Origin of the sequence: Microbispora sp. NPDC088329 (assembly GCF_040685655.1) — a bacterium.
Classification (GTDB): Bacteria; Actinomycetota; Actinomycetes; order Streptosporangiales; family Streptosporangiaceae; genus Microbispora.
In genome coordinates this window covers 1-57,069 of the sequence record NZ_JBFBIP010000021.1, presented here as the reverse complement: position 1 = coordinate 57,069, position 57,069 = coordinate 1, and the positions used below count along the sequence as shown (strand labels likewise).

The window sequence follows — 57,069 nt, the reverse complement described above, 5'->3', positions numbered from 1 at the left end:
TGGTCTCGGCCACGCTGCACACGCTGGCCGGAGGGGCTCCCGTACGCGCCGGCGCCCTGGCCGCCGCGCTGGCGCTGACCTGGCTGGGCGCGTTCCTGCTCGCGGGCCGCCGACGGGGGATGGACGTCCTGCTGGGCGCGTGCTTCGCCGCACAGTACGGTCTGCACCATCTGTTCACCCTCGGCGCCGCGCACACCTCGCCGGCCATGTGGACGGGGGAGCACCACACCGGGCTGGGCATGCTGCTGATCCACGCCGCGACGGCGCTCCTGTCCGCCTGGGCCCTGGAACGCGGTGAATCGGCGCTGGCCGTGATCGTGCATCTGGCCGTCACGCCCGTGCGCCGTCTGTGGGCGATGGCCGTCGTCCTCGCCGGCGCGGCGGCCGGCGCCGCCCCGCTCCCTCCGGGCGTCCCGGGGCGGTTCTCCCTTCCGCTCCCGCGCCGATCCGACTTCGCCGTGGTGGTCGCCCGGCGTGGTCCGCCTCCGGTCGTCACCGTCCTCTGACCCGGGCTCGCCCCCCTCTGGGCGGCGGCTGTCGTCATGCCGCACGCCCGTTTCCGCCGCCCTGAACCGCGCCGCGCGGTCGCGGCTCGTGTCCGACGCTCACGCCCCGCCGTGCGTGGCCCGGAAGGCGTCTCGCCGTGGTGTCACCCCCACCCGATGCGTACGCCGGGATGCCCGCTCGTGACGGGCGGCGATCGTCGGACACTCCCCCTTGCCTTCGTGAGGCGTGCCTGCGGGCGCGCGCTCACGGCCGAACGGAGAACCCCCCATGACCTCGACCACCGACGTCCATCCTGCCGTCGATCCCCCGCGGCCTCCCCGCCGCAGACACGCGACCTGGGCGGCGCTGCGCCCGCTCGTGGTCCGCCTGCACTTCTACGCCGGAATCCTCGTCGCCCCCTTCCTGCTCGTCGCGGCGGCCACGGGCCTGCTGTACGCCGCCTCCTTCCAGATCGAGAACGTCGTCTACCGGCACGAGCTGACCGCGCCGGTGAGCCAGACCACCGTCCCCCTGAGCGAGCAGGTCGCCGCGGCGCGCCAGGCACTGCCCGAGGGGAAGGTCACCGCGGTACGGCCCGCGGCCGAGCCCGGCCTGACCACCAGGGTTCTGCTGGACGTGCCGAACCTGCCGGAAAGCACGCAGATGGCGGTCTTCGTCGACCCGGGCACCGGTCAGGTGCGCGGCACGCTGGAAAGTTACGGTGGCTCCGGCGCGCTGCCCGTGCGCGCCTGGATCTCCGACCTGCACCGGCGTCTGCAGCTCGGCGAGCCCGGACGGATCTACAGTGAGCTTGCCGCCAGTTGGCTGTGGGTCGTCGCCCTCGGCGGGCTGGCGCTGTGGCTGAGCAGGCGCCGCCGCAACGGCCCCCGTCTTGGCCTGTTCACCCCGGACCGCGCCGCCACCGGGCTGCGCCGCACGCTGTCCTGGCACGGCTCGGTTGGCCTCTGGGCGCTGCTGGGCCTGCTGTTCCTGTCCGCCACCGGCCTGACCTGGTCGAAGTACGCCGGAGCGAACATCGACGAACTTCGCACCGCCTTCGGCTGGGCCACCCCGTCGATCAGCACCGATCTCGGTGAGCACGCCGGGCACACGGGGCACACCGGGCACGCCGCGAGCGGCGGCCAGGTCGGCAACACCGCGGACGTGGGAATCGACAAGATCACGCAGGCGGCGGCCAGCTGGCGGCTGTCCGGCCCGCTGGAGATCGTCCCGCCGGGCGAGCCCGGGGCCGCGTACGTGGTCAAGGAGATCCGCAAGACCGCTCCCACGCGACTGGACCAGCTGGCGTTCGACCCCGCGAGCGGGCAGGTCGTGGGCGAGCTGCGGTTCGCCGACTATCCGCTGGCCGCCAAGCTCACCGAGTGGGGCATCGACGCGCACATGGGGCTGCTGTTCGGCCTGGCCAACCAGATCGTCCTGGCCGCGATCGCCGCCGGGCTCATCGCGCTGATCGTGCTGGGCTATCGCATGTGGTGGCGGCGCCGCCCGACTCGCGGCTTCGGCCGGCCCTACCCTCGGGGCGGCTGGCGGGGCCTGCACTGGGGACTCGTCGCGCCGCTGGCCCTGCTCGCCGTCGTGGCCGGTTACTACCTGCCCCTGATGGGCATCTCCCTGGCCGCGTTCCTGGCGATCGACGTCCTGCTCGGGCTCCGCACCAGGCCGGCGGGCTGACGCCCGAGCCGCCGCACGGCGTCGCACCGGGCCTGTCGCACCGGCCTGTCCCGCCGGGCCTGCCGCGCCGGGCCTGTCCCGCCGGGCCTGCCGCGCCGGGCCTGTCGCGCCGGGCCGGCGGCATCGGCGCACAGGACCGGCCCGGGCGATGCCGCGCCCTGCCGCGGCGTTCCCTTTGCGATGCCTTGTCCCGTCAAGGGGGGCCGGCGGTAAGGTCGCTGCGGGAAGGGGGTGCCATGGAGCCGGTGCGGGTGGGACTCGTCGGTGCGGGACCGTGGGCGGAGATGGTCCACGCGCCCGCCCTCGCGGCCGGTCCGGACACCACGCTGTCCGGGGTCTGGGCGCGCAGGCCCGCGGCGGCGCGGGCGCTGGCCGACGCCCACGGCGCGCCTTCCTTCGAGCGGCTGCAGGACCTGTTCGCGGCGTCGGAGGCGATCGCGTTCTGCGTGCCGCCCGCCGTACAGGCCGAGCTGGGCGTGCTCGCGGCCCGGGCGGGCAGGGCGCTGCTGCTGGAGAAGCCGCTCGCGGCCGACCTCGACGGCGCCCGGCGCCTGGCCGCGGCGATCGAGGAGGCGGGCGTGGCCTCCCAGATGCTCTTCACGTTCCGCTACTCCGAGGCGACCACCGAGTTCCTCGACCGGGTCCGGCGGATCGAGCCGTTCGGCGGCCACGCCGCCAACATCTCCGGAAGCCTGCGCGGCGGCCCCTTCGCCACACCCTGGCGGCTGGAACGCGGGGCGGTGCTCGACGTGGGCCCGCACACGGTCGACCTGCTCGACGCCGCGCTCGGCCGGGTGGTCGCGGTCAGGGCGCACGGCGACCCGCTCGGCTGGGTCGGCCTTCTGCTGGAGCACGAGGGCGGCGCGGTCAGCGAGGCGTCGCTGTGCATGGCCGCCGAGGGCGAGACCCCGCCCAGCCGGATCGACGTCTACGGACGGCTCGGCAGCGCCTCGCTGCTCGGCTCCGGACTCGGCGACGTGTTCCCCGAGGTGGTCCGGCAGTTCGCGGGTACGGTGCGCGACGGTGGCGGGCATCCGCTCGACGCCCGCCACGGCCTGCGCCTGCAGGAGATCATCGACGACGTGGAGCGGCAGCTGCGGGCCGGCTGACCAGGGCCAGGCCCGCGACCAGGGCGGCGGACGCGATCACCGGCGCCGGGCCGGGCGCGAAGCCGGTGATCGTGAGGGTGAGCAGCGCGCCGCCGACGAGCGGCGTGGCCGTCAGCGCGTGCCGGTGGGCGGCGGCACCCCTGGGCTCCTCGAACCTGCCGAGCAGCGCGGTCAGCGCGACCAGGACCAGCGCCAGGGCGGCCAGCCACAGCGGGACGGCGCTCCACCAGCCCGCCGAGCCCGCGCCCGGGGTCGCCAGCCCGAACCCGACGGTCGCCGTGCCGGCGACGGCGACGAGGGCGGTCATGTGCCACAGGTAGACGGTCATCATGCGCGGCGCGAGCGCGGTGAGCACCGCCTCGACCCTGGGCCGGGCCGCCAGCGCGTTCAGTGCGGGGCGCAGCAGCATCGCCAGGCCGAGCTGACCGGCGAACAACGCGAGCAGGCAGGCGCTCGGCGGAGCCATGTTCGAGATCATCCCGGGCATCCCGATCATGCTGGCGGGATAGGGCCCGGTCGCGACGAGGGCCGCCACCATCGCGAACCCGGCCACCGCGAGCCCGGCGGCGCGGCGCCCGGTCAGCCACGCCAGGCCGCCCTCGGCGTACCGGAACCCGACCTGGTGGACCGCCAGCCAGACGAACGCGACGTTGAGGTAGCCGGCCGCCTCCAGACCGGAGAACCGGACCACGTCCATCAGCACCGCGCCGCCCGCCAGCACCGGCAGGGCGACCCCGGCCCGCACCCGCAGCAGGTGGGGCGTGGCCACCACGGCCAGCAGGTAGACCGCGAGGAACCAGAGCAACTGGCCGACCGTCCGCGCGGCCACCTCCACCGGCTGCGCGGGCACACCGAGCGCCACGAGGAGGTGGGGGAGCGGCAGCCACACGACCGCGAGCGGCACCACCGGCCAGGCAAGGCGGCGCACCCGCCGCGCCGTCCATACGCGCGCCGTACCGCCCCGGCGGACGGCGGACCGGAAGCTGATCGCGTTGGCCGCGCCCCCGGCGAAGAAGACCAGCGGCATGACCTGTGAGATCCAGGTGACGTACGGCACCCCCGCCAGGGAGTTGCCGGTGGTCAGCCGTCCCTGGGCGTACGACAGGACCGGCATCGTCCAGTGCTGGACGACCACGAGGACCATCCCGAAGACGCGCAGGACGTCGATGAAGCGATCCCGTGGCGGAGGCGCGGCCAGGGCCCTCTCGGGGGCGGGGGGAAGCATGGTCAGGGACATGGGGGGTCGCCTTCGCTGTGTCGGGCCGCCGAGGGTGGTCGACCCTTGAGCGGCGGGGGTCGCGGGCTTGGGATCTCCAAGCGCGCGAGTCCCGGGCGCTCGGAGTCTTCGGGGCTGGGGGTCTTCGGGGCTGGGGGCCTTCAGGACGGGGGGCCTTCGGGGCCGGGGTCCTTGAAGCCCGGGTCTCCGAGGCGCTGAGACCACCTCGGAGTTCCGGCCCGTCGAACACTCCAAGCGTCCCGCCATGGCCCCGTCCGGCACAGCGACGCGGTCCCTACTTCCGATCATGGGCGCCCCCCTACCACCGGGGTAGGGCCAGCCCTACCATCCCCGCGTACGCCCAGGTGGACGGATGCGAGGCAGGCGGCCGCCCATGCCCGCGGCGCGGTGACCATGCCTGCGGCGCGGTGACCATGCCCGCGGCGCGGTGACCCGGCCGGGCCGGGACCGCGCCGGGCCGGGACCGCGCCGGGCCGCCGGCATCACCTGCGCACGCGCATCGTGAATGGCGGGCCCGGTCTATTGGGGAATGCATCGGCCGGAGGCGCGATCGTCGCGAAAGCGTAATTCGGCCGCCCGTCGAAATCGGTATCACGAGAAAGTCATGGGATGCGCGATGTCGATTGGTGGACTAGTCTGGCCTGGTTTCCGGAACTTCGCCATGCGAGCATCACCCGAGGCAGACCGGTCGTTCGTCCGAAACAGGCGCCCGCGAGGAAAGAATGGATATCGAACCGCTCGCGAGCACGACGACGCGATCCGGAGACCGGCCCGCGGGTACTTTTTCACGAATGGCTACCCGCGGCAGCGTTTCGGTCATTTTCGGCACGGCCCGCCGCCTTTACCTGCTAACGATATGCGCCATAACTCTCGTCCCGGGCTTTGTGGCTCCGTTGACCGTGCTCGTCGCCGCGGGCGGCCGGGTCGCGGTCGTCGGCGGAGTCCCGCGATTCGTCGAGTCGTCACCGGCCTTCGGCGTGATCCTCGCCGTGTCCGCGGTGACCGCGATCGCGTCAGGCCTCGCCGCCCTGGCCGGCGGCGCCCGTCTCGTGCTGGACTTCATCGACGGCCGTCCGTTGTCGGCCCGGCTCGCGGTGACGGCCGTCCTGCGCCGGCCGCGAACGTTCGCCATGCTCGTCATCCTGTTCGTGACGGCCGTCGTCGTGCTGGTGGCCATCGGTGCGGGGGTTCGCGGCCTCGGCGCCGTCCGTCGTCCCGGCGGTGATCGTGGTGACGGCGGTCGGCGTCACCTTGCTGCCGCTGATGATCGCGTGGGCCGCACTGACCGACCCCGACGGCTCGCTGGTCGTCGCGGGCTGGACGAGTGAGATCGGCGCCTCCCGGATGGAGCTGGTGATGTTCTCCTGCCGTCCGGACGGCTGCGTCCGGCGGCCGGGCGAGCCGCTGAAGGCCACCGAGGAGTCGTCGGACGCGCGGGCCGCCGCTGTGGCGACACCGCACGACGGTGATCGTGTACAGCGACTCCGGCGACGGCCACACCCAGACGATCCTGCTCTGCTCCGATCCGGCCTGTTCCGGCACGCCTCGTTTCGTGCCGGTGCCCGAGGTCGTCGCGGTGAGCGCGCCCGGCCTCGCCCTGGACGCCCATGGCCTCCCTCTGCTGGCCGGTTACCGCCGGAAGGGCGCCATGGTGATCGATCTGGTCGCGTGCCGGGACCAGGACTGCGCCCGCCGCTCCGCGTCCCCTCTGCTGCCCGCCGGCGGGGTCGGGCAGTTCGACCTCGCCATCGGCCCCGACCAGCGGCCGCGCATTCTGTGGTACGGCACGGCCGATCCGGCCGGCGGCAACGCGTACCACCTGCTCACCTGCGCCGACCCGCACTGCGCCCCATGAGGAACGGGGGCCGGGGCGCCGATCCGCCCGCGGCCCGTCTTCACGCGACCGGCCCGCGGCCACGAGGGGGGAAATGAGTCTCGAATCGTCCACAAGCCCGAGGTCCCGATCGGAAGCGTGGTCGCAGGAGACGCTCGCCCAGGTGTGGGGCGGACGCAACCTTGAGATCGTGTACGGCACCGCGGGCCGCCTCTACCGGCCGCTGCTGGCCGTGTGCGCGATGACCGTCGTCCCGGCCCTCATGGCGGCGGCGGCCGTGGTCGTGGCCCTGGGCGACCGGATCGCCATCGTCAACGGAACCCCGCTGCTCCTGACCTCGTCGCCGCGCGTCCTGTGGACGTACGCCGGAGCGCTGCTCATCATGATCGCCGCCGGACTCGCGTGTTCGGCCGCGGGCAGCCGCCTCGTCGTCGATCACATCGGCGGCCGTCCGTCGTCGCCGGCGCGTGCCGTCCTGGCCGTCCTGCGCCGCCCGCACGCCTTCCTGCTGCTCGCCGCCGAGCTCACGCTGGCAGCCGGAGCGCTGTTCGTCCTGTTCGTCGTCGTGGCGGAGCTGCTGGAGTCGATCGTCCTGGCGCTGATCCTGGCCGCGGTGGCCGGCCTCTTCACGCTGCCCGCCCTGCTCGCCCTGACTGTGTCTCCTGGGCGCCTTCCTCCGCTGAGAACGGCGCTCCGCCTGGCCGCCCGCGACTACACGGGAACGGCCTGGAGGGTGGCGCTGGCGTACCTCGTCATCCCCGGCCTGGCCCAGGCGGCCCTGTACGGCCTGCGCTTCCTGCTCCCGGTTCCCACCGGCGTGGCGATCGCCGACGCCGTACGGATGACGGCGGCGGTCCTGCTGGCACCGTTCCAGGCGGCCACGCTGGGATGCTGCTACGCCTACCTCAGAAGATGGGACACGCCGGAGCCCACGACGACCGGCGAACCCGCCAGGCGGCGGACCGGGTCCTGGCCTGTCGTGGCCGCGCTGCTCCCCGGCCTGCTGTACGGGGTGTTCGTCGCCGCCAACCCGCTCGGGCGGGCCGAGGTGGTCGACAACGAGCTCATCGCGAAGGAGCTGTACCCGGGTCAGTCGATCAGCGCCCAGATCGTCACCGGCTCCGGCGGCCGGCCGGTCGTCATCACCGACCGCGGCACGCTGAAGCCGGTCTTCTGCGGCGACGGCGCCTGCGCGCGGCAGGCCGCCGTCCCCCTGGGGGCCTACCTGGACGGGCAGTCCGTCGCCACCTCCATGCCCGACGACTCGGTGCTGATCCCCGGATGGGTGTACGAGCCGTCGCCGAGCGACGACGTCGAGCTCCACCTGTTCTCCTGCCGCCCCGGGGGCTGTGCGCGACGCCCCGGAAGTCCGCTGCGGCTGGCGCGGAAAGGGTGGCTCCACGTGAACGTCGCCGCGGCCGCGACACCGGACGGCGTCGCCATCGCGTCGATCGCCCCGGAGCCCGGCTCCGACGGTGCTTTCGCGCGCGTCGAGCTCACGCTCTGCCGGGACGCCTCCTGCGCCGCGCCGCGGACTGTCACTGTCGGCCGTCTTCGCGACAGGGTGGCCGTCAGTGTGGACAACCGCACCATCGCCGTCGCCGTCTCCCTGGACGGACGCCCGGTGATCGCCTTCGTCGACCGGGTCTCGCGGGAGACGACCGTGGTGAGCTGTGACTCGCCTGCCTGCCCGCATCCGCGGACCCATGCGTTCACGGCATCCGAGTCGCCCGAGCCGGTCCTGTGGGGGTGGCTCACCGGTTCACTGCGGATCCAGATGGCGATCGGGCCGGACGGCAGGCCCGTGATCGTCGAGAATGATCCGGAGCGTGAGGTCACGAAGATCCTCTTTTGCCCCGACCCGGCGTGTTCCCGGCCCCCGCGGTCCGTGACCGTGTCCGAGATCGCCACGAGGAGCTCTCCCGGCCTGGCCCTCGATGCCGCCGGCCGTCCGATCCTGGCCGGCTATGACACGGAGGACCTTCGGGTGACCGTCCTGGCCTGCGAGGACACCGGCTGCGCCCGTCGCCGGCTCACCCACCTCGTCCCCGCGAACGCGTTCGGCCCCCTCGACCTCGTCGTCGGCCCCGACCGCCGCCCGCGCATCGTCTGGTACGGCACGCCCGATCGCGGGGGGACGCCCGCTTATCACGTCCTCACCTGCGCCGACCCGTACTGCCTGAAGTCCTGAACGAAACGCCCGGACACCACCGAGGAGGGACATGAGTCTCGGAACGCCGGTGAGCGCGACGGGGTCGCCCGCCGCCTGGCCGGATGACGCGTTCGACCGGTTGAAGGGCTTTCGCGGCCTGCGCATCATGTACGGCACGGCCGTCGGTCTCTACCGGCACCTGCTGGCGGTGTGCGCCCTGGTCCTCGTCCCGCCGTTCGTGGCGCTGGTGGCCGCACTGGTGGCTCTGGGCCACCGGATCTCCTTCGTCAACGGAGCTCCTGTGCTCCTCGTGCCCTCACCGGCCGTCCTATGGATCTTCGCCGGACTCGTGCTGACGGCCTTCGTGGCAGGGTTCGCCTGCCTGGCCGCCGGCAGCCACCTCGTGGTGGGCCACATCGAGGGCCGCCCCCTGCCGGCGGGGCGTGCCGTGCTGGCCGTTCTCCGGCGCCCGCACGCCGTGCTGCTGCTCACCGTCAATCTCGTGGTGATTCTCGCCGTGCAGGCCGGCGTCATGGCCGTGGTGGCCCATGGGACGGGATCGATCGTCGCGGCGGAGATCCTGGGGGTGCTGCTCGTCCTCCTGGCGCTCCCGGCCGTACTCGCCTGGACGGCGCTGCCCGACCGGATTCCCCCGCTGACGACGGCGTACCGTCTGGCGGCCTACGACTACTGGTGGACGATCCGGACGATCGTGGTGGCCTTCGCCGCCGTTCCTGGCCTGGCACAGCTCGGTCTGCACCTCCTCTGCGCGGCGCTCCCCGTCCCGACCGGCGTGCAGATCGGCGACGCCCTGCGGATGACGGCGGCCATCCTGCTGTTGCCGTTCCAGGCCGCGGTGCTCGGCTGCTGCTACGCGCGGCTCCATCGGAAGAATCAGGCGCGCTGGGGAGCCCTGGCGATCCGGAGGGACAGGGATGGGCGCGGGCGGTCCGCGACCGCGACCGGCGGCGCACCCGGCGGGCGGCGCACCCGCTGGTGGCCGGTCGGGCTGGTGCTTCTGCCCGGCCTGCTGTACGGCGGCTACGCGGTGGCCGGTCCGCTCACCGGCGTGACCGACAACGAGATCGCGGGCGAGGACCCCGGTTCGGGTTCCGGCAAGGGCGGCCCGGGACCGGTTCAGATCGTCTTCGGCCCTCGCGGGTTTCCGATCGTCATCCGCGACCGGGGGTTCCAGGAGGTGACGTTCTGCGGCGACGGCACCTGCGGCACGCAGACCACCGTCATCCTGGACGTCTTCTTCGAGGAGCAGTCCGGGGCGGCGGTCACCCCCGACGGCTCGGTGGTGTTCGCGGGCTGGGTGAGGGAGCCCGATGAGGTCGAACGGCGGCGGGAGCTCCAGCTGTTCTCCTGCCGGCCCGACGGCTGCACGTGGCGTCCCGGCCCGCCGTTGAGGACGGCGCCCGGCGACGTGCTCCGGCTGGACGTGGCCCCGGTGAACGCCACCGCGGTCGCGACGCGGGGCGGCATCGCCGTCGCCTCGATCACCCCCGTCTCCGCGGACCGGTACCCGACTCCCGCGCGCGTGACGCTCACGCGGTGCCCGGACCTCGCCTGCGTCCACCCCCGGACGATCACGGTGGGAGACCTCACCGTCGCGGGCGACGTCATGAACCACAAGCCCCGCGCCCTCGCCGTCGCGGCGTCTCCGGACGGGCGCCCGGTGATCGCATACGCGGACCTGATCACGGGGAAGGCCACCATCGCGATCTGCGACACCGTGGCATGCGGGCACCCGGCCCTTCGCGCGTTCGACATGTCCGACAGGTCCTCGCCACGGTACGACCCCCGGAGGTCCTTCGACGATCTGCGGCTCCAGGTCGCCGTCAGGCCGGACGGCAGACCGGTGATCGTCCACAACGGCGGCGGCACCGGGGACACGACGATCATGATCTGCCGCGATCCGTCCTGCTCCGGGACCCCGCGGACGGTGTCGGCCTCCGAGCTGGTCACGCGGAGCGCCCCCGGCCTGGCCCTGGATCCGGCCGGCCGTCCCGTTCTGGCCGGATACGACGCGGCCGACCCGCCGGTAGCCGTCCTGTCCTGCCGCGACGACGACTGCGTGGGGAGAGACGTCACCCACCTGGTTCCCACGTCCCACGTGGGCGAGGTGGACGTCGCCATCGGTCCCGACCGACGCGCGCGCATCGTCTGGTACGGCACGATCGATGGCAGGAGAACCCCGACCTATCACGTCCTCACCTGCGCCGACGCCTGGTGCGGCCGGCGGCCGCCGCCGTCCTGACGAGCGGCCGCCGCCGGTGGGGGCGGCGGGCTCGCCGTGGCGGTCCTGGCCGTCCGGATGCCCAGGACGGTGCTTGTCGCATTGCAGCCGGCAGGGCTGTGCCGGTCGTAGCCCAGGTGTGCGGCCGTCTCGCGACGTGCCTGCTGGGCGGAGCCCGGGGGCGGGGCGGGGGTGGACGCCATGTGAGGGATTGGTACCGTTGCGTCCGACGCGCGCCACGCAGCGAAGTCCGGTGAGAACCCGGCGCTGTCCCGCAACTGTGGTTCCCCGCCCCCGGGGACGAGCCAGGTCGCCTGCGCTGCGCGCCGACGCCATCGACCCTCGTGGAAAAGGGTGATCCGTCGCTTCCAGCGGGTCCCTCGATTCCCGGCATTCCCCCTGATGGAGGACCTCGTGAGGCCCGTACGCACGGCCGTCGCGGGTGTGGTGCTGGGCGTGCTCGCTCTGGCCGGTTGCGGCCAGACCGACGGCGCCGCCACGTCCGCGACCCCCACCCCCGCCGCCACGGACAGCACCCCGGACAGCGGGGGACAGGGCGCCTTCCCCGTCACCATCCAGGCGGGCAACGGCGCGGTGACGATCGAGAAGAAGCCCGAGCACATCGTGTCGCTGTCCCCGACGGCCACCGAGATCCTGTTCGCGATCGGTGCGGGCGCGCAGGTGACGGCGGCGGACGACCAGTCGAACTACCCGCCCGAGGCGCCCAAGACGTCGCTGTCGGGGTTCAAGCCCAACGTCGAGGCGATCGTCGCCGCCAAGCCCGACCTCGTCGTGCTCGCCAACGACCTGGAGGGCGTGGTCGCCGGGCTGGGCAAGGTCGGTGTGCCGGTGCTGCTCGAACCCGCCGCGACCAAGCTGGACGACACCTACGACCAGATCAGGGACCTCGGCGCGGCCACCGGCAACGCGGACAAGGCCGAGGAGGTGGCGAGCGGCGTCAAGCAGAAGATCGACGCGCTCGTCGCCGCGGCGCCCAAGGGCAAGGACCTGACGTATTACCACGAGCTGGACACCACGCCCTACGCGGCGACGTCGAGCACGTTCATCGGGCAGGTCTACAGCCTGTTCGGGCTGAAGAACATCGCCGACGAGGCGCCCGACGCGGCGGGCGGCTACCCCAAGCTGTCGGCGGAGTTCATCGCCAAGGCCGACCCCGGCCTGATCTTCCTCGGCGACACCAAGTGCTGCGGCCAGAACGCCGCCGCGCTGGCCAAGCGGCCTGGCTGGTCCGGCCTGTCCGCGCTGAAGAAGGGCCGCGTGGTGGAGCTGGACGACGACATCGCCTCCCGCTGGGGGCCCCGCGTCGCCGACCTCGCGCAGGCCGTCAGCGACGCCGTCCAGAAGGCGGCGAGCTGATCCTGTGGTGACGCGGACCCCCGCGGCACGGCCACGAGGCCGGGCGCTGCTCGTCGCGTCCGCCGTGCTGGTGGCCAGTCTCGCCGTCGGCGTGATGGCGGGCGCGGCGGGCCTGTCGCCCCGCGCGATCGCGCTGGCGCTGCTCGACCGGCTGCCGCTGGTGTCCGTGCACTCGGGGCTCGCACCGGTCGAGGAGGGGCTGCTGTTCCAGCTCCGGGTGCCGCGGGTGCTGCTCGCCGCCGTCGTGGGCGGGCTGCTCGCCACGGCCGGGGCCGGCTACCAGGGCGTGTTCCGCAACCCGCTGGCCGATCCCTACCTGCTCGGGGCGGCCGCCGGGGCCGGCCTCACCGTGACGCTCGTCGTGGTCTTCCTCGGCGGCGACGCCGGGGTGACCGCGGTGCCGATCGCCGCCTTCGCCGGGGCCGTCGGCGGGGTGTTCCTCGCGTACGCGCTGGGCCACACGGCGGGCCGGGGCGGCGGCACCGCGACGCTCGTGCTCGCCGGGGTCGCGGTCACCTCGTTCCTCACCGCCATCCAGACCTTCGTGCAGCAGCTCAAGGTGGAGGAGCTGCAGCGGATCTACGCCTGGATCCTCGGCGACGTCGGCGGCGGCTGGGACCAGCTCCGCATGATCGCGCCGTACGCCGTGGTGTCGACCGTCGTCATGCTGCTGCACGGGCGGCTGCTCGACGTGCTGTCGGTGGGCGACGAGGAGGCGGTCAGCCTCGGCCTGCGCGCGGCGCGGGTGCGCTTCGTCGTGCTGCTGGCCGCCTCGCTCGCCACCGCGGCGGCGGTGGCGGTCAGCGGGCTGATCGCGTTCGTCGGGATCGTGGTGCCGCACGTGGTCCGGCGGCTCGCCGGCTGGTCCTACCGGATCGTGCTGCCGCTGTCGTTCCTCGGCGGCGCGGCGTTCCTCGTGCTGGCCGACACGATCGCGCGTACGGTGCTCGCGCCGGCCGAACTGCCGATCGGCGTGGTCACCGCGTTCGTCGGGGCGCCCTTCTTCGTCACCGTCCTGCGCCTGACCCGGCGGGTGGAGACGTGAGCGGCCGGGGTGTCCCGGCCATCGAGGCGCGCGGCGTGGGCGTCACGCTCGGCGGGCGGCGGGTGCTCACGGACGTCACGCTGTCGGCCGCGCCCGGCCGATGGCTGGCCGTCATCGGGCCGAACGGCGCGGGCAAGTCCACGCTCCTGCGGGCCGTCGCCGGGCTGGTCCCGAAGGAGGGCGAGGTGCTCGTCGACGGGACGGCCGTGGACGGCCTGCGCCCGCGGCGGCGGGCCCGGCTGATCGCCTACGCCCCGCAGAGCCCGGCGCTGCCGCCCGACATGACGGTCCACGACTACGCGCTGCTGGGCCGCACGCCGTACATCCCCTACCTCGGCAGCGAGAGCGCGCGGGACCGCGAGGTGACGCGGTCGGTGCTGGAACGGCTCGACCTGGACGGCTTCGCGTCCCGGCCGCTCGGGCACCTGTCCGGCGGCGAGCGGCAGCGGGTGGTGCTCGCCCGGGCGCTGGTGCAGCAGGCGCCGGTGCTGCTGCTGGACGAGCCCACCACGGCGCTCGACCTGGGCCACCAGCAGCAGGTGCTCGAACTCGTCGACCGGCTGCGCCTGGCCGACGGCCTCACCGTCGTGACGACGCTGCACGATCTCAGCCTCGCCGGGCAGTACGCCGACGCGATCGTGCTGCTCGCCGCGGGGCGTGCGGTCGCGGCCGGGCCGCCCGGGCGGGTGCTGGCCGAGCCGCTGCTGGCCGAGCACTTCGGCGCCAGCGTACGGGTGGAGACCGGCGCCGACGGGCGCCCGCTCGTCCACCTGGTCCGCCCGCGGACCTCCCGGATGACGCCTGCGGAGGAGGGGTGACGGGCCTGCCGCCGCCGTCTCTGACGTACCGGATGGAGGACGGCCTGCGGCTCGGCGTGCTGCTGTGGCGGTTCGGCCCCGGCTGGCGGATGATCTCCTCGGCCATGCTGGGCGGCGGCGTCGGACGCCGCGAGTGGGTGTTGAACGCGCAGGTGGCCGCCGGGTACTCGCGTATGGACCCGGTGGAGCACATGGACGCGCTCGGTCCCGGCGGCCCGGGGGTCGGCATGATGACGGCGGCGCTCGTGGACCGGTACGCCGTGGCGGCCGACGGGGGAGCGGAGGCCGTCGCCACGGTCGGCCTGGGCGTGCCGACCTGGGCGGCCTCGCCCGAGGGCGTGCCCGACCCCGGCGTGCCGGCCGCTTCGGAGCCCGGACGAAAGGCCGGGGAGGAGTCCGGGCGCGAGCCCGCCCAGGAGGACGTCATCCTCGCTACCGCGCGGGCCGTCGCCGGTCTGGTCGCGCCGGAGCCCGGACGGGAGACCGTCGGCGCGGGCGACGCGGGAGCGTGCGTGCCGCGCCGGTCCGCCCCGCGCCCCGGGACGATCAACATCCTGGTGGCCGTGCCGGTCGCGTTCTCCGACCCGGCGCTGGTCAACGCCGTCATGACGGTGACCGAGGCGAAGACGCAGGCGCTGCTGGATGCGGGCTTTCCCTGCACGGGGACCGCGTCGGACGCGGTCTGCGTCGCCGTACGGGAGGACGGCCCCGCGGAGGCGTTCGGCGGCCCGCGCTCCGTCTGGGGTGCGCGGATCGCCCGCGCGGTCCACCGGGCCGTCCTCGACGGCGCGAGCGACTGGCGCGCCCGCCGGGCCGGTTAGCCGAACGTACGGGTGGCGACCCGCGGGCCGTCGCGGTCTCAGGTTGCGCCGAATGTGGCGGCCGGAGCGCCTCGCGGAGAGGGGCGCGCATCTTCCCGTGCGTACGCGTGCGACCGCCCCTTCGGATCAGCGGCCGGAGATGACCCTCAGGACGTGAACGTGATGCTGTTCACCATGTGGTCGATGTTCGAGCTGTCACACCGGCCCGCTGGGCAGAAGAACGCGATCAGGACGGTGGTGCCGGTGTCGCCCTGCCGCACCAGATAGGCGATGAAATCGAGCCGTCCGGTTCCGGCCTGCTGGGGGTCGCTGAGCACCCCCTCGATCCGGAACCCGGGTTTGGCTCCGACCGTCGTGGGCGAAGGCACGCCGTAGTAGGTGGTCACGCCGGGGAGCGCGGGACCCAGGCTCTCCTGGAGCTCCATCGGCGAGTCCGAGGTGCTCAGGGTGTTGCTGACCTGGGCGAACACGCCGGTGGCCCGGTCGGGATGGGCCGTGATGAGGGGGTTCACCTTCGACCAGTCGGTGTTGCCCGGCACCGCGAACAGCGCGTCGAACTCGTCAACGGCCGGGGAGGCGATCATCCACTGGTCGGCGTTGGTCCTGGCGTCGCCCCAGGCCGCGGGGTAGGCCATGGTGAACGGCGCCGCGGTGCTGCCCGGGTAGGTGTTCCACGTGGCGGCGGTGTCCCCGCCTCGCGTGAGCAGCAATGTGGCGGCGACGGCGATGGCCACCAGGACGGCCAGCCCGCCGATCAGCGGCCCGAGCGGCACCCGGCGCCGGCCGCCCCTGCCCGACGGCGCCGTGCCACTCGACGCGACCGTGACCTGGGCGTGCGGTGATCCGGGCGGATACGAGCCGTGCCCCTGTCCCGGAGCGGTCGCGCGCGCGTCCGGCGGGTAGCTCGTGGGCGGGCGGGACGAGGGCACGGCGCCCTGCGGCCCGGGCACCGAATGGGGTGGCACAGAGCCCGCGGAGCGGGCGCCGGGGGGTGCAGAGCCCGAGGACCGGGCGCCGGGGGGTACAGAGCCCGAGGACCGGGCGCCGGGCGGCCTGGAGTCGGGCGGCACCGAGGAGGGTGCGGACACCGTGGGAACGGACGCGGCGGAGGCGGAGGGATGGGAGGGCGCGGCCGGCGGATACGAGGAGTGCGGCCGGGACCCCGAAGGGCCGGGAGCCTCCGGGGACTGCCCGGACGCCGGGGGATAGGACGGGGAGACCGCCCCCGCCGGGCCGCCCGCTCCGCCGCTGACCGTCCCGCCGCTGATCGCATCGCGCAGCGCGGACACGAACACCTGGCACGTCGGGAACCGCTCGGCCGGCGACTTGGCCAGTGCTCGTGCGATCACGGCGTTCACCGCGTGCGGCAGGTCCGGCCGGTACGGCGTGAGCGGCGGCGGGTCGTGGGAGACGTGCGCGTAGAGCAGCGCGAGCTCGGTGTCCCGCTGGAACGGCGGCTGCCCGGCGAGCGCCTCGTACACCACGCAGGCGAAGGCGTACAGGTCGCTGCGGCCGTCGACCGGCAGGCCGCGGATCTGCTCGGGGGCGACGTAGCGCGGGGTGCCCATGAAGTGGCCGTGGCTGGTCAGCCCGGCCTCGGCCGATGAGCTCTTGGTCAGCCCGAAGTCGGTGAGATAGACGTGATCGGACCGCGTGACCAGGATGTTGGCCGGTTTCACGTCGCGGTGCACCAGGCCGTGGGCGTGCGCGGAGTCCAGGGCGGAGGCGATCTGCGCGAACAGCGGGTTGGCCCGCCCGACGGGCAGCGGGCCCTCCGACTGCACGAGCTTGCGCAGGTCGCTGCCCTCGACATAACGCATGGCGATGAACAGCAGGTCGTCGCGCTCGCCGGCCTCGTACACCGGGATGATGTTGGGGTGGTCGATGCTCGCCACCATGCGTGACTCGCGCACGAACCGGTCACGGAAGCGATCGTCGTGCGCGAGTTGCGGCGCGAGCACCTTCAGCGCCACGGCCCGGCCGAGCCGCTGGTCGCGCGCGCGGTAGACCGTCGCCATGCCGCCCCGCCCGACGACCGCCTCGACCGTGTAGTCGCCGAGCCGCCGCCCGACGAGCGGCGGCGTCGCGGGCCCCTCGGTCATCCGGCATCCCCCCTGAACATTCCCCTGGTCACGAGCCGGTCGGGTTCCCGCAGTAGCCGCAGAAACGGTGTCCCTGGCCCAGCCGCATCCCGCACTGCGTGCAGAACTGCACCTGCGCCTGTCCTCTGGGCGGGGACGGGTCCTGCGGGTACGAATGCCCGTGCGGCGGCGACGGGTCCGGCGGGTACGAACGTCCCCATGGCGGAGACGGATCGGCCGTCGCCTGGACGCCCGCCGGCTCCGCGCCCGCCGGAGTGACCGGCTGGGTGCCCGCCGGGGTGCCCTGCTGGGTGCCCTGCTGTGGGGCCGGTCCGACGACCTCGGGCGACCGGGCGGCTTCGGCGCCGAACACCCTGGTGACGGCGTACGGCGGCCAGGAGGTCTCCTGGGACGGGACCGCGGCGGCGTCGCCCGCGAACCCCCCGTCCCCGCCGACACCGTGCCCGGCGAGCCCGGGGTCCGTCTGGCCGCCGTTCGGGTAGACCTCGCCGGGCAGGCCGTCGCCGTCCTGTCCCGCGGCGGCCGCGGCGCTCCTGCGGCGCAGCAGCACGACGCCACCGGCCAGCAGGGCGAGCACCACCACGCCGCCGGACGCCCACACGTATGGCGGCACCGAGGCTTCCGGCTTCTCCGCGCGCACCGGGCGCGCCACCGGCCTGGCGCCGGCGTCCTCCGCCGTGCCCGCCTTGGCCTGGGCGACCCGCAGGTGGTCGGCCGCGACCGCGTGGTCGGGCCGCAGGTTGAGCACCTGCTGCAGCGCCGGTACCGCGCCGGTGTAGAGCTTGTTGTGGTAGGAGGCGAGCGCGTTCTCGTACACGACGTCGACCGGACCGCGGCGCGGGGTGACCCCGGCGGCGACCAGCGCGCTGCGGATCTCGTCGGCGGGGGTGATGGTCAGGGGCTGGTCGCCGCCGCCGGAGACGAACCCGACCACCTCGCTCTTGCCGTCGTCGATGAGGGCCGCGCCGACCGCGCCGTCGTCGAGCAGCTTGAGAACCTTGTCGCGCTCCTTGACGGTCCTGCTGCCCGGCGGGGTGAGGTGCGCGGTGTCGAGCTTGGGCGGCAGCTTCGCCGACGGCCTGCCGGGGAGCGCCATCACGTCGAGCGACTCGACGGCGCCGCCGATCGCGGTGCCCAGCGGGACCGTGGGCAGCGACTGCTTCTCGCCGCCCTTGGTGACCTTCAGCACGGCGGGGGCCGCCGGGGACGCCCCGGTGGTCAGGATCTGCGCGGGCAGGCCCCCGGGCGGCGGCGGGTCGAGGTAGGGGTGGACGGTGACGTTCGTCGTGACCTGGGCGATGCAGGTCGAGTCGGTCTGCTGCGGCGGATAGCACGCCTTGAGCCGCCGGTCGAGGTCGGGGTCGTCCAGCGAGTGCCGCTTGAAGTCGGCCGGGACCTTCACCTTGAAGTACTCGGCGAACACCCGGTTGGCCGCGTACACCCGGGGGTCGTCCGCGGGCTGCACGACCTGGGTCGCGGTGACGACGACACCGTCGGGCGCGACCGTGAACCCGCTGCCCTTCGCCAGGTCGACGTCATAATCGCGGACCATCTGCTTGATCACGCCGCGGTCGTCGAGCAGCGTGATGCGCACGTGTGAGGAGGACTCCACGCGTACGGCGCCGGGGGTGACCCGGTCGGTGGAACCGCTGGGATGCGGGTGGAGCATGGGCGCACCGAGCGCGGCGAGCACGCCCAGCCCCGCGATAAGGGAGTGCAGGCGGGGCATCTGCTTCTCCTAGGCCTGTTCGGAGGTTCAAGCGTCTCAGCGCGGACAGTGTTCGACAAGGTGAGTCTCGTGACCGACACCCACTTGATACAGGGCGATGATCGCGCGGTCACTTGACGATGACTTGCAGACCAATTGCGGGGCGTATGTTCCCTAGTGCGCAGTATGCCGGGCAGGGATTACTCTGCGCGTCATGCGCATGCCCCCCCTCCGCTCGGTCCCCCGCGTCGACCTCCTGATCGGTATCGCGATCATGGCGCTGGGCACCCTTGAGGCGTTCACGGTCGCCACGGAGTACGGCGCGGCCCAGAACCCCCAGCTGTGGTGGATCGGGCAGGCGCTGGTCACCGGAGTCCTGGTCTGGTATCGCCGCAGGGCGCCGGTGGCGGTGTTCATCCTGATGATCCTCGCGCAGTACGCCTGGCATCGGCAGGGCAACGAACACTGTCCGGTCTGGCAGCTCGCCGCGCTGCTCATCGTCTTTCACACGGTCGGCGCGCATCTGCCGTTCAGACCGGGCGGGACCTGGGCCCTGGTGGGCATCCTCGTCTTCGACTCCGGTGCCGTCGACCACCGCTTCCTGCCGTTCGAGGAGGTCATCTTCCTGACGGTGATGTTCGGCTCGGCGTACGTCACGGGCCTGGCCCTGCGCGGTTACCTGCTGCGCGTTCACCGGATGGCCGAGCGGGCGGCGCGGCTGGAGATGGAGCGGGAACGCCGGGCGGCCGAGGCCGTGGCCGCCGAACGCAACCGGATCGCCAGGGAACTGCACGACGTGGTGGCCCACAGCGTGAGCATGATGGTCATGCAGGCCGGGGTGCTGCGCCGCCGGATGGGCGCGGCCCGGGACGGCCGGGGCTCCTCGGAGACCGAGATCCTCGCCGGCATCGAGCAGGCGGGCCGTGAGGCGGTCGAGGAGCTGCGGATCATGCTCGGCGCGCTGCGGATGCCGCAGGACGAGGCGCTGCCGCAGCCGGGGCTCGACATGGTGCCCAACCTCATCTCGACGGTCGGGTCCTCGGGGCTTCGCGTCACGCTGGAGGCCGAGGGCGACGCCGTACGGCTCGCGCCGGGTCTCGACCTGTCGGCCTACCGGATCGTGCAGGAGGCCCTCACCAACGCGGTCAAGTACGCCGGGGAGGCCGACGTGCGCATCCGGATCGCCTACCGCCCCGATCGGCTGGAGCTGGAGATAACCGATAATGGCGGGGGCGCGGGACCGGCGCTGTCCACCGGCAACGGGCTCATCGGCATGCGCGAGCGGGCCGAGCTGTTCGGCGGCTCCCTCGACGCCGGGCCGCTGCCGGAGGGCGGATTCCGGGTCCGCGCGACGCTGCCGATCTCCCAGGGAGTGCCGATGAGCGAGGCCACGAATTGACGATCCGCATCGTCCTCGCGGACGACCAGGCGATGATCCGGGCCGGCCTGCGCATGGTGGTCGAGAGCGAGCCCGGGATGGAGATCGTGGGCGAGGCCGCCGACGGCGCCGACGCGGTCGCGCTGGCCCGCCGGGTGCGGCCCGACATCGTGCTCATGGACATCTCGATGCCCCGCATGGACGGGCTCACCGCGGCCAGGCAGCTGCTCGACGCGCCGCACCCGCCCAAGGTCATCATGCTCACGACGTTCGACACCGACGAGAACCTGTACGCCGCGCTGCGCGCGGGCACCAGCGGCTTCCTGCTGAAGGTGTCGCCGCCCGAGCAGCTCGTGGAGGCCATCAGGGTCGTCGCCGCCGGTGACGGCCTGCTCGACCCGGCCGTCACCACGCGGGTGATCGCGTCCTTCGCCGGCCGGCACGAGCCGGTGCGCCCGCCGCAGCTCGCCGAGCTCACCCCGCGCGAGCTGGAGGTGCTGCGGATGCTCGCCCGCGGCCTCACCAACGCCGAGATCGCCAAGGAGCTCTTCGTCGGCGAGGCCACGGTCAAAACCCACGTCGCCCGTGTGCTCATGAAACTGAACCTGCGCGACCGCGCTCAGGCGGTCGTGTTCGCGTACGAGTCGGGCGTGGTGACGCCGGGGTCGGCGCTCGGGTAGTACGACGCCCACTCGGCGTTGCTCATCTTGAGCACCTTGAGGCCGAGGTAGCCCATGGCGATGACGGGGGCGCCCCAGAACGGGATCGTGGCCGGGCTGTAGGGCACGGCGGCCGCGCCGAGGTAGCCGGCGGCGACGACGGCCGGAACCCACCAGTGGACGAAGCCGGTGCGGGACACGGCCAGCAGGAGCAGCGGCAGTCCGACCATGCCGAAGTAGATCCACGGCAGCGTGAAGCCGAAGATCACGCCGGGCAGTTCGAACACCTGGTCGAACATCTTCTGGCCCTGTTCCACGGGGTAGTGCTGCCCGAACCACCACTCCACGGGGTCCATCAGGAGCAGCGCCGAGACGCTGATGTAGCCGACGATCGTCATGCCGCCCGCGATGTGCCCGAGGACGACGGCCTTCTTGCGCACCAGGTGCAGCAGGCCGAAGGCCGCGATTGGGACGAGCAGCCAGCTCCAGTGGTAGAGCGCGGACTCCAGCTGGGCCAGGGCCGGGTTGGCGCCGTAGCTGACCATCTCGCGGTCGTCCCCCCATGTGCCGGGGTCGACGAGGAGCGCGACGAACTGCAGCAGCGGCGCGACGAACAGCAGGACTCCGGTGACGCTCCGCCGGAAGGCCACCGAGTCGGACAGTTTGAACATCGATCTTTCCCCTTGCTCGGGTCTGTCTCCCTATGGCCGGTGACGGTAGGTGAGCGACCCCCGAGGGCTCGTCCGCCGCTCGGGTGATGTCTCCTCATCCGCTAGAGCGACTTATCGCCACAGAGCGAGGTATGTGTATATTTTCCGGAAGATGGCTCACACTACGGGAGATTTTTCATGAAGGCGTTCCCGGCGGTCCTGTTCGACGAGGCGCACAGCGAGGCGTGGACGATCCGGCGAGAGGTCGCCGAGTCGATGAATCCCGCCCACCCCGACGACAACAGCTACGCGGAGGCCGCCGGGGCGCTGCGGCGGCTCGGCCACACGGTGCGCGCGCACACCGAGGGGCCGGTCACCCCGGACGTGCTGGCCGGGTGTGACGTCTTCGTGGTCGCGCACCCCTCGGCCGGGCGCTGGGAGCGCACCACCGGGGTCGGCAGCCCGGTCTTCGCCGCCGGGGAGATCGACGCCATCGAGGCGTACGTCGCGGGCGGCGGCGGGCTCATCGTGCTGGCCGAGCACGAGCAGGAGAAGTACGGCAGCAACCTGGCCGACCTGCTCGCCCGCTTCGGGGTGACGGTCGAGCACACGACCGTGCAGGACCCCGGGAACTGCCACAACAAGGTCGCCACCTGGATCCTCGGCGCTCCCTCCGCGCAGGCCGTGACAGGGCAGGCCGTGGCCGGGCGGGGCGGCGTCGCCCAGGACCTGCTGGCCGAGGTCCGCCGCGCCTGCTTCTACCGCGCGGGCACGCTCGGCGTGCCGGCCGGGGCGAGCGTCCTGTTCGAGACCTCGGCCTCCGCCGACCCGGCGTCCGCCCCGCTGGTGGCCGCCGTACGGCACGGTCGCGGCCGCGTGGTCGTCCTGGCCGACTCCGACCTGTTCGGCGACGACTCGATCCGCGACTACGACCACGAGAAGCTGTGGGGCAACCTGGTGACCTGGGCCGCCCGCGTGCCCGAGGCGTCCGGGGCCGCCCGCGCGTCCCGCCCCGAGCCGGCGGAGGAGTTCGCCCGGCTGAAGGCCGCCGTCGAGCGGCTGCGCCCGCTGCAGGCCAAGGACGGCTCCGTCACCGGCGACCACGACGAGGCCGTGGCGTGCATCAGCGAGATCGTCGACGGCATCGCCCGGCTCGCGCCGCACTTCCCGCACGACGCCGAGTATCTCGACGCGGTGATGAAGGACTTCCGCGCGTGGGTGGCGGCCGGGCTCGGCAAGCCCGACTTCCTCGACTCGCTGAACCTCTTCCACCCCGACGCCCAGCGGATCGACGGCCTGGAGCACCTGGTCGTCTTCCCGATGTACACCCAGAACGGCAACCCCGACCGCAACGTCGAGGCGGTCTGGATCCGGGTCGTGTGGCCCGAGTGGCTGGCCGAGCTGGAGCGGAACGGCTACGACAACCCGATGTTCGTGCCGATCACGTTCGTCGACTTCACCTCCGGCTACGACACCAACTCGGCCGTGCTGTTCCCCGAGACCGTGGTCGTGCGCGAGACCCCGCCGCGCTTCACCTGGGGCGGCATCTTCTGCGACCGCGAGGCGGCCCGGTTCCGCCGGGTCAGCGAGGCCGCCGCGGCCACACTGAAGCTGGAGCTGCCGCCGGACGCCGCCCGGCTGCTGGCGTCGCAGGACCTCGCCCAGGACACGTTCGTGCTGTGGGACCTCGTCCACGACCGCACGCACAGCCACGGCGACCTGCCGTTCGACCCCTTTATGATCAAGCAGCGCATGCCGTACTGGCTCTACAGCCTGGAGGAGCTGCGCTGCGACCTCACGGCGTTCGGCGAGGCCGTGAAGCTGGAGGCGGCGGGCGTGCCGCACGCGCGGTACGTGCAGTACGCCATCCTGTTCGACCGGCTGTTCCGCTTCCCGATCACGGGTGAGCGGGTGCGCAACTACGACGGGCTCGGCGGCCAGCTGCTTTTCGCCTACCTGCACCGGCAGGGCGTCGTGCGGTGGACCGACAACCGGCTCACGATCGACTGGTCGCGGGTCGCCGACGGCGTCGCCGACCTGCGCGGCGAGGTGGAGAAGCTCTACCGCGACGGCATCGACCGGTCCAAGCGCGCCCACTGGCTCGCCGCCCACGAGCTGGTCGCCACGTACGTCGAGCCCGACCCGGCCTCGGTGTGGAAGCAGGGCGTCCACGCGCTGCCCGCCGAGCAGAAGGCCATGGTCGACGCCGTGCTGCCCGACGAGTTCCCGCTGAGCATGTTCTACGAGGCCCTGCGCCGTAAGCTCACCGACGTGGTGGAGTCGACCCGGGGCATCCGGGCGTGAGCGGGGACCGCGTGGATGAGATCGGGAGGAACGTGAGATGAGCAGGGTGATCGTGGTCACGGGGGCGGGCGGCCCGGCCGGCCGCGCCGTCGTCGGGAAGTTCACCGAGCTCGGCGACATGGTCGTCGGCGTGGACAAGTCCGGCGCCGAGGGATGCCTGGCCGTCGACCTGCTCGACCGGGACGCCGTACGCGGCCTGGCCGAGCGGGTGCGGGCCGAGCACGGCCGGGTGGACGGCGTCGTCCACCTGGTCGGCGGCTGGCGAGGGTCGAAGACCTTCGCCGGCACCTCGCTCGACGACTGGGACCTGCTGCACGACCTGCTGATCAGGACCTTGCAGCACGTGTCGCTGGAGTTCGAGCCGCTGCTGCGGGAGAGCGGCGACGGCCGCTTCGCGATCGTGTCGGCGCGGGCGGCGCAGAAGCCGACCCAGGGCGGCGCGGCGTACGCGGCCGCGAAGGCCGCCGCCGAGGCGTGGACGCTGTCGCTGGCCGACGCGCTGAAGGACACCTCCGCCGCCGCGGTGGTCCTGGTGGTGAACGCGTTGGTGCACGATGAGATGAGGGCCGCGAACCCGGACAAGCCGTATCGGACCTTCACCGACGTGAAGGACCTGGCCGCGGCGGTCGCGGGCCTGTGGGACGAGGCGCCCGCGGCGGTCAACGGCCGCAGGATCGACCTCACGCCCTGATCTACGCTGCCGATCCGGCTTCACGGCCGGCCTGCTCGGGCCGGCCGCGGAGCCTGAAACCGCGATGGAGAGACATCTCGTGACAACCGATGCCGTACGCCGGCACGACCCGGCGAGCCGGACGTTCGCCAGCGACAACTACGCCGGGGTGCACCCCGAGATCCTCGAGGCGATCGCCCTCGCCAACGGCGGACACCAGGTCTCCTACGGCGACGACGTCTACACCGAGGCGGTGCGGGGCGTCTTCCGCAGGCACTTCGGCGAGCAGGCCGAGGTGTTCCCCGTGTTCAACGGCACGGCGGCCAATGTCGTGTCGCTGCGCTCGATGTGCGCCCACTGGGAGGCCGTGGTCTGCCCGGAGAGCGCGCACATCAACACCGACGAGGGCGGCGCGCCCGAGGTCACCGGCCGGCTGAAGCTGCTGACCGTGCCGACTCCGGACGGCAAGCTCACGCCGGACCTGATCGACCGGCAGGCGTGGGGCTTCGGCGACGTGCACCGGGCGCAGCCGCGAGTCGTGTCGATCTCCAACGCGACCGAGCTGGGCACGCTCTACACCCCGGCCGAGATCAAGGCGATCTGCGACCACGCCCACGAGCTGGGAATGTTCGTCCACCTCGACGGTTCGCGGATCACCAACGCCGCCGCGGCCCTGGACGTCCCGCTGCGCGCCCTGACCACGGACGCGGGGGTCGACGTGCTGTCCTTCGGCGGCACCAAGATCGGACTGTTGCTGGGCGAGGCCGTCGTCGTGCTGAACCCCGAGGCGTCGCGGGGCCTGCCGTACCTGCGCAAGACGAGCATGCAGCTCGCCTCGAAGATGCGCTTCGTGTCGGTGCAGTTCGAGGCCCTGCTCGGGGGCGACCTGTGGCTGCGCAACGCCCGCAGGGCCAACGCCATGGCCCAGCGGCTCGCGGACGCCGTACGGGACCTGCCCGGGGTGAGCGTGCCGCGCCCGGTCGAGGCCAACGCGGTCTTCGCGGTCCTGCCGGCCGATGTGGCCGACCGGCTGCGCAAGCGGTTCCGGTTCTACAACTGGAACGAGCAGGTCGGCGGGGGCATGGTCGAGGTGCGGTGGATGTGCGCCTTCGACACCACCGAGGCCGACGTGGACGCGTTCGCCGCGGCGCTCGCCGAGGAACTGCGCGCCTGATCGTGACCGGCGGCCGGGCCGGTCGCCGCGCTATGAGCGTTCAGGCGGCGCCTGGGCCGGCGGCCGGTGGGAGGCCCGGCTCGCGGGGAGCCTCCTGGATGGGCCAGGCGATGTCGTCGACCGCCAGAAACGGCTCGCCCGCCACGCGCGCCGGGGTCACCCCGATGAAGGCCATGACGTCCCGGTGCAGGTGGGACTGGTCGGCGTATCCGGTCTCCACCGCCACCCGGGTCGCGCTCGCGCCCGCGACCAGGCGGTGGGCGGCGTGGTCGAAGCGGACCAGCGTCGCGGCGCGTTTGGGTGGCAGGCCGATTTGCGCGTGGAACCGGGACCACAGGCGCTTACGGCTCCATCCCACTTCGGCGGCCAGCCGGTCGACCCGGACCAGACCGCGGCCCGCGACGATCCGGCGCCAGGCCCACGTCACCTCCGGATCCACCGGCGGCCCCGCCTCGCACCGGCGGGCGAGCAGCGCGCCGGTCAGCGCGAAGCGGTCCTCCCAGGAGGAGACATCGGCCAGTCGCTCACGGATCTGTGACGCATCCCGGCCCCACAGGTCGTCGAGGGCCACCACGGCGCCGTCGAGGCCGGCGGGGGAGACGCCCAGAATCGCGCGTGCGACGGTGGGGGACAGGCGCACCTGCACGCACTCGACGTCCTCACCCCGTGCCCAGACCGCGCCGCCGGACCCGAACCCGGGCCCCGCGGCGAAACTCCCCCGCCGGCGCCGCCCGGCGGCGTAGTGCAGGACGGGCGAACCGGCGCCGAACTCCAGCAGCAGGGTCACGGCCGGATGCGGGACCATCCGGAGCGCGTCCAGGTCGCCGACCCGGAACCCGGCCATGGTGACACCGGCCACGCGGCTGGGCCGCCGCGGGCGGGCGACGTCCCACACGGCCTCACCGTGCACGAATGTCGACACGGCCGCCAGGCTATGCCAGTCATGCGGGGAACATTCGTCCAAGACACCGGCGCGCGCCGGCGGCGACAGTGGGCGCATGACTGTTTCCGACGGCAAGCGGCATGGGGAAGACGAGACCACCGCGAGTTCGACGCTGTCCCTGGACGACGGCGACATCCATGTGTGCCAGGACGGCCCCCGCGACGCCCCGGCACTCCTGCTGATCCACGGGTCCGCCTCCTCGACCCGTTCGTGGGACCGTCTGGTTCCGCTGCTGACCGGTTCGCACCGCGTCATCCGGATCGACCTGCTCGGGCACGGCCGGTCGGCAAAACCGGCCGGCCCGAGCTACGCGACCACGGAGCAGGGGCGCCGGGTCGGCGCGGCACTGGACCGGCTCGGCGTCGAGCGCGCGATCGTGGCCGGTCATTCCAGCGGCGGCGTGGTCGCCACAGCTCTCGCCGAGCGACGACCCGACCTGGTGACCGCGCTCGCGCTCATCAACACCGGACCCGGCATGGACGCCTTCATCGCATCGGGGTCCGCCGCGATCGCACCGTCGCAATGGCCGCCGACCGACGAGCAGATCCGCCAATTCGCGAGCACCGGTTTCAGCCGCGCGGGCTATCGAATCCCACGGGAGCTGCTGGACGAGGTGCGCATGATGACCTACCACACGCTCACCGCCACGATGCAGGGCGTTCGCGACTACCTGGAGCAGCGGGCGCTTCCGGACCGGCTCGCGGCCCTCGGCAAGCCGCTGCTGGTGATCTTCGGCGAGGACGACCGCAGGTGGCGATCCTCATCCGCCGCCGACTACCGCGTCGTTCCGGGCGCGACGATCGAGTTGCTGCCCGGTCTCGGGCACTCGCCCCTACTCGAGGACCCGCCGCGGACCGCCGGCCCCCTGCTGGCCTTCACCGCGATCCACGCCGCGCGGGCGGACTGAACGAGACCGCCGGACCGGCCGGAGAGGATCACGGCGCGGGGAGCGGCTGGGCTCCCCGCTGGGCCAGCAGCTCCTTCATCGTGCGGATCTCGGCGTTCTGCCCGTCCACGATGTGCTGGGCGAGAGCGCGCACCTCGTCGCGGTCCGACAGCTTGAGCAGGCCCTCGGCCATCTCCACGCCGCCCTGGTGATGGCGGATCATGAGCTGGAGGAACAGGATCTCCGCGTCCCTGCCCGTGGCCTGGCTGAGCCGGTTCATCTCCTCCTGCGTCGCCATGCCGGGCATCGTCCCGGGCGTCGTGGCGGACATGGCCGCCCCGCCGTGCCCGTGCCCGGACATCCAGGCCATCGCCGGGCGGTCGGAGCTCTGGTCCAGGCCCCACTGCTGGAGCCAGCCCATGAAAATTCCACGCTGCGTGCTCTGCGTCGTGATGATGTCGTACGCCAGGCTGCGCAGCGGCCCGTCGGACGTCTTGTCCCTGAGGGCGAAGGACATCTCCACGGCTTGGGCGTGGTGCACTCCCATGTCTCTGGCGAACCCGGCCTCGGGGGACGCGTCACCCGGCGTTCCCGACCTGGTGAAGAACACCACGAGCGCCGCCGCCGCGAGGAGGACGGCGACCAGCCCGAGGACGGGGAAGGGGCGCCGGGCCGGTGGAGCGGTCTCCGGCGGAGCGTCGATGTCAGTGCTCATCGCCCACAGGCTACTCGCCACGGCTGTCGCCCTGCCCGGAGCGATACCTTTAGCCACTATTCTCCATACGCAGCGGGGGTGTAAGTAATTTGCGGATGGAGGAGCGATGACCAAGGAGAAGACGCAGGCGAGGCGTGAGCACCTCGCCCGTATGCGCGCCGATCAGAAGCGCAAGGAGCGGCGCGCTGCGCTTCTCATGTGGGGGATAGGCGGCCTCGTGATCGTCGTCCTTGTCGCCCTCGTCGCGGTGTACGTGGTCAACGACCGCTCGGCCAAGTCGCTGAGCGCGGTCAAGACGTTCACCTACAAGGGCTCCGACCACTCCTGGACCAAGGTCTCCTACAAGGAGACTCCGCCCGTCGGTGGCCAGCACAACTTCTACTGGCAGAACTGCGGCATCTATGACAAGCCCATCCACAACGAGCACGGGGTCCACTCCCTGGAGCACGGCGCGGTGTGGATCACCTACCGCCCCGACCTGCCCAAGGCCGAGGTGGACAAGCTGAAGACCATCGCCTCCGCCGACTACATGCTGCTGAGCCCCTATCCGGGCCTGCCGTCCAAGATCGCCGCCAGCTCCTGGAACCACCAGATCACGCTGGACTCCGCGGACGACCCCCGCCTGAAGGAGTTCGTCAAGAAGTACAAGCAGAACCCGACCACCACTCCCGAGTACGGCGCCTCCTGCTCGGGCGGCATCGGCACGACCGAGGAGCAGCCCCTCCCGCCGCCGCAGGGTGACACCGCGCAGGAGCCGATGCCCAGCACGGCCCCGTCCTCCTGATCGGTCCCACTGCCCGGCCGGGTCCTCCCGGCCGGGCTCTCACGGGACCAGCACGCGGTCCACGGGCACCGACTCCAGCCCGTGCGCCTGGGCCACCGGGCGGCTCGTGAGGTGGCCCTGGTGAGTGCTCAGCCCGAGGGCGAGCGCGGCGTCGGCGGTCAGCGCCTCGCGCCAGCCCAGGTCCGCGATCGCCAGCGCGTACGGCAGGGTGACGTTGGTCAGCGCGTACGTCGAGGTGTGCGGCACCGCCCCCGGCATGTTGGCCACGCAGTAGAACACCGAGCCGTGCACGCGGTAGACCGGGTCGGCGTGCGTGGTCGGCCGCGAGTCCTCGAAACAGCCGCCCTGGTCGATGGAGATGTCCACGAGCACCGATCCCGGCTTCATCCGGGAGACGAGGTCGTTGCTCACCAGGGTCGGCGCCTTGGCGCCCGGCACCAGCACCGCGCCGATGACCAGGTCGGCGTCCACCACCGCCCGCTCGACCTCGTACGCGTTGGACGCGACGGTCTGGCAGCCGCCCCGGTAGACGAGGTCGGCGTGGCGTAACCGGTCGACGTCCCGGTCGAGCAGCAGCACCTGGGCCCGCATGCCCATCGCGACCGCGGCCGCGTTCATGCCCGACACGCCCGCGCCGATCACCACCACCTTGGCCGGATAGGTGCCGGGAACGCCGCTCATCAGCACCCCGCGCCCGCCGCCCTGGCGCATCAGGTGGTAGGCGCCCACCTGAGGGGCCAGCCGTCCGGCGACCTCCGACATCGGCGCGAGCAGCGGCAGCGTGCGGTCGGGTTTCTGCACGGTCTCGTACGCGATGCCGGTCACGCCCGACTCCAGCATCGCCCGGGTGCACTGCTCCGAGGCGGCCAGGTGGAGATAGGTGAACAGCACCTGGCCCTTGCGCATCCGGTGGTACTCGTCCGGCACCGGTTCCTTGACCTTCAGGATCAGGTCGCCCTCGGCCCACAGTTCGTCCGCCGTGCCGAGGATGACGGCCCCCGCCGCCGCGAAGTCCTCGTCGGGGATCGCCGACCCCTGCCCCGCGCCCTGCTCGATGAGGACCCGGTGACCCTTGCGCACGAACTCGTTGACCCCCGCGGGTGTGAGCGCGACCCGGTATTCGTGAGTCTTGATCTCTCGGGGAACTCCCACCTTCATGTTTTCACTGTCTGCTCACGATGCCCGTCTGGACATCGGGCAACGGGCAACCATTTGGCGGATATTCATGACAAATTGTCAATTCGGGGGTGTGTTGTATGGTCCATGGTCGGCCGGTTACCCACGGTTGGCAGACCTCGGTAGGCTCTGCGAGCGGTGTAAGGGATCGAGGTGGGAATGCACAACGCGCCCGTGTCGGGAGACGAGGAACCCGGTCCGTGGCCCGGCGGCCCGGCATCGGGAGCCGAGACGGCGCCCATGCCGAAGCCGGCCGTCCCCGAGGAACGCGGCGGCATGCCCGCCGAGACGTCCGGAGGGTACGACTGGTTCGGCGGTACGAGTGGCGGGCCGGCGGCCGTGGAAGAGACGTCCGTGCTGCCCGGCGTCGCCGACGTCGGGCCGAGTGACCCGTACGGCGGACCCGGCGACCCGCTGAGCGGGCCGGCCGGCCCCCCGCGTGAGCCTGGCGGGCCCGATGATCCGCTCGGCGTGCCCGGCGGGCCGGGTGAGTACGGCGATCCGCTCGGTGGGCCGCGTGAGCCCGATGGGCTCCGTGATCCGCTCGCTGACCCACTCGGCGTGCCGGGCGCGCCCACGGGCCCCCTCGGTCCGCCAGGCGAACCCGGCCCGCCCGGTGTGCCCGGCGACCCCGATGCTTTCGTCGCGATCCCGCCCGTCGAGCCGGTGGAGCCCGGTCCGCCCGCTGTGCCGGATGGTCTGCCGCCCGGTGTGGAGGCCGCGCCGGGTGATGTGGTTCCGGACGGGACCGGAGGGCCGGGTGACGGGCCGCCCGCCTCCACCGGTCCCGTGGAGCCCAGGGCGGCCAGAGGGACGACGATCACTCTCGTCGTGGCCCTCGTGCTGGTGGTCGTGATGTCCGGCGTCCTCGGCGCCGTCGCCGTGCTGATGACCCGCAACCCGGACGCCCCGCCGCTCGCGAAGACGCCTGTGCGCACCCTCCTGACGTCCGTGCACTTCGCCCCGGTCAACGGAGTGGGGCCCGCGCCCTGCACCGGGACCGATGCGATCCCGGACGACAAGGGCAGCAGCTGCTATCAACTCGACCCGGGAGTCACGGTCACGACCGTACAGAAGATCGAGGAGGTGCCGGACAGCGACGGCACCTACTCGATCCGGCTCGTGCTGTCCCCCTCCAGCAGGGAGCAGATCGCCGCGCTCACCCGCGAGACGGTCAAGCAGCAGCTCGCGATCGTGGTGGGGGAGAAGGTGGTGGCGGCTCCGCGCGTGGCCCAGGAGATCACCCAGGACAGCCTCGGGATCGCGGGCTTCGACAAGGCGCAGGCCGATGCGATCATGGCGCTGCTGACCGGGTCCGCCCCCGCCGGGCAGCAGAACCCGGCCGTCTCGCCCTCCGCCCCTGCCGCCGGTCAGCCCGGTGGAACCCAACCCGACGGGACTCAGCAGGGCGGCACTCAGCCCGGTGGCAGCCAGCAGGGTGGAACCCAACCCGACGGGACTCAGCCCGGCGGCACCCAGCCCGGCGGCACTCAGCAGGGCGGAAGCCAGCCCGGCGGCACCCAGCAGGGTGGAACTCAGCAGGGCGGAAGCCAGCCCGGCGGCACTCAGCAGGGTGGAACTCAGCAGGGCGGCCAGGAGACCTTCGGCTGACCCCTACCCCCCGAAAGGGGGGTGGGGGTGCAAGTCGGGGTCAATCGGGGGTCAATCCGGGTGCAAGTAAATCCCTCTAACGTATGGTGCGTGACAGCTCGATGGTTGCGAGGCGCGGTCGCCACGGCCGCGACCGCCGCGTTCATGCTCCCCGCCTCCCCGCTCGCCGCCTCCCCTGCCCTCGCGCACGCCGCGCCGGTTTCCGCCCAGGCTTCGCCGCAGGCCGGGCCCGCACCGGCGACGGTCGCCAAGAAGCTGCTCGACGCGTGGCTGCGCCGGGACCGCCCTGCGGCCTCCCGGGTCGCCACCGCCGGCGCGACCACCACGCTCTTCTCCTATCCTTTCCGCGCCCCGGACGAGTTCGCGGGCTGCTCGGGCAATGCCTGCCGGTTCGTCCACACCAGCGTGCGTGTGCCCGGCGGGCTGCGCGGGATCTTGATGATCGTGTCGGGCGGCAAGGTCACGAAGGTGTACGCGTCGCGTCACCTCGTCAAGCCGTCCGCCGCCGCCGGGCACCTGTTCGACGCCTGGCGCAGGGGCGACCGCAACCGGGGCCTGGAGGCCGCCACGACCACGGCGGTCAAGACGCTGTTCCGGACGAAGTACGACCCGAAGGGCGTGAAGTACTTCTTCCAGGGCTGCGGATCGGAGCCGAAGGGCTACAGCTGTGCCTACTCCTACGAGGGCGGCGGCATGTTCATGCACGTGCGGGGCTCGAAGAGCCGCGGTTACGAGGTGACCTCCATCGGCTACATCGCGGACTGACCCCAGCCGGCCGGCTCCGGGCCGCGCGTACGACGGCGGTGCTCAGGCGGGCGCGGTCGCGAGGGCGATGTCCTCGGGCCTGATCGGCACGCGGGGGAGATCCAGCCCGGTCGCGGCCCTGACCGCCGCCGCGACCGCCGGAGTCGACGACAGCGTGGGCGGCTCGCCCGCGCCCCGCAGGCCGTACGGCGCGTGAGGGTCGGGGTTCTCCAGGACCGACAGCCGCATCGGCGGCATGTCGAGGATGGTGGGGATCAGATAGTCGGTGAACGACGGGTTGAGCACCCGGCCGTCCCTGACCTGGATCTCCTCCATCAGCGCCAGGCCCAGGCCCTGCGCCGAGCCGCCGTGGATCTGCCCCTCGAGGGCGAGAGGATTGAGGATCTTCCCGACGTCCTGCACGGCGGCCAGTTCGACGACCTTGACCAGGCCCAGCTCGACGTCCACGTCGACCACGGCCCGGTGCACGCACAACGCGAGCTGCGTGTGCGAGTCGCCCCGGCCCGTGACGGGGTCCATCGGGAAGGTGGGCCGGTGGCGGTACTCCCGCGTCTCCTCGACCGGCCCGAACCGCTCCAGCACCTCCACGAGCGACAGGTCCGGATGCGCGGCCCGCAGCGCGTCGAGACGTCCCCGCACCGCCTCGCAGGCCGTCTTGACCGCTCCGCCGGTGACGTACGACTGGCGGGAGGCCGAGGAGGACCCGGCGGAGCCGACGGCGGTGTCCGCCGGGGCGACCGTGACCCTGCCGATCCCGAGCTCCGTACGCGCGATCTGGGCCTGGACGGTCACGAGCCCCTGGCCCACCTCGGCGGCGGCGGTGTGGACGAGCACGTGCGGCTCGTCCCCGGCGAGCTCGACGCGCACCCGTGCCGTCGAGTAGTCGTCGAAGCCCTCGGAGAAGCAGATGTTCTTGATGCCGACGCCGTAGCCCACGCCGCGCCGCACCCCCTCGCCGTGCGTGGTCTGCGCGACGCCGCCCGGCAGCGCCCGCAGGTCCGTGGAGGCGGGCGGCGGCAGCGGCATCGCGGCCAGCTCGGCGAGCATGTCCGCGAGCGGCGCGGGGCTGTCGATCTCCTGCCCGGTGGCCAGGCGCGACCCCTGCGACACCGCGTTGCGGACGCGGATCTCGACCGGTGACAGCCCGCAGGCCGCCGCGAGCCGGTCCATCTGCGACTCGTACGCGTAGCACGCCTGAACCGCCCCGAACCCGCGCATCGCACCACAGGGCGGGTTGTTCGTGTAGACGCCGTACGCGTCGATCCGGACGTTGCCCACCTCGTACGGCCCGACGCCGAGCGACGCGGCGTTGCCCACCACGGCGGGGGTGGACGAGCAGTAGGCGCCGCCGTCGAGCAGGATCTCGGCCTTGACGTAGACGAGCCGCCCTCCGGCGGTCGCGCCGTGCTCGTAGCGCATCCGCGCCGGATGCCGGTGGACGTGACCGAAGAACGACTCCTCGCGGCCGTACACCATCTTGACCGGGCGGCCCGTCCGCAGCGCCAGCATCGAGGCGTGGACCTGCATCGACAGGTCCTCCCTGGCGCCGAACGCGCCGCCGACCCCGGCGAGCGCCAGCCGCACCTTCTCCTTCGGCAGGCCCAGGCACGGCGCCACCTGGTCCTGGTCGACGTGCAGCCACTGGGTGGCGACGAACAGGTCGACCCCGCCGTCCTCGGCGGGCACGGCCAGACCCGACTCCGGCCCGAGGAACGCCTGGTCCTGCATGCCGACCTCGTACTCGCCGGTGACGACCACCTCGGCCTCGAACGTGTTCCCCACCCTGATCGGCTGGTGCCGTACCACGTTGCCCTCCGGGTGGACGGCGGGACAGGACGGGTCGAAGGCGGCCCGGCGGGGGTCGGTCACCGCCTCGCGCTCCTCGTAGCGCACCACGATCGCGGCGGCGGCGCGGCGCGCGGTCTCCGGATGGTCGGCGGCCACGATCGCCACGGGTTCGCCCTGGTAACGGACCTGGTCGACGGCGAGCACCGGCTGGTCGCGGCGCTCCAGCCCGTAGAACTTCTCGCCGGGCACGTCCTCGTGGGTGAGCACGGCGAACACGCCGGGCATCGCGAGCGCGGGACCGGCGTCGATCGCGCGGATCCACGCCGACGGGTGCGGGCTGCGCAGCGTGGCGCCCCAGAGCATGCCCTCCAGCCACAGGTCGGAGGAGTACGCGAACTCCCCGGTCACCTTCAGCGTGCCGTCGGGGCGCGGCGCGCTCTCGCCGAGGCCCGGGCGCCGGCCGGTCTCCGTCGCCGTCTCCGTCGTCATCCGCTGCTCCACGGTCGTAGTAGAGCAACCGGGCGTGGGCCGGGCCTATCGGCGCGGTCATGAAACCCGGCGGCGGGTGGGGTCGATGGTTGTACATATCTCCAAATACGCTGTCCGCGTGCTGTTGCATGATCTGCTCGCCGCCCCGGACCTGCGGCTCACCCTGCTCACGGGCGACGAGCGGCTGGACCGGGAGATCAAGGGCGTGCTCATCACCGACCTGCCCGATCCCCGGCGATACCTGTCGGGCGGCGAACTGGTGCTGACCGGCCTGATGTGGCGCCGGTCGCCCGCGGACTCCGCCCGCTTCGTGGACGCCCTGACCGAGGCCGGCGTGGCCGCGCTCGGCGCGGGCGACGCGCGGCTCGGCATGGTGCCCGACGACCTGGTGGAGGCCTGCCGGGCACGTGGGCTGCCACTGCTCGAAGTGCCCGTCGAGGTGTCGTTCGGAGCCGTCACCGAGCTCGTCGGCAGGCGCGTCGCGGCCGACCAGGCGGGTGACCTGCGCGGCGCGCTCGGGCGGCACCGCAGGATCGTCGCGGCGGTGGCCGAAGGGGCCGGGCTCGGTGAGCTGTTCGCCCTGGTCGAGGCCGAGCTCGGCGTCACGGCCGCCGTGGTGTCCGCCTGCGGCACGGTCGTCGCGGGCGCCCTGACCGAGGAGCGGGCCGTACGGCTGGCCCGCGACTACCTCGCCGCGGTCCGCCTGCCGGTCGTCGTGGACCGCGGCGGGCCGTTCACACTGTTCGCCGTGGACCGCTCGCACCGGGCCGCCGGCTGGGCGCTGGTGTGCCGGGGCGAGATCGACGTGGAGATCGGCTACGAGCTGGCGGCGTGCGTCGCGATGGAGCGGACGCGGACGGAGGAGGGCCGCCGGGTGGAGCGGCGGCTGGCCGAGCAGCTCGTCGCCCTGGCCTGCGCGGGCGGCGACCTCGCGGAGCTGTCGGCCCGGCTGCGCACCTGCGGCATCGATCCGGCCGAGCCGTACGCGGTGGTCACCGCGACGGTGAGCAGGCGCGGGGCGACGGACGGCCCGGACCCCGCCCTGCTGGGCGGCCGGGTGCTGGAGGAACTGCTGGACCGGAGGGTGGTGGCCGCGGCGGGCGCCGACGCGTCGGTGGCGCTGGTCCCGCTGCGCGGCGACTGGGGTGACCGCGACGCCCTCGCGGCGCGGCTGCGCGCGCGTACGGCCGTGCTCGCCGCAGGACTGCCCGCGGTCACCGTGTCGGCCGGGCTGAGCGGCGCGCTGACCGGGCCGCACGCCATCCGCGGAGGGACGGAGGAGGCGGGCCATGCCCGGCGCATGGCCGAGGCGCGCGGCGGGGGAGTGGCCACCAGCGACGAGATCTACACGCACGCGTTGCTGCTGGCGACCGTGCCCGGCGACGTGCGCTCGTCGTTCGCCGAGCGGCTGCTGAAGCCGCTGTTCGACTACGACCGGCGGCACGGCGCCGAACTGGTGCGCACGCTCGGCGCGTTCCTCGACTGCACGGGGTCGTGGAACGCCTGCGCCGAACGGCTGCACGTCCACGTCAACACGGTGCGCTACCGGATCAGGCGGATCGAGGAGCTGACGGGCAAGGACCTGTCGTCCATGGCCGACCGGGTCGACCTGTTCCTCGCCCTGCGCGCCGGCTAGCCTCTCCCGGGCCCTGGCGGGCCGTCCTGCGGGCTCTCGCCGAGGAGGGCCAGTTCCTCGCGTGCGAAGCTCACCCAGTGAGGGACGCCACGCTTCTCCGCGAGGGCCAAGGTCTCCCGCAGGTAGGCGCGTGCCCTGTCGGGCCTGCCCATAAGGCGTTCGGCGTACCCCAACCGGCCGAGGCACCGCGGTTCCATGGCGCGGGTGCGGTGCTCCCTGATGAGGACGAGGGCCTTCTCGTAGAGCACCGCACCGGACCGGGGGTCGTCCTGCTTCAGGAGGACCTCGGCCATGCCCATCAGCGCGTCCGCGTAATGCATGGTGTCCCCGGCCTCTGTCGCGAGCGTCGCCGCCTCGCCGTACGCCGCCATGGCGGCCGCAGTGTCCCCCAGGCCGAGCTGCGCCGCGCCGACGCACAGGAGAGCGTGACGTACGCCCACTGCCGCGCCGATCTCCCGCGCGATACGCAATTGCTCCCGCGCCGACGACAGGGCCTCTTCATGTTGCTTGAGCATATTGAGCAGGACGGCGAGGTTCCCCAAGGCTCTCATCCGGGAGAAGGTGGCGCCGGATCCGCGCCGCAGGGCCACCTCGGCGCGCTGGTGGACGAGTGCCTCCTCGTTGCGCCCCGCAAAGCGCAGGCCGAGGGCGAGGTAGCCGTTCGCGAGGGCGGCGATTTCCCGGTCTCCGAGCCGATCGCCGACCTCGAGCGCCTGACCGTTGAGGGTGACGGTGTCGAGGTGGTGGCCGATGAAGTCCAGGGGCCAGTGAAAGGAGAAGCCGAGGTGGGCGCCGGAGCGCGCGAGGGAGGGGGTGCACGACGCCATCGCCTGGGCCGCCACGGCGAGGATGTTGGGACGTTCACGCTCCAGCCACGCGGACGCGTCCGCGCCGTCGGTCAGGGCGAACGGCTCACGCTCGGCGAACTCGTGCGGCGGATGCACCCGATGAGGGTCGATCACTTTCATCGCCAGGCGCACGGTCGTTCCGTACAGGCCGAGCACGCGGTCGAGCGCGTCGTCGCGGTCGCGCTCGCCCAGGCGCCGCTCGGCCAGTTCCATCGCGAAGAGCCGCACCAGGTCGTGAAGGCGGAACCGGCCCTGCTCGCCGGGTTCGGCCAGGTGCGCGCGGACCAGGCGGGCCACGGCTCGATCCGCCTCGTCCCGCGGCACGTCGAGGAGGGCCGCCACGACCTCCGGTGTGGCGTCCGGTGTGCGCAGGACGCCCAGATGGCACAGGGCCCCGGCCGCCGTCCGGTCGAGCTCGTGCCCGCTCCCCGCCAGCAGGTCGTGACTGAGCTGGAGGCTCGCGCGCACCGCGAGGTCGCCCGACTCCAGCTCGTGCAGCGCCCGCCGTTCGTCGCGCAGGCGGGAGTTGAGAGCGGACACCGGCGTGTGACGGCTCTCCGACAGGCGCGCCGCCGCGAGGCGCAGGGCCAGGGGCAGCCCGCCGCACAAGTCCGCCAGCTCGGAGGCGGCGGCCGGGTCGGCGGCGACCCGCTCGGCGCCGATCAGTTTCGCCAGCATGGCGACCGACTCCGAGCGCCGCAACCTGCCGAGGACGAGCTGAACACAGTCGTCGGCCACCGCGAACGACTCCCGGCTCGTGACGAGCAGGGCGTTCCCGGCCGGCAGGCCCAGCAGAGGCCGGACCTGTTCCGGGCCGGCCGCGTCGTCCAGCACGATCAGCGTGTGCCGGCCCGTCAGGCGGTCCCTGAGCATGGTCGCGGCCTCGTCCGGATCGGACGGAACCGCCTCGGGGCGCACGCCGAGGCTCCGCAGCAGCCTGCCGAGCAGGTCGAGGGGGTTCAGCCGCCCGACTCCCGGTGTCGCCCCGAGCAGGTTCAGGTACAGCTGGCCGTCCGGATAGTGCTCACTCACCATGTGGGCGGCGTGTACGGCGAGCGTCGACTTCCCCGCTCCCGCCGTGCCGGTGACGGCCACCACCGCCTGGGGGGCGCTTCCGTCCCAGGGCGCGAGCAGCGCACGCAGGCGCACCAGCGTCTCCGTCCGCCCCACGAAGATCTGCGGATCCCGCGGGAGCTGACGCGGCCGGACGGCCTCTGCGGGGGCGATGACCGCCGTGGAGGACGGCGCCGCCGTGAGAGAGGGGTCCGCGCGCAGGATGAGCTCGTGGGTCCGCCGCAGGGACTCGCCGGGATCGACGCCGAGACGCTCGGCGAGCAGGAGCCGTATGTCGTGGAAGACCTCCAGCGCCTCGGCCTGCCGTCCGCAGCGGTAGAGGGCGAGCATCGTCAGCTCCCTGGCGCGCTCCCGCAGCGGGTCCTCCACGGTCAGCCCGGTCAGCGTCTCCAGGGCCTCGTGGTGCCGGCCCAGCCGCAGCAGCGCGTCGGCGTGGTCCTCCCGCGCGGTCAGGCGCAGTCCCCCCAGCCGGGCCCGTTCGGCCGCGCAGAACGGGCCGGGAAGCCCGCCGAGGGCGGTGCCCGTCCACAGCCCCAGCGCCTCCTCGAGCGCGCGCAGCCACGCGGGCAGGTCGTCCTCGGCCCGGTGGCGGCGGGCCTGGGCGAGACGCTGCTCGAAGTCCTCGGCGTCGGTGCGGCACGCGTCCCTGGCCAGGCTGTAGCCGTTCGCCGAGTGGGTCAGCAGGCTGAACGGCCCGCGCCTGCCCCGGTCCGGTTCGAGCACCCGCCGCAGCCCGGCGATGTAGGTGTAGACGCTCTGCTCGGCCGTCTGCGGAGCGGCGCCGCCCCACAGGTCGCCGATGAGCCGTTCCTTCGGGACGATGCGGCCGGCTCTGGCGGCGAGCACGCACAGGGCGGCCCGCTGCAGCGGCGGTCCCGAGTTCACCTGCCGGTCCTCCAGCCAGGCCGTCACCGGCCCGAGGACCCGGAGGCGGAGACGGGTCCGTAACGCACCGTCGCTCGCCATGGTCGGGGGTCCCTCCTTTCGCGGTGTGGCGTTCAGCGGCGGCAACACAAGAGGTGCGCCGGCCGGGGCCGGGCGGAGTCCGGCCGGGGGAAGGCCGCGCGGATGGCCTGCAGTTCGGCCTCCGCCTCGTGGCGGAGTTCGTCGTCCTGGAGAGACCGCGCGATCGCCAGTGCGCTCTGAACACGGGAAAGAGCCTGCTCCGGCTCGCCGAGGAGGCGGTGCGCTCTGCCGAGCAGGGTGAGGGACTGGCACTCCTGGAGCCGGTAGCCGATTTCGAGCGCGCATCGCACGCTGCGCTCCAAGCTGGACTTCGCGCTGAGCGGGTCACCACAGTCCAGGTGAAACCTCGCAAGGATCGCCAGGCCCACGGTCTCGTGGTAGCGATCTCGTGCGGCATGGGCGAGCGCGAGCCCCTCGCGCAGCAGGCTCAGCGCCTCGGTCAGCTCGCCCAGCTTGGCGCATGCCTCGCCCCCGATCAGCAGCGAGTGACGCTCACCGACGTCGGAGCCGATCTCCCTGGCGATCACCCGCTGTTTCTCGCTGCATTCGCGCGACTTCGCGTACTGCTCCAGCCTCAGGTGGGTGACGGCCAGGTTGCCCAGCGCGCGCATCTCGCCGAATCGGTCCCCCAGCACGCGTTTGAGCCCCAGCTCGGCCCACTGGTGCGGCATGGCCTCGGCTGCCCTGCCGTAGTGGAGCAGGGCGGAGGCGACCTGACCGTGCGCCAACGACATGACTTCCCGGTCGCCGGTCCGCTCGCCCACGGCCAAGGCCCGCCTGCTCAGATGAAGTTGCTCGGACCGGTGCGCGCCCCTCGACAGCTGCCAGTGGAGCGAGAACCCGACGTAAACCCCCCTGCGCGCGATGTCGTCGTCCTCGCTCACCAGCGCCTGTGACGCGGCCGCGACGACGTTCGCCAGCTCCTCCTCCAGCCAATTCCTGGCCTCGGCGAGAGAGACGAGCGCGACGGGTCGCTGCGGCACGGCGGGCCAGGGGAGCTGCACGCGGTGCGGGTCCAGCACGGTGCTGGCCTGCCGTGCCGTCGCGCCGTAGAACCCGAGCGCTCGCAGGAGGGCGTCTTTGCGGGCCTCGGGCGCGAGGTGGGTGTCCGCCAGCTCGATCGTGTAGAGCCGTACGAGGTCGTGCATGCGGAACCGGCCGGTGCCCGCGGCCTCCAGCAGATGCGCGCGTACGAGGCGGTCGAGCGCGCGCTCCGCGGCGTCGGCGGGCTCATCCACGAGGGCGGCCACGACGTGCGCGGTCACATCCGCCACATGGAGAAGGCCGAGGTGGCACAGGACCCGCGCCGCCAGCCGGTCGAGGACCGACTTTCCCCGGGCGAGGCTCTCGTAGCTGAGTTCGAGGCTGGAACGCACGGCCGTCTTGCCCGCCTCCAGCTCGTGCAGCGTCCGCCGCCGGTCCTCCAGCCGGTCGGCCAGCTCCGTGGGCGTCCACTGCGGCCGGTCCATGAGCCGTGCGGCCGCCAGGCGCAGGGCCAGCGGCAGCCCCCCGCACAGGTCGGCCAGGCGGGCCGCCGCCGCCGGGTCGGCCGCGATCCGCTCGGCCCCCACGAGCTTCGCGAGCACGGTGACGGCCTCCGACCGCAGCATCCTGCCGAGGACGAGCTGGACGCAGTCGTCGGTCACCGCGAACGACTCCCGGCTCGTGATCAGCACGCTGGTGCCGGCCGGCAGCCCCAGGAGAGCGCGGACCTGCTCGGGCCCCGCCGCGTCGTCGAGCAGGATGAGGGTCCTGCGGCCCTCCAGCCGGTCGCGCAGCATCGCGGCGGCCTCGTCCGCGTCGGGCGGCACGGCCTCGCTGGGCAGTCCCAGGGCGCGCAGGAGCCTGCCGAGCACGTCGATCGGCTTCAGCCGCTCCACACCCGGAGTCGCCCCCAGGAGATTCACGTAGAGCTGACCGTCCGGGAACGCGTGGACGGCGGCGTGGGCGGCGTGGACGGCCAGGGCGGACTTTCCCGCTCCCGGGGCGCCGGTGATGGCGATCACCGCCTGCGGGGCGCCGCCGTCCCAGGGGGCGAGCAGCGATCGCAGCCGCACCACCTCCTCCGCACGGCCGACGAAGCCGCTGACGGCGCGGGGCAACTGGCGCGGGGGACGGGAGGACCGGGCGTCGGAGGCGGCCGCGCCCGCCTGGTTGAGCGAGGGATCGGCCCGCAGGATCAGCTCGTACCGTTCCCGCAGCGTCTCGCCGGGATCGACCCCGAGCCGCTCCGCGAGGAGCCGTTTGATGTCCATGTACGTGTGCAGGGCGTCGGCCTGCCTGCCGCACCGGTAGAGCGCGAGCATGAGCAGGTCGCGGGCGCGTTCCCGCAGGGGTGCCTCGCCGACGAGTTCGGTCAGGGCGGCCGCCGCCTCCTGGTGCAGGTTCAGGCGGAGCAGCACCTCGGCGCGGTCCTCACGCGCGGCCAGGCGCAACTCCTCGAGGCGGGCCCGCTCCGCCTGGGCGAACGGGCCGGGGACGCCGCACAGGGCGGGGCCCGACCAGCACCCCACGGCGGCGTTCAGGGCGCGGAGGCAGCCGCGCAGGTCGCCGTCGCCGTCCAGCCGGCGGGCTTCGGCCAGACGGCGCTCGAAGTCCTCGACGTCCACCTCCACCGGCCCGCGGGCCAGGACGTATCCGCCCGACCGGGACAGCAGGACCGAGTAGGAACCCCGCCGGCCCCCCTGCGGCTCCAGGATCCGCCGCAGCCCGGCGATGTAGGTGTAAACGCTCTGCTCGGCGGTGTTCGGCGGGCGTTCCCCCCAGAGCCCGCTGATCAGTGCCTCCTTGGTCGCGACCTGTCCCATGTGCGCGGCGAGCATGCACAGGGCCGCGCGCTGCAGAGGAGGTCCGAGGTCGACGCTCTGCCCATCCCTCCACGCGGCGAGGGGCCCGAGCATCCGCAGGCGGCAGGGCGAGTGCCCGGACGTTTTACGCTCATTCGCGCTATCCATACGTCTGAACTCCACCTGGTAACGGCGTCGATGCATTCTGTGGGTGACCGGGGGTCGGGTGAAATGGCGCTCGCACGCCGAGCACGCGCGATGAGTCGCCGCTGCACTCGTCGCAACTGCACCCCGGCTGTTCCCCCCAAAACTGCGGCTTCGCGATGACATCCCCGTGTTCGCCGGTCCTCGGACACGTCGTTGGACCCTTCCGGCAGAGCATCAAATATGCCATCTTCCATCTAGATATCGTCTAGACGCTTCCGGCAATGCGCCAGTCCCGGTTGGCCCGGAGTTTTCTACTGCCTGGTAAGCCCGCCGGTCACATCGTTTGACCTGCCCGGATGACCTGAGTGGGGGTTACGGGTCGCGGTTGTGGGACGACCCGGTGCCGCAGCGGGAGCGTTACCCGGTGACTGCCGTCCTGGCCGGGACCGGCAGTCACCGGGCAGTGGTCTCCGCATGCTCTGATCCCGGCTGACCAGTCCTGATCCGAGCAGGTCTCGTGTTCTCGATCTCGCCTGCCTCGGGAGCGGTGCCGCCGGATGTACGATCGCGAAATTGCGGGGGAACTATTCGCGCGAATAGGCACGTTCGCCCGTTGTGTGACGATCTGGTGTGTCCGCACGGCTTTCATGCCGGGGTTGCGAGCGGGCCTACCGGCCGCCGTCGAAGATATGGGCCGGCGGTCGCCTCCACTGTTCCCGTGACAGTCGGAGCCGGCGGAGAAGCCGGAGGCCGCGATAGGGCATCACGCCCTCGCGTGATCCGAGTCGCGTCCCCGCGGGCACCCGCGCTCGCTCGTATCGGTTTCCGAGACCGCCACAAGTCGGCGTGGCGGCCGGGAATTCCGGCAACTATCCTGGAATTGGCGCGCGCATGTACCGGGTATTCGAAAAAGCGGTCGTTTCATGTGGTCTTCCGAAACAGGGCGGGGAAGGTGCCGATGCCGTCGCGTGAATTGAGTGCCGGGTTACTCCTGTCAGAAATTGTGACCCAAACTGTGAGTGCAGCCGGTCAAGAAGTCGGCCCTGTTCCGCTGATCAATTGTCCGCCGCCCGGCCCGGGCCGGGCGGGCGGCCGCTCCCCGGCAGCGGGGGTCCGCCGGGAGGGGCCCGTCCCGTTTCCAACAGGGGCTACGTGCTCAGCAGCAGCTAATGATGTCCATCCAGCGTTGCTGAGGAGGAGACGGGGCGGCACTGTTGGCCGTAGCATTGCCACCAAGGGTCACAAGGGCCACAATCAGGGCGGTAAGTAGATACGAGGCTGGGCGGCGCACTATGGATCTCCCATCAACTCGGAACTGCCTGGCCTACAATATTTCAGGAGTTGCCAATGGCCGCGCAAGATCTGGTCGGACAGCGCATCAAGGCGATACGACGGCAGCGCGGGCTCTCGCAAGCGCAGTTGGCGCATCCTGAACTTTCCGACAGTTACGTATCACTCATCGAGAGCGGTAAGAGGACGCCGACGCCGGCCGTTCTCGAACTGCTCGCCCAGAAGCTCGATTGCTCGCTCACCTACCTCGTCAACGGCGTGACGGCCGAGCAGATGGAGGACCTGGAGGTCGGCCTCAGCTTCGCGCGCATGGCGCTCGAGAACGGCGAGGTCGCCGAGGCCCGCCGCAGGTACGCCGAACTGCTCGGGGACGGCAACCTGCTTGGTCTCACCGCGCTGCGGGTGGAGGCCCGCTACGGGTACGCCCTGGCCCTGGAGGCGTGCGGCGAGCTCGGTGAGGCGATCTCGGTTCTCGAGGAGCTCAACGGCTCCGAGGCGGAGGCGATGCCGCAGGAGCGCAAGATCGCCGTGGCGCTGGCCCTGTGCCGGTGCCACCGTGAGCGGGGTGATTACTCCGCCGCCGTGCACGTGGGTGAGCGGGCGCTGGCCGGTTTCGCCCGCAGCGGCTGGAGCGACGAACTGGTCGAGCTCGGCGCCACCCTTCTGGCGGCGTACATGGTGCGCGGCGACCTGTTGCGCGCGGGGCACTTCGCGAATGAGCTACTGGCCGCGGCCGAGACTCTCGGCACCCCAAGAGCGATGGTGGCGTCGTGCTGGAACGCGGCGCAGGTGCTGGAGAAGAGCGGCCGGGGCGAGGAGGGCATGGCGCTCCTCGAACGAGCGCTCGCCTACCAGTCAGAGAACGGCGAACCCCGCAATCTCGCGCGGCTGCGCCAGGCATACGCCACCATGATGCTCTGGGTGCGTCCCGAGGAGGCGGAGCGGGCACAAGAGCTGCTCCTGAGGGCCCAGCGGGAGCAGGAGGAATCGGCCACCAGCGCCTTCGACCGGGCGCGGACCGCCTGTGTCCTCGCCTCGGCGGAGATCGTCCTCGGGCGCCCGGACCAGGCTGTGGACCACCTCAGGAACGCGCTGGCGCAGGTGCAGCACACCAAGAGCGGTCTCCCGGGGCGCGCCAACCTTCTGCTCGGCCAGGCGTACTTCCTGCTCCACCAGGACGGGGACGCGGCGGCGGCGCTCGACCTGGTCACCGGCTGGCTGCAGGATGCGCCGCAGACCCTGAAGGCCGCCGAGGACTGGATGAACGTGGCGGAGATGCGGCGGCGGATCGGCGACGACGAGCAGAGCGTCGCGGCCTACCAGCGGGCGCTCTCCTGCGCCGGGCTCTGACCTCGCGCACGGGCACCGGGCCTACGGGCATCGGGCTGTGCCGGGCCGGGGGCTGCTCGCCCTCCGGCCCGGCTCGCTCCCTATTCGCGCCCATCTCGGAGACGAGGGCGGTCCGCGAGCGGATCGGCCGGGGCTGTGTGATCGGCTCGCGCGATGCGGTGCCCGTCGTGCGAGCGGCCGTGTGAAGGGCCGGCAGCGGGCGTGATCAGGGACTCCTTCGGGCAATCCCCGGTCTTCCGGTGCGGGGTACGGACCGGAGCCCCGCGTCGGTAGCCTGGAAGTGCCATGAAAAGACCATTCCTCGCCGCCGTCGCCGCGATCGTGGCGGCTCTCCTGCTGTGCGCCGCGCCGGCCCAGGCGCACACGTCGCTCAAGAGTAGCGACCCGCAGAAGAACGCCCAGGTCAAGACCTTGCACGAGGTCACACTCGAGTTCGCGGACTCCGTTCAGTTCCCGGTCGTGGTCGTCCGCGGCGAGGACGGCAAGCGCTACGAAAAGGGCGGCCCGGTCGTCGACGGGCCCAAGGTCACCGCCGCCGTGACCGAGCCGGTTCCCCCGGGGCGCTACACGATCGCCTGGCGGGTGGTCTCCCCTGACGGGCACCCGCTGGAGGGGGAGATCCCGTTCACCGTGGTCGGCGACCAGTCCGTGGGGGCGGCGACCTCGGCGGCCGCTCCCGGCGGTTCGTCCTCCGCGCCCGCGACGGCACCGGCCGCGCAGGCCGATGACGGCGGGCAGAAGGGCATCCCCGGCTGGATCTGGGCGGTGATCTTCGGAATCGCCGGCGTCGGCATCGGGATGTTCCTGAGTCTGCGGAAGAAGCCGTGAACAGGGCGGTGCGCCTGACCGCCGCCGCGCTCTGCGCGGCCGTCGGCGCACTCGTCATCGCGATGGTGGCCGGCGGCGCCGCGACGCCGCGGATCATTCCCGGCCTGCCCGACGAGGGCACGCTGACCCGCTGGATGCTGCCGCTGTCGAAGCTCGCGATGGACGTCTCCGGCGTCCTGACCGTCGGGCTGCTGGCCGCGGCCGCGGCGTTCCTGCCCAGCGACAAGGGCCTGCTCGGCAAGCAGGCACAGAGCTACGTGAAGGGCGCGTCGTGGTCCGCGCTGGCCTGGGCCGTCGCCGCGGCGGTGGCGCTGGTCTTCAGCCTCTCGGAGACGCTCGGCATGCCGGTGGGGCAGGTGCTCGCGGGCAACGAGCTCACCAGCTACGCCAGCCAGGTGCCGCAGGGCATCGCGCTGACCCTGGTCGTGCTGTTCGCCGTCGCCATCGCGCTGTTCGCCCGGGGCGCGATCACAGCGGGCGCCGCCGGGGGGCTGCTGGCCTTCGCGCTCGTGACGCTGCTGCCGCCCGCGCTCACCGGGCACCAGGCCACCTCGCCCAACCATGGGCTGGCCACCACCTCGGTCGCCATGCACCTGCTCTTCCTGGCCCTGTGGGTGGGCGGCCTCGGAGTGGTCAGCGTCCACGCGCTGCGCGGGCAGCCGCACCTGGACGTCGCCGCCGCGCGCTTCTCCCGGATGGCCCTGTGGTGCTTCCTCGGCGTCGGGCTCTCCGGTCTCGCCAGCGTCTTCGCCCGGCTCGCCTCGCCCGAGGCGGTGTTCACCACGTCGTACGGCCTGCTGATCGTCGCCAAGTCGGCCGCGTTCGCCGTGCTCGGGTTCATCGGCTGGCGCCACCGCGGCCGTACGCTGCCGAGGCTGTCGGCGGGGGAGCCGCACGCCTTCCTCCGCCTCGCGCTGAACGAGGTCCTGCTGATGGGGGCGACGATCGGCCTGGCCGTGGCGCTGTCCCGGACCGCTCCGCCGCCCGTCGACACGCCGGTCGACCGCGCGTACGAGCTGCTCGGCTACCTGGTCCCGCCGCCGATCTCGCTCGGGAACCTGCTGACGCTGTGGTGGTTCGACCTGTTCTTCGCCGTGCTCGCGGCCGTCATGGCCGGTCTGTACGCCGCGGGGGTCGTGCGGCTGGTCCGCAGGGGTGACCGGTGGCCCGTCGGCCGCACGGTCAGCTGGTCCATCGGCGTCGTCATCCTCGTCCTGTCCACGCAGAGCGGAGTGGCGCGCTACTCGCCCGTGCTGTTCAGCGTGCACATGACCGAGCACATGATCCTGTCGATGCTGGTTCCGATCTTCCTGGTGCTCGGCGCGCCGGTGACGCTGGCGCTGCGCGCGCTCAAGTCCGCCGTCCGGCGGGGTGACCGGGGGCCGCGCGAGTGGCTCACGGTGATCCTGCACAGCAGGGTCATGAAGGTCGTCAGTCACCCCGCGATCGCGACGGCGATCTTCGTGGTGTCGACGTTCGCCCTGTACTTCACCCCGCTGTTCGCCGCGGCGATGGAGGAACACCTCGGTCACATCGCGATGACCGTGCACTTCCTGCTCAGCGGCTCCCTGTTCTTCTGGGTGATCATCGGGGTGGACCCGGCGCCGTACAAGCTGCCCCACTACGGGCGGCTGCTGCTGCTCATGGTGACCATGCCGTTCCACGCGTTCTTCGGGATCGCCCTGATGAGCATGGGCACCGTGCTCGCGTCCGGCTACTACGACCAGCTCGGGCGCACCTGGGGCGTCTCCTCCCTGACCGACCAGCAGACCGGCGGCGGGATCGCCTGGGCCTTCGGCGAGATCCCCACGCTGATCGTGCTGCTCGCGCTCGGCTTCCAGTGGTGGCGCGACGACGAGCGGGTCGCACGCCGGGCCGAGCGCCGTGCCGACGCCGTCGCCGCCAAGTCCGGCGGCACCGGGGACGCGGAGCTCGACGCCTACAACGACTACCTGACGAAGCTGAACAAGCGGGACACGGCCGCCGGATAGGCTGTCGCCGAAGTCGCGCGGCGCCTCGCCGGAACGGGCGAAGCGCCGCGCACCCGTCGTGAAGCTCGGCTAGGGGAGGGTCAGGATCTCGTGACCCGTCTCGGTCACCACGATCGTGTGCTCGAACTGCGCGGTGCGCTTGCGGTCCTTGGTCACCGCGGTCCAGTTGTCGGGCCAGATCTCGTAGTCGATCGTGCCGAGCGTGAGCATGGGCTCGATCGTGAACGTCATCCCCGGCACCAGGGTCACCGACAGCGAGGGGTCGTCGTAGTGCGGCACGATGAGCCCGGAGTGGAACGAGGCCCCGATGCCGTGCCCGGTGAAGTCCCGGACGACGCCGTAGCCGAAGCGCTTGGCGTACGCCTCGATGACCCGGCCGACGATGTTGAGCTGGCGGCCCGGCGCGACGGCCCTGATCGCCCGCATCGTCGCCTCGCGGGTCCGTTCGACCAGCAGGCGGGACTCCTCGTCGACCTCCCCCACCAGGAAGGTGGCGTCGGTGTCGCCGTGCACGCCGCCGATGTACGCGGTGATGTCGACGTTGACGATGTCACCGTCGCGCAGCACGGTGTCGTCGGGGATGCCGTGGCAGATCACCTCGTTGATCGACGTGCACAGCGACTTCGGGTAGCCGCGGTAGCCGAGCGTCGAGGGGTAGGCGTCGTGGTCGCAGAGGAACTCGTGCCCGATGCGGTCGAGCTCGTCGGTCGTCACGCCGGGGGCGACGTGCTTGCCGACCTCCTCCAGCGCCTGTGCGGCGATCCGGCCCGCGATCCGCATCCTCTCGATGGTCTCGGGGGTCTTGACGTCGCTGTCGCCCTTCTTGGGCTCGGCCTTCCCCACATACTCGGGGCGGGGGATGTGGGCGGGAACCTTGCGGGTGGGCGAGATGCGCCCGGGGCGGAGCAGCGTGGTCATGCGGCCAAGTCTAGTTGCGCGTCAAGGGGGCACGATTATGAGCGTGAGCGATCAATGGTGGTTCTGCCTGAAGCACATGACCGTCGAGCCCGAGAAGGGCTGTCCGAACAAGGACCGGCTCGGCCCCTACGACTCCCGCGACGCCGCCGCCCACGCCCTGCAGACGGCGGCCGAGCGCAACAAGAGCTGGACCGAGCAGGACAAGGAATGGGACGACTGACCCCCTGACTCCTGCCGGTCCCGGCCTTCTCCGCGCCCCCGGGCCGGTTCTCCCCGCGTCACCGTCCCGGGGCCGTGGCGGGTTCGGCCGCCTGCCCGCGTGCCGTCGCGCGGCGGGCGACGAGCCGGCCGAGCGTCCACACGCCGATGCCGCTCCACACCAGGTTGAGGATCGCCGAGGGCCAGGCCGAGTGGTACGCGCTGTTGATCATCAGGGTGGCCGCCCCGCCGAAGTTGAGCAGTTGATACGGCAGGCCGTTCCCGGACATCCTGCCGGACGACACCAGCGCGTACGCGAGCAGGAGGACGACGGCTCCCACGGTGCCGATGATCGTGATGAAGGCGGACATCAGAACGACTCGCCGTCCGCGGAGATGGTCATGGCGCGATGATCGTGCCCCTGGAGAGTGAAGAGCAAGTAGCCGTCTCCTCGGCGACTCGTCCGGCTCGAACGGGAGGTCGGCCTGTTCGATCTCAGTCGCTCACCCGGGGGCCGGTGATGAGATCGGCCAGGCGGGCGAGGCGTTCCCGCAGGCCGAGCCGCCGCACCTCCCCGGCCGCGCTGCTCACCAGGTGCTGCGCCGCGTCGAAGCTCAAGGCGGCCCCCTCGGCAGGTACGGCGATCGCGTCGTGGGCCAGCGACTCCAGCTCGGGATCGCCGCCGTCGACGGCGAGGATGGTGGCGCCGGTGCGGCGGGCGTCCTCCACGCGCTCCAGCAGGGGCACGGGCGCCCGCTGCTCGGCGACCACGAAGAGGGTCTCGCCCCTGCCGGTGCTCCGCAGGCGCTCCATGCCGATCCGCAGGTGGGCGGGGGCGCCGGGCGGCGGCGCCCAGCGGATGAGGGTGGGGGAGAGCTGGGCGAGCCCCGACAGCCGGGCCTCGTCGGCGAGATGGGCCGTGACGTGCCACGGTTCGTCGTCGGGGGTGCCGACGACGAGGAGCCCCCCGGGCGACCGGGTGGCCCGCAGGGCCAGGCCGAGCTCCCTGGTGCGTTCGAGCCATCCGGTGGAGGCGAGCACTTCGCGCAGCAGGTTCACCGATGCGGCGTCCATGCACGCCATGGTGCCCGACGGGGCGCGTGAAGTCCCGCTGATCGGGTTCTTGACACACCGTGACCAACACGTAACGATCAGTGCGCGGCGCCGAACCTGGAACGTGATCCGACAGCCGGAAGGCGACTACATGAACCTTCGCGTTCGTGCCACCCTGTCCATGATCGGGGTTTTCCTCCTGCTGCCCGCGCTGGGCGGCACCGCACGCGCGGCCTCCGCTGGGGACGTCGTCGAAGCCCTTCCCACGACCGTCTATCTCGCGCCCGGCAAGCTGCTGGAGGTGCCGGTCAAGGCGTGGCATCTGCGCTACCGGTCCACGTCCGCCACGGGAGAGCCGAACGTCGTCTCGGGCACCCTGCTCGTGCCCGGGTCCTCGTACTCCCACGGCACGCGGCCCATCGTCGGGTACGCCGTGGGGACGCACGGCCTGGGCGACCAGTGCGCGCCGTCGGCCGCGATGGCGGGCGGCACCGAGGCCGAGCTCGCCATCATGAGCCTGATGCTGCTCAAGGGCTGGGCCGTGGCGGTGACCGACTACGAGGGTCTGGGCACGCCGGGCGACCACACCTACATGGCGGGCCTGTCCCAGGGGCACGCCGTGCTCGACTCGATCAGGGCGGCGGCGCGGGTGCCGGAGGCGAACCTGTCCGGCGCCGCCCCCGTCGTGGTGATGGGCTACTCCCAGGGCGGGTCGTCGGCGGCCTGGGCCGCCCAGCTCCAGCCGTCGTACGCGCCCGAACTGCGGCTGAAGGGCGTCGCCGCGGGCGGAGTGCCGGCCGATCTGCGGGCCGTGGCCGACCACCTGGACGGCACGCCGGACTTCGGGCTGGCCGCGGCCGCCGGAATCGGGATGAACGCCGCCTATCCCGACCTGCACCTGGAGAAGTACCTGACGTCCGAGGGTGCGGCGCTGTTCGGCGACGCGCGCGACGACTGCGTGAGCGATCTGCGTGCCAAGTTCGGCGGCCGACGGCTGGCGGAGCTGACAACGGCCGACGTCACGAACCTGCCGGCCTGGCGGGCCCGGCTCGCCGAGAACCGCCTCGGCGGGTCCGCGCCGCGGGTGCCGCTGTTCCTGTACCACGCCAAGGGCGACGAGCTCATCCCGTACGAGGTGGGCCGCACCCTGCGGCGGGAGTACTGCGCGCGAGGCGTGAACGTGCTGTGGACCGCCCTGCCGGTCGGCAGCCACGTGCTCGGCGCGGTCGAGGGCGCCCCGCTGGCGGTGGCCTGGCTGGCGACCCGGGTCGCCGGTCTCCCCGCGATCTCCAACTGCTGACCCCCGGGGCGCCGCCGCCGGGGACCCCGTCGACCGGCGCGGTTCACCGTCGCGGCCGTCCCGCGGATCACGTGTGTTCAGCGAGCCGGCCGGACGAGGCCGCCGTCGTAGGCCGCGATGACGAGGTGCGCGCGATCCCGTGCCCGCAGTTTGCTCAGCAGGCTGCCGATATGCGTCTTGACCGTCTTGATCGAGATCGTGAGCCTCGCCGCGATCTCGTCGTTGGACAGCCCGTGGCCGACCAGGGTGAGAACCTCGGTCTCCCGCTCGGTGAGAAGGCTCAGGCTCGCCGGCCTCGCGCCGGTGGGCTGGGCGATGTAGGCCTCGACGATGCGGGACAGGACCTTCGGGGAGAACGGCGATTCACCGTGATGAGTCCGGCGGATCGCGTCGAGGAGCTCGCGGGGGTGGCAGTCCTTGAGCAGGAAGCCGCTGGCGCCGGCGTGGAGGGCGGCGCGGACATACTCGTCAAGCCCGAACATCGTCAGAGCGATGACCTTCACCGAGCCGATGCCCGCGTCGGCCATGATGCGGCGGGTGGCCGTGATTCCGTCGGTGCCCGGCATCCGGATGTCCATGAGCACGACATCGGGACGCAGTTCGGCGCTGAGCCTCACGGCCTCGTCGCCGGTGCCCGCCTCGCCGGCCACCGTCAGGTCGTGGCCGGCGTTGACGACGGCGGCGAGGCTGTGGCGCAGCAACGGCTGGTCGTCGGCGATGACGACGCGAATCGGCCCTTCGCGGTCATTCATGAGATCCGGGCCTCCGGAATGCGGGCCGTGACCTCAAACCCGTTCTCCACGTGGTCGGCGTGGAGGGTCCCGCCGAGCATGTGGAGGCGTTCTCTGAGGCCCTCGATCCCGTGCCCGGCTCCCGGATGGGGCGTCCACCCGTCGACCGGACCCTCGTCCCTGACGCCGGCGACGATCCAGTCGCCGTCGCGGCGGACGTACACCTTCGCGCCGGTGGGCCCGGCATGGCGGGCGGTGTTCGTGAGGGCCTCCCGCACGACGGAGCAGACCGCGAGCTGGGCCCCGGGGCTGACGTCGTCGACGTCGCCGAGCTCGACGGTGACGGTCGGGCCCGCCCTCTCGGCGTCCTCGACGATGGCCGGCAGGTCGTGGAGGGACTCCGCGGGCCGAAGGGGCGGGGCCGCGCCGGTCGGGTCACGCAGCACGTCGAGCATGCGGCGCAGCTCCGTCGTGGTCTGCCGTCCGATGCGTTCGATGTCCGCCAGCGCGGCGGAGCTGTCGTCCTCCGCGCCGGTATAGCGCGCCGTGCTCGCCCGCACGGTGATCAGGCCGAGGCCGTGGGAGACGATGTCGTGCAGCTCGCGGGTGATCCGGAGCCGCTCCGCCTGCGCCGCGCGTTCGCCGGCCCACGCCGCCAGCCGGGCTTCGTACGTGATCCGCTGGCGGCGCGAACGCACAAGCGCCCATACGGTGACCGTCAACGCCAGCGCGGTGATGACCGCCGGGAGAACGATCGCGGTGGCGCCTGCGCGGTTGACCGCGAGAAGGGCGAGCAGGAGCACGACGTGAACGGCGACGGCCGGTGGCCAGACTCGTCGCCCGCGTCTCGGGAGTGCGTGGTTCACCGCCATTCCCCAAACTCTAAGGACTCGCCGGTGAACGAGGCATCGGACCAGGGTCCGAGAGTCCCCGGTCCGAGCCGCGGCAAGGAGTCCGGTCTCCGGCCCGATGCATCGGCCTCCTGCTCCGGGATCCCATGGAGACATGATCACGGTTGATCGCCTCGTCAAACGGCGAGGCTCCAAGGAGATCCTGGCCGGCATCAGCTTCCGGGCCCGCCCGGGAAGGGTGACCGGATTTCTCGGGCCGAACGGCGCGGGCAAGAGCTCGACGCTGCGCATCCTGCTGGGCCTGGACCGGGCGACCTCCGGCACGGCGCTCATCCATTCCGTGCCGTTCGCGAGGCTTCGCGACCCGCTCGCCACCGTCGGGGCCGTGCTGGACGGCTCCGGTGCGCACCGGGCGCGCACGGGCCGGGCGCACCTGCGGTGGGTGGCACGGTCCGCGGGACTGCCGCGTACGCGCGTCGACGAGGTGCTCGAGATCGTCGGCCTGACGGACGCCGCGTCGAAGCGGGTCGGCGGTTACTCCCTGGGCATGGGGCGCCGCCTCGCGCTGGCGACGGCGCTGCTCGCGGACCCGGAGATCCTGATCCTGGACGAGCCGGTGAACGGGCTGGACCCGGACGGCATCCGGTGGATCAGGACCTTCCTCCGCGAACGCGCCGCGTCCGGGCGGACCGTGCTGCTGTCCAGCCACCTGATGGGAGAGCTCGCGGAAACGGTGGACGACGTCGTGGTCGTCGACGGGGGCAGGGTCGTCGCGAACGGCACCCTCGAGGAGGTCACCGGCGCATACCGCACCCTTGAGGACGCCTTCTTCGCCCTCACCACGGGTGGTGCGCCGTGAGGGCGCTCGCGGCGGAGGTCTCGAAGCTCGCCTCGCTGCCGGCGGCGTGGATCGCGGCGGCGGCCGGGGTGCTCGTGCCGGGCGTGATCGCCGCGATCACCGCCTCCTCGGCCCTCGGCGCGATCACCCGTGGCGCAGGGACGACCGCCGGGATCGACACCGGCTATCAGGAGCTGGCCTTCGGCGTGGTGGGAGCGATCATCCTCGGTGTCGTCGCCATGAGCAGCGAGTACTTCACCGACAGCGCGGAGTCCGGAGGCGGGCGTCAGATCACCACCAGCCTGACCGCCGTCCCCTCCCGCCTCCGGCTGCTGCTCGCGAAAACAGCCGCGGTCGCGATCGCGAGCGCGTTGCTCGCGGTCGCCGCGTCGGCGGTCACCATGTCCGTCATCCGTGTCGTGCTCGGCGAGCACGCCCCGGCGCTGGGAACGGGCGACGTCCCGCGGCTGGCCGGTGTGGTCTGCTACTGGGTCTACACCGCGCTCCTCGCCTTCGGGGTCACCGTGCTCACCCGCCACGGGGTCGTCCCGCTCGCGGTGTTCGTCGTGAACACCTCGGTCGTCACCGTCACCTACCTGCTGACCAAGATCACACCGTTGGCGAACTACCTGCCCGACATGGCCGGGGTGCGCATGTTCATCCGCGAGCTCGACGTCGGCACCGCCGGGATCGGCCCGCTCGCCGGATGCCTCGTGATGACCGGCTGGGTGGCGGCGCTGCTCGTGATCGCCGTCGTCGCCTTCACGCGGAGGGACGCGTGACCGCCGTCCCCGCGCCGGCGGCCCGCACCCGAGGCCGGGACGCGGCCAGGGCGCTCGCGGCGGAACTGTCGAAACTCGTGTCTCTTCCGGCGACCTGGCTCACCCTCGGAGGCGCCGCGGCGGTGAACCTGATCCTCACGTTCGCGTTCGCGCTCGCGGGTCTGCGGGGTGCGACCGGCACCACGAGTGCCGTCGACATCGGGCTGGCCTCGATCGGCTACACGCAGGCCGGCTTCGTCGTCCTCGGCGTCCTGGCCGCCTGCTCCGAGTACGACGGCGGGCAGATCCGCACCACGCTGACCGCGATGCCCCGCCGTGCCCTCCAGCTCACCGCCAAGCACCTCGCGGTGGTGATCGTCGTGCTGCCCGCGGCCGCGATCACGGCCGCGTCCGGCGTCGTGTTCGCCACCGGCGTGCTCGGCGACACGGCCGCGCCCATGACGCCGGACCGTGTCGCCGGGGCGCTGAGCGGCGCGACCGGCTGCCTCGTGCTCACGACGTCGATCGGCACAGCCGTCGGCGCCCTGGTCCGCCGGACCCTCGCGGCTGTCGTCGTCCTGTTGGGGTACTTCTTCGTCGCCGGGCCGCTCCTGCGCGACCATACCCCTGTGGCGCGGTACCTCCCGGACAGCGCCGGGTTCGCCCTGTGGTTCCCGGCGGCGGACGAGGCAGGAGCGGTGACACCGGCACAGGGGGCGCTGCTGCTCACGGCCTGGGCGATCGTTTCGATCGTCGTCGCGGTGTCCGCGTATCACCGCCGGGACGTGTGAAACGTGGTTCCCACGGGCCGGGCCCGGGCGCTCCCGGCCGCGGTCTGCTGGCATGATCTGACGCATGGCTGAGCACACCACCGTAGATGCGCCCGACGTCTCCGGGCTGACCATCGGCATCCTGGGCGGCACCGGTGACCAGGGCAAGGGACTGGCCCGCCGGTTCTCGCTGGCAGGGCACACCGTGTTGATCGGCTCGCGCAGCGCCGAGCGCGCCCAGGAGGCGGCGCGTGAGGTCGGCGTGCGCGGGGCCGCGAACGCCGAGGTGGCGGCCGAGGCCGACGTCGTGATCGTCGCGGTGCCCTGGGAGGGGCACAAGGCCCTGCTGGAGTCCCTGCGCGAACCGCTCACCGGGAAGATCGTGGTGGACTGCGTCAACCCGCTCGGCTTCGACAAGCAGGGGGCCTACGCGCTGCCCGTGGAGGAGGGGAGCGCGGCCCAGCAGGCGGCGGCGGTGCTGACCGGCAGCCGGGTGGTCGCGGCCTTCCACCACGTGTCGGCGGTGCTGCTGCTCGATCCCTCGGTGGCGGAGATCGACCTCGACGTGTTCGTGCTCGGTGACGACCGTGAGGCCACCGACGTCGTACGCGCGCTCGCCGCCCGCATTCCCGGCGTACGCGGCGTCTACGCGGGACGGCTGCGCAACGCCGGTCAGGTCGAGGCGCTGACGGCGAACCTGATCTCGGTCAATCGCCGCTACAAGGCCCACGCGGGCATCCGGGTCACCGACATCTGAGGCTCACACGGCCGCGGCTGCCCGGTCACAACCGCCTGACGGGCCACCGGGCCGGGCAGCACATGGTCAGTGGCAGGCCAATCTGACAAGAGTGGCTTTTCTGGGTCATTCTGGACGGCATGAGCTCCCTGCATCCGGAAACGCGCGTCGTCCACCTGCCCCGGCCCACGCCGGAGGGCAGCACGCCGATCGCCATGCCGATCTACCAGACCTCGGGGTTCGTCTTCGACGACCCGGCCGTCTTCGCCGACGGCATGGGGCGGCCCGACGGGGCGTACGTCTACGGCCGGCTCTCCAACCCCACCGTGCGCGCCGTCGAGGAGGCCGTCGCCGGGCTGGAGGGCGGCGTGGCCGCCGTGGCCACCGGCTCGGGCATGGGCGCGATCAACGCCGTGCTGCTCGGCCTGCTGAAGTCGGGCGACCACGTGATCGCCCAGTCGGCGTTGTACGGCGCGACCGCGCAGGCGCTGAACGGCCTCGCCGGGCGCTTCGGCGTCGAGGTCACCCACGTCCCGCAGGACGACCCCGCCGCCGTCAGGCAGGCCGTGCGGCCGACGACGAAGCTGCTGTATCTGGAGACCATCGCCAACCCGATGACGCAGGTGGCCGACCTGCCGGGGATGTGCGCGGCGGCGCGCGAGGCCGGGATCCTCACCGTGGTCGACAACACCTTCGCCTCGCCGGTCCTGTGCCGCCCCATCGAGCACGGCGCGGACATCGTGGTGCACTCCGTCACCAAGTATCTGTCCGGGCACACCGACGTCCTCGGCGGGATCGCCGTCTTCGCCTCCGAGGACGTGTACCGCAGGGTGTGGTCGTACGCGGTGGAGCTCGGCGCCACGGCCGACCCGTTCGCGGCGTGGCTGACCCTGCGGGGGATGCAGACGCTGCCGCTGCGGATGGAGCGTCACTGCGCCAACGCCCGTGTGCTCGCGACGCGGCTCGCCGATCACCCGGCCGTGGCCGCGGTGCACTGGCCGGGCCTGCCCTCGCACCCGTCGTACGAGCTCGCGGCGAAGCTCCTGCCCGGCTTCGGCGGGGTGTTCTCCTTCGACCTCGCCGGAGGGCGTGCCGCGGGTGAGGCGTTCATGCGCAACGTGCGGCTCGCGCTGCTCGCGCCCTCACTCGGCGGCGTGGAGACGTTGATCCTCCACCCGGCCACCACGTCGCACCGCACGGTGAGCACCGAAGGCCTGGCCGCGGCGGGCATCGGCGAGGGGACGGTCCGGGTGGCCGTGGGCATCGAGCACGCCGAGGACCTGTGGGCCGACTTCGCCCAGGCGCTCGACGCGATCTGAGCCGCCCTCGGCCGACGGCCGCCGCGGGCGCGGCGGCCCGCGGGCCGGGGGGGGGACGGCGGG

At 72.6% G+C, this 57,069-nt stretch carries 46 protein-coding genes and 1 riboswitch (1 of these 47 only partly in view); of the genes, 31 read left to right on the top strand and 15 right to left on the bottom strand.

Annotated elements, in window-relative coordinates; genetic code table 11:
- The 3 genes from AB0O28_RS30940 to AB0O28_RS30930 form a co-directional block, all read left to right on the top strand.
- Positions 1-506 carry the 3' portion of a hypothetical protein gene (locus AB0O28_RS30940; protein WP_363646091.1) on the top strand. The gene continues 64 nt to the left of window position 1, outside the view, so 506 of the gene's 570 nt are visible here — the last part of the coding sequence; its start codon lies off the left edge, out of view; its stop codon occupies positions 504-506.
- Positions 507-774: 268 nt separating this feature from the next.
- The gene (locus AB0O28_RS30935; RefSeq protein WP_363646090.1) at positions 775-2,178 is read left to right on the top strand and encodes a PepSY domain-containing protein; all 1,404 of its coding nucleotides are present in this window, start codon (positions 775-777) and stop codon (positions 2,176-2,178) included.
- Between the two features lie 236 nt (positions 2,179-2,414).
- Positions 2,415-3,287: a Gfo/Idh/MocA family oxidoreductase gene (locus tag AB0O28_RS30930; protein ID WP_363646089.1), complete on the top strand. Its 873-nt coding sequence runs from the start codon at positions 2,415-2,417 to the stop codon at positions 3,285-3,287.
- On the opposite strand, the gene AB0O28_RS30925 is transcribed toward AB0O28_RS30930, so the two are convergent.
- Positions 3,250-4,524 (bottom strand): acyltransferase, encoded by a 1,275-nt coding sequence (locus AB0O28_RS30925; RefSeq protein WP_363646088.1) that lies wholly within the window; start codon positions 4,522-4,524, stop codon positions 3,250-3,252. The two genes, AB0O28_RS30930 and AB0O28_RS30925, sit on opposite strands and share 38 nt — an antisense overlap.
- Before the next feature lie 722 nt (positions 4,525-5,246).
- Between AB0O28_RS30925 and AB0O28_RS30920 the strand changes: the two genes are divergently transcribed.
- From AB0O28_RS30920 to AB0O28_RS30885, 8 genes are all read left to right on the top strand, one after another.
- Complete coding sequence (locus AB0O28_RS30920) at positions 5,247-5,852, top strand: hypothetical protein (protein WP_363646087.1); 606 nt, start codon at positions 5,247-5,249, stop codon at positions 5,850-5,852.
- A 137-nt stretch (positions 5,853-5,989) separates the two neighbouring features.
- Positions 5,990-6,379 carry a hypothetical protein gene (locus AB0O28_RS30915; protein ID WP_363646086.1) on the top strand — a complete coding sequence of 130 codons (390 nt, stop codon included), beginning with the start codon at positions 5,990-5,992 and terminating at the stop codon, positions 6,377-6,379.
- Between the two features lie 73 nt (positions 6,380-6,452).
- Positions 6,453-8,549 carry a hypothetical protein gene (locus AB0O28_RS30910; RefSeq protein WP_363646085.1) on the top strand — a complete coding sequence of 699 codons (2,097 nt, stop codon included), beginning with the start codon at positions 6,453-6,455 and terminating at the stop codon, positions 8,547-8,549.
- A gap of 31 nt (positions 8,550-8,580) precedes the next feature.
- A complete protein-coding gene (locus AB0O28_RS30905) occupies positions 8,581-10,773 on the top strand; it encodes a hypothetical protein (protein ID WP_363646084.1) in 2,193 nt (730 codons plus the stop codon).
- A gap of 179 nt (positions 10,774-10,952) precedes the next feature.
- Positions 10,953-11,089, top strand: a riboswitch (cobalamin riboswitch).
- A gap of 77 nt (positions 11,090-11,166) precedes the next feature.
- Positions 11,167-12,129, top strand: a complete 963-nt coding sequence (locus AB0O28_RS30900) for an ABC transporter substrate-binding protein (protein WP_363646083.1) — start codon at positions 11,167-11,169, stop codon at positions 12,127-12,129.
- Between the two features lie 7 nt (positions 12,130-12,136).
- Positions 12,137-13,174 carry an iron ABC transporter permease gene (locus AB0O28_RS30895; RefSeq protein WP_363646082.1) on the top strand — a complete coding sequence of 346 codons (1,038 nt, stop codon included), beginning with the start codon at positions 12,137-12,139 and terminating at the stop codon, positions 13,172-13,174.
- Complete coding sequence (locus AB0O28_RS30890; RefSeq protein WP_363646081.1) at positions 13,171-13,992, top strand: ABC transporter ATP-binding protein; 822 nt, start codon at positions 13,171-13,173, stop codon at positions 13,990-13,992. The genes AB0O28_RS30895 and AB0O28_RS30890 overlap by 4 nt, the downstream gene beginning before the upstream one ends.
- Before the next feature lie 32 nt (positions 13,993-14,024).
- Positions 14,025-14,813 (top strand): adenosylcobinamide amidohydrolase, encoded by a 789-nt coding sequence (locus AB0O28_RS30885; RefSeq protein WP_363646179.1) that lies wholly within the window; start codon positions 14,025-14,027, stop codon positions 14,811-14,813.
- 146 nt (positions 14,814-14,959) lie between these two features.
- On the opposite strand, the gene AB0O28_RS30880 is transcribed toward AB0O28_RS30885, so the two are convergent.
- Positions 14,960-16,915, bottom strand: a complete 1,956-nt coding sequence (locus tag AB0O28_RS30880; RefSeq protein ID WP_363646080.1) for a protein kinase — start codon at positions 16,913-16,915, stop codon at positions 14,960-14,962.
- A 28-nt stretch (positions 16,916-16,943) separates the two neighbouring features.
- Positions 16,944-18,644 (bottom strand): hypothetical protein, encoded by a 1,701-nt coding sequence (locus tag AB0O28_RS30875; RefSeq protein ID WP_363646079.1) that lies wholly within the window; start codon positions 18,642-18,644, stop codon positions 16,944-16,946.
- Positions 18,645-18,837: 193 nt separating this feature from the next.
- Here AB0O28_RS30875 and AB0O28_RS30870 point away from each other — a divergent pair, with 193 nt between their 5' ends.
- Together AB0O28_RS30870 and AB0O28_RS30865 are read left to right on the top strand one after the other, a co-directional pair.
- Positions 18,838-20,022, top strand: coding sequence for a histidine kinase (locus AB0O28_RS30870; RefSeq protein WP_363646078.1), 1,185 nt, complete (start codon positions 18,838-18,840; stop codon positions 20,020-20,022).
- The gene (locus AB0O28_RS30865; RefSeq protein ID WP_363646077.1) at positions 20,019-20,681 is read left to right on the top strand and encodes a response regulator transcription factor; all 663 of its coding nucleotides are present in this window, start codon (positions 20,019-20,021) and stop codon (positions 20,679-20,681) included. Before AB0O28_RS30870 ends, AB0O28_RS30865 begins: the two co-directional genes overlap by 4 nt.
- Here AB0O28_RS30865 and AB0O28_RS30860 read toward each other — a convergent pair.
- Entirely contained in the window at positions 20,621-21,331 is a 711-nt protein-coding gene (locus AB0O28_RS30860; protein ID WP_363646075.1) for a hypothetical protein, read from the bottom strand. The genes AB0O28_RS30865 and AB0O28_RS30860 overlap by 61 nt on opposite strands.
- 177 nt (positions 21,332-21,508) lie before the next feature.
- Between AB0O28_RS30860 and AB0O28_RS30855 the strand changes: the two genes are divergently transcribed.
- The 3 genes from AB0O28_RS30855 to AB0O28_RS30845 all read left to right on the top strand — a co-directional run bounded on the left by AB0O28_RS30855 (position 21,509) and on the right by AB0O28_RS30845 (position 25,458).
- Positions 21,509-23,614, top strand: coding sequence for a DUF6421 family protein (locus AB0O28_RS30855; RefSeq protein ID WP_363646074.1), 2,106 nt, complete (start codon positions 21,509-21,511; stop codon positions 23,612-23,614).
- Between the two features lie 37 nt (positions 23,615-23,651).
- The gene (locus AB0O28_RS30850) at positions 23,652-24,305 is read left to right on the top strand and encodes an SDR family NAD(P)-dependent oxidoreductase (RefSeq protein WP_363646073.1); all 654 of its coding nucleotides are present in this window, start codon (positions 23,652-23,654) and stop codon (positions 24,303-24,305) included.
- Between the two features lie 64 nt (positions 24,306-24,369).
- A complete protein-coding gene (locus AB0O28_RS30845; protein ID WP_363646072.1) occupies positions 24,370-25,458 on the top strand; it encodes a low specificity L-threonine aldolase in 1,089 nt (362 codons plus the stop codon).
- Between the two features lie 40 nt (positions 25,459-25,498).
- Here AB0O28_RS30845 and AB0O28_RS30840 read toward each other — a convergent pair whose 3' ends face one another.
- A complete protein-coding gene (locus tag AB0O28_RS30840) occupies positions 25,499-26,380 on the bottom strand; it encodes a helix-turn-helix domain-containing protein (RefSeq protein ID WP_363646071.1) in 882 nt (293 codons plus the stop codon).
- 76 nt (positions 26,381-26,456) lie between these two features.
- Between AB0O28_RS30840 and AB0O28_RS30835 the strand changes: the two genes are divergently transcribed.
- Positions 26,457-27,308: an alpha/beta hydrolase gene (locus AB0O28_RS30835; protein ID WP_363646070.1), complete on the top strand. Its 852-nt coding sequence runs from the start codon at positions 26,457-26,459 to the stop codon at positions 27,306-27,308.
- Positions 27,309-27,336: 28 nt separating this feature from the next.
- On the opposite strand, the gene AB0O28_RS30830 is transcribed toward AB0O28_RS30835, so the two are convergent.
- Positions 27,337-28,002, bottom strand: coding sequence for a DUF305 domain-containing protein (locus AB0O28_RS30830; RefSeq protein ID WP_363646069.1), 666 nt, complete (start codon positions 28,000-28,002; stop codon positions 27,337-27,339).
- Between the two features lie 106 nt (positions 28,003-28,108).
- Between AB0O28_RS30830 and AB0O28_RS30825 the strand changes: the two genes are divergently transcribed.
- Entirely contained in the window at positions 28,109-28,786 is a 678-nt protein-coding gene (locus AB0O28_RS30825; protein ID WP_363646068.1) for a DUF3105 domain-containing protein, read from the top strand.
- 39 nt (positions 28,787-28,825) lie between these two features.
- Here AB0O28_RS30825 and ald read toward each other — a convergent pair whose 3' ends face one another.
- Positions 28,826-29,944, bottom strand: coding sequence for an alanine dehydrogenase (ald, locus tag AB0O28_RS30820; protein WP_363646067.1), 1,119 nt, complete (start codon positions 29,942-29,944; stop codon positions 28,826-28,828).
- 177 nt (positions 29,945-30,121) lie between these two features.
- On the opposite strand from ald, the gene AB0O28_RS30815 reads away from it, so the two are divergent.
- Both AB0O28_RS30815 and AB0O28_RS30810 read left to right on the top strand, forming a co-directional pair.
- On the top strand, positions 30,122-31,573 hold the full coding sequence (locus tag AB0O28_RS30815) for a hypothetical protein (RefSeq protein ID WP_363646066.1): 1,452 nt from the start codon (positions 30,122-30,124) through the stop codon (positions 31,571-31,573).
- A 90-nt stretch (positions 31,574-31,663) separates the two neighbouring features.
- On the top strand, positions 31,664-32,338 hold the full coding sequence (locus tag AB0O28_RS30810) for a hypothetical protein (protein ID WP_363646065.1): 675 nt from the start codon (positions 31,664-31,666) through the stop codon (positions 32,336-32,338).
- Between the two features lie 42 nt (positions 32,339-32,380).
- Here the strand turns inward: AB0O28_RS30810 and AB0O28_RS30805 are convergent, their stop codons facing one another.
- Positions 32,381-34,615 carry a molybdopterin cofactor-binding domain-containing protein gene (locus AB0O28_RS30805; RefSeq protein WP_363646064.1) on the bottom strand — a complete coding sequence of 745 codons (2,235 nt, stop codon included), beginning with the start codon at positions 34,613-34,615 and terminating at the stop codon, positions 32,381-32,383.
- A 118-nt stretch (positions 34,616-34,733) separates the two neighbouring features.
- Between AB0O28_RS30805 and AB0O28_RS30800 the strand changes: the two genes are divergently transcribed.
- The gene (locus tag AB0O28_RS30800; protein ID WP_363646063.1) at positions 34,734-36,251 is read left to right on the top strand and encodes a PucR family transcriptional regulator ligand-binding domain-containing protein; all 1,518 of its coding nucleotides are present in this window, start codon (positions 34,734-34,736) and stop codon (positions 36,249-36,251) included.
- Here the strand turns inward: AB0O28_RS30800 and AB0O28_RS30795 are convergent.
- Both AB0O28_RS30795 and AB0O28_RS30790 read right to left on the bottom strand, forming a co-directional pair.
- Positions 36,248-39,139 (bottom strand): BTAD domain-containing putative transcriptional regulator, encoded by a 2,892-nt coding sequence (locus tag AB0O28_RS30795; protein ID WP_363646062.1) that lies wholly within the window; start codon positions 39,137-39,139, stop codon positions 36,248-36,250. The two genes, AB0O28_RS30800 and AB0O28_RS30795, sit on opposite strands and share 4 nt — an antisense overlap.
- 32 nt (positions 39,140-39,171) lie before the next feature.
- On the bottom strand, positions 39,172-42,093 hold the full coding sequence (locus tag AB0O28_RS30790; RefSeq protein WP_363646061.1) for a BTAD domain-containing putative transcriptional regulator: 2,922 nt from the start codon (positions 42,091-42,093) through the stop codon (positions 39,172-39,174).
- A 1,326-nt stretch (positions 42,094-43,419) separates the two neighbouring features.
- Between AB0O28_RS30790 and AB0O28_RS30785 the strand changes: the two genes are divergently transcribed.
- The 3 genes from AB0O28_RS30785 (at position 43,420) to AB0O28_RS30775 (ending at position 47,531) form a co-directional block, all read left to right on the top strand.
- Entirely contained in the window at positions 43,420-44,712 is a 1,293-nt protein-coding gene (locus tag AB0O28_RS30785; protein ID WP_363646060.1) for a helix-turn-helix domain-containing protein, read from the top strand.
- 285 nt (positions 44,713-44,997) lie between these two features.
- On the top strand, positions 44,998-45,540 hold the full coding sequence (locus tag AB0O28_RS30780; RefSeq protein ID WP_363646059.1) for a copper resistance CopC family protein: 543 nt from the start codon (positions 44,998-45,000) through the stop codon (positions 45,538-45,540).
- On the top strand, positions 45,537-47,531 hold the full coding sequence (locus tag AB0O28_RS30775) for a cytochrome c oxidase assembly protein (RefSeq protein WP_363646058.1): 1,995 nt from the start codon (positions 45,537-45,539) through the stop codon (positions 47,529-47,531). The genes AB0O28_RS30780 and AB0O28_RS30775 overlap by 4 nt, the downstream gene beginning before the upstream one ends.
- A gap of 69 nt (positions 47,532-47,600) precedes the next feature.
- Here AB0O28_RS30775 and map read toward each other — a convergent pair whose 3' ends face one another.
- Complete coding sequence (map, locus tag AB0O28_RS30770; RefSeq protein ID WP_363646057.1) at positions 47,601-48,449, bottom strand: type I methionyl aminopeptidase; 849 nt, start codon at positions 48,447-48,449, stop codon at positions 47,601-47,603.
- Positions 48,450-48,486: 37 nt separating this feature from the next.
- On the opposite strand from map, the gene AB0O28_RS30765 reads away from it, so the two are divergent.
- Positions 48,487-48,669 (top strand): hypothetical protein, encoded by a 183-nt coding sequence (locus AB0O28_RS30765; protein WP_363646056.1) that lies wholly within the window; start codon positions 48,487-48,489, stop codon positions 48,667-48,669.
- A 58-nt stretch (positions 48,670-48,727) separates the two neighbouring features.
- On the opposite strand, the gene AB0O28_RS30760 is transcribed toward AB0O28_RS30765, so the two are convergent.
- Both AB0O28_RS30760 and AB0O28_RS30755 read right to left on the bottom strand, forming a co-directional pair.
- The gene (locus AB0O28_RS30760) at positions 48,728-49,018 is read right to left on the bottom strand and encodes a hypothetical protein (RefSeq protein WP_363646055.1); all 291 of its coding nucleotides are present in this window, start codon (positions 49,016-49,018) and stop codon (positions 48,728-48,730) included.
- Positions 49,019-49,142: 124 nt separating this feature from the next.
- A complete protein-coding gene (locus tag AB0O28_RS30755) occupies positions 49,143-49,721 on the bottom strand; it encodes a hypothetical protein (RefSeq protein WP_363646054.1) in 579 nt (192 codons plus the stop codon).
- 130 nt (positions 49,722-49,851) lie between these two features.
- Here AB0O28_RS30755 and AB0O28_RS30750 point away from each other — a divergent pair, with 130 nt between their 5' ends.
- A complete protein-coding gene (locus AB0O28_RS30750; RefSeq protein ID WP_363646053.1) occupies positions 49,852-51,000 on the top strand; it encodes a lipase family protein in 1,149 nt (382 codons plus the stop codon).
- A 77-nt stretch (positions 51,001-51,077) separates the two neighbouring features.
- Here the strand turns inward: AB0O28_RS30750 and AB0O28_RS30745 are convergent, their stop codons facing one another.
- The gene (locus AB0O28_RS30745) at positions 51,078-51,752 is read right to left on the bottom strand and encodes a response regulator transcription factor (RefSeq protein ID WP_363646052.1); all 675 of its coding nucleotides are present in this window, start codon (positions 51,750-51,752) and stop codon (positions 51,078-51,080) included.
- Positions 51,749-52,603: a histidine kinase gene (locus AB0O28_RS30740; protein ID WP_363646051.1), complete on the bottom strand. Its 855-nt coding sequence runs from the start codon at positions 52,601-52,603 to the stop codon at positions 51,749-51,751. The genes AB0O28_RS30745 and AB0O28_RS30740 overlap by 4 nt, the downstream gene beginning before the upstream one ends.
- Before the next feature lie 133 nt (positions 52,604-52,736).
- On the opposite strand from AB0O28_RS30740, the gene AB0O28_RS30735 reads away from it, so the two are divergent.
- The 5 genes from AB0O28_RS30735 to AB0O28_RS30715 all read left to right on the top strand — a co-directional run bounded on the left by AB0O28_RS30735 (position 52,737) and on the right by AB0O28_RS30715 (position 57,006).
- Positions 52,737-53,441 (top strand): ATP-binding cassette domain-containing protein, encoded by a 705-nt coding sequence (locus AB0O28_RS30735; RefSeq protein ID WP_363646050.1) that lies wholly within the window; start codon positions 52,737-52,739, stop codon positions 53,439-53,441.
- Positions 53,438-54,202, top strand: a complete 765-nt coding sequence (locus tag AB0O28_RS30730; RefSeq protein ID WP_363646049.1) for an ABC transporter permease — start codon at positions 53,438-53,440, stop codon at positions 54,200-54,202. Before AB0O28_RS30735 ends, AB0O28_RS30730 begins: the two co-directional genes overlap by 4 nt.
- Entirely contained in the window at positions 54,199-54,972 is a 774-nt protein-coding gene (locus tag AB0O28_RS30725) for a hypothetical protein (RefSeq protein ID WP_363646048.1), read from the top strand. The genes AB0O28_RS30730 and AB0O28_RS30725 overlap by 4 nt, the downstream gene beginning before the upstream one ends.
- A 64-nt stretch (positions 54,973-55,036) precedes the next feature.
- Entirely contained in the window at positions 55,037-55,708 is a 672-nt protein-coding gene (npdG, locus tag AB0O28_RS30720) for an NADPH-dependent F420 reductase (RefSeq protein ID WP_363646047.1), read from the top strand.
- A gap of 119 nt (positions 55,709-55,827) precedes the next feature.
- Positions 55,828-57,006, top strand: coding sequence for an aminotransferase class I/II-fold pyridoxal phosphate-dependent enzyme (locus AB0O28_RS30715; RefSeq protein ID WP_363646046.1), 1,179 nt, complete (start codon positions 55,828-55,830; stop codon positions 57,004-57,006).
- The last annotated feature ends 63 nt before the right edge of the window (positions 57,007-57,069 follow it).

What these genes read in the sequence shown, in the direction of transcription:
- AB0O28_RS30935 (WP_363646090.1), top strand. Translation starts at nt 775, where the DNA reads ATGACCTCGACCACCGACGTCCATCCTGCCGTCGATCCCCCGCGGCCT.
- AB0O28_RS30930 (WP_363646089.1), top strand. Translation starts at nt 2,415, where the DNA reads ATGGAGCCGGTGCGGGTGGGACTCGTCGGTGCGGGACCGTGGGCGGAG.
- AB0O28_RS30925 (WP_363646088.1), bottom strand. Translation starts at nt 4,524, where the DNA reads ATGTCCCTGACCATGCTTCCCCCCGCCCCCGAGAGGGCCCTGGCCGCG.
- AB0O28_RS30920 (WP_363646087.1), top strand. Translation starts at nt 5,247, where the DNA reads ATGGATATCGAACCGCTCGCGAGCACGACGACGCGATCCGGAGACCGG.
- AB0O28_RS30910 (WP_363646085.1), top strand. Translation starts at nt 6,453, where the DNA reads ATGAGTCTCGAATCGTCCACAAGCCCGAGGTCCCGATCGGAAGCGTGG.
- AB0O28_RS30905 (WP_363646084.1), top strand. Translation starts at nt 8,581, where the DNA reads ATGAGTCTCGGAACGCCGGTGAGCGCGACGGGGTCGCCCGCCGCCTGG.
- AB0O28_RS30885 (WP_363646179.1), top strand. Translation starts at nt 14,025, where the DNA reads ATGGAGGACGGCCTGCGGCTCGGCGTGCTGCTGTGGCGGTTCGGCCCC.
- AB0O28_RS30880 (WP_363646080.1), bottom strand. Translation starts at nt 16,915, where the DNA reads ATGACCGAGGGGCCCGCGACGCCGCCGCTCGTCGGGCGGCGGCTCGGC.
- AB0O28_RS30875 (WP_363646079.1), bottom strand. Translation starts at nt 18,644, where the DNA reads ATGCCCCGCCTGCACTCCCTTATCGCGGGGCTGGGCGTGCTCGCCGCG.
- AB0O28_RS30870 (WP_363646078.1), top strand. Translation starts at nt 18,838, where the DNA reads ATGCGCATGCCCCCCCTCCGCTCGGTCCCCCGCGTCGACCTCCTGATC.
- AB0O28_RS30860 (WP_363646075.1), bottom strand. Translation starts at nt 21,331, where the DNA reads ATGTTCAAACTGTCCGACTCGGTGGCCTTCCGGCGGAGCGTCACCGGA.
- AB0O28_RS30855 (WP_363646074.1), top strand. Translation starts at nt 21,509, where the DNA reads ATGAAGGCGTTCCCGGCGGTCCTGTTCGACGAGGCGCACAGCGAGGCG.
- AB0O28_RS30850 (WP_363646073.1), top strand. Translation starts at nt 23,652, where the DNA reads ATGAGCAGGGTGATCGTGGTCACGGGGGCGGGCGGCCCGGCCGGCCGC.
- AB0O28_RS30845 (WP_363646072.1), top strand. Translation starts at nt 24,370, where the DNA reads ATGGAGAGACATCTCGTGACAACCGATGCCGTACGCCGGCACGACCCG.
- AB0O28_RS30835 (WP_363646070.1), top strand. Translation starts at nt 26,457, where the DNA reads ATGACTGTTTCCGACGGCAAGCGGCATGGGGAAGACGAGACCACCGCG.
- AB0O28_RS30830 (WP_363646069.1), bottom strand. Translation starts at nt 28,002, where the DNA reads ATGAGCACTGACATCGACGCTCCGCCGGAGACCGCTCCACCGGCCCGG.
- AB0O28_RS30825 (WP_363646068.1), top strand. Translation starts at nt 28,109, where the DNA reads ATGACCAAGGAGAAGACGCAGGCGAGGCGTGAGCACCTCGCCCGTATG.
- ald (WP_363646067.1), bottom strand. Translation starts at nt 29,944, where the DNA reads ATGAAGGTGGGAGTTCCCCGAGAGATCAAGACTCACGAATACCGGGTC.
- AB0O28_RS30815 (WP_363646066.1), top strand. Translation starts at nt 30,122, where the DNA reads ATGCACAACGCGCCCGTGTCGGGAGACGAGGAACCCGGTCCGTGGCCC.
- AB0O28_RS30805 (WP_363646064.1), bottom strand. Translation starts at nt 34,615, where the DNA reads ATGACGACGGAGACGGCGACGGAGACCGGCCGGCGCCCGGGCCTCGGC.
- AB0O28_RS30795 (WP_363646062.1), bottom strand. Translation starts at nt 39,139, where the DNA reads ATGGCGAGCGACGGTGCGTTACGGACCCGTCTCCGCCTCCGGGTCCTC.
- AB0O28_RS30790 (WP_363646061.1), bottom strand. Translation starts at nt 42,093, where the DNA reads ATGGATAGCGCGAATGAGCGTAAAACGTCCGGGCACTCGCCCTGCCGC.
- AB0O28_RS30785 (WP_363646060.1), top strand. Translation starts at nt 43,420, where the DNA reads ATGGCCGCGCAAGATCTGGTCGGACAGCGCATCAAGGCGATACGACGG.
- AB0O28_RS30780 (WP_363646059.1), top strand. Translation starts at nt 44,998, where the DNA reads ATGAAAAGACCATTCCTCGCCGCCGTCGCCGCGATCGTGGCGGCTCTC.
- map (WP_363646057.1), bottom strand. Translation starts at nt 48,449, where the DNA reads ATGACCACGCTGCTCCGCCCCGGGCGCATCTCGCCCACCCGCAAGGTT.
- AB0O28_RS30765 (WP_363646056.1), top strand. Translation starts at nt 48,487, where the DNA reads ATGAGCGTGAGCGATCAATGGTGGTTCTGCCTGAAGCACATGACCGTC.
- AB0O28_RS30760 (WP_363646055.1), bottom strand. Translation starts at nt 49,018, where the DNA reads ATGTCCGCCTTCATCACGATCATCGGCACCGTGGGAGCCGTCGTCCTC.
- AB0O28_RS30755 (WP_363646054.1), bottom strand. Translation starts at nt 49,721, where the DNA reads ATGGACGCCGCATCGGTGAACCTGCTGCGCGAAGTGCTCGCCTCCACC.
- AB0O28_RS30750 (WP_363646053.1), top strand. Translation starts at nt 49,852, where the DNA reads ATGAACCTTCGCGTTCGTGCCACCCTGTCCATGATCGGGGTTTTCCTC.
- AB0O28_RS30745 (WP_363646052.1), bottom strand. Translation starts at nt 51,752, where the DNA reads ATGAATGACCGCGAAGGGCCGATTCGCGTCGTCATCGCCGACGACCAG.
- AB0O28_RS30740 (WP_363646051.1), bottom strand. Translation starts at nt 52,603, where the DNA reads ATGGCGGTGAACCACGCACTCCCGAGACGCGGGCGACGAGTCTGGCCA.
- AB0O28_RS30735 (WP_363646050.1), top strand. Translation starts at nt 52,737, where the DNA reads ATGATCACGGTTGATCGCCTCGTCAAACGGCGAGGCTCCAAGGAGATC.
- npdG (WP_363646047.1), top strand. Translation starts at nt 55,037, where the DNA reads ATGGCTGAGCACACCACCGTAGATGCGCCCGACGTCTCCGGGCTGACC.
- AB0O28_RS30715 (WP_363646046.1), top strand. Translation starts at nt 55,828, where the DNA reads ATGAGCTCCCTGCATCCGGAAACGCGCGTCGTCCACCTGCCCCGGCCC.